The organism is Streptomyces tauricus (genome assembly GCF_014650955.1).
In the GTDB taxonomy this organism is placed as follows: Bacteria; Actinomycetota; Actinomycetes; order Streptomycetales; family Streptomycetaceae; genus Streptomyces; species Streptomyces tauricus.
Genome location: NZ_BMVY01000012.1, coordinates 173,015 through 230,137, shown reverse-complemented (window position 1 = coordinate 230,137; position 57,123 = coordinate 173,015). Strand labels below are relative to the sequence as shown.

Annotated in this window: 47 protein-coding genes, 2 pseudogenes and 1 riboswitch (1 of these 50 running past the window's edge); of the genes and pseudogenes, 22 read left to right on the top strand and 27 right to left on the bottom strand. The window is 73.0% G+C overall.

Going from position 1 to position 57,123, the window contains the following annotated elements; genetic code table 11:
- Positions 1 to 83: 83 nt before the first annotated feature.
- Positions 84 to 2,015: a TIGR03767 family metallophosphoesterase gene (locus IE278_RS20740; protein WP_189774435.1), complete on the bottom strand. Its 1,932-nt coding sequence runs from the start codon at positions 2,013 to 2,015 to the stop codon at positions 84 to 86.
- 193 nt (positions 2,016 to 2,208) lie between these two features.
- A riboswitch (cobalamin riboswitch) is annotated at positions 2,209 to 2,395 on the top strand.
- A 67-nt stretch (positions 2,396 to 2,462) separates the two neighbouring features.
- On the opposite strand from IE278_RS20740, the gene IE278_RS20735 reads away from it, so the two are divergent.
- The 8 genes from IE278_RS20735 to IE278_RS20700 all read left to right on the top strand — a co-directional run bounded on the left by IE278_RS20735 (position 2,463) and on the right by IE278_RS20700 (position 11,791).
- Entirely contained in the window at positions 2,463 to 3,491 is a 1,029-nt protein-coding gene (locus IE278_RS20735) for an ABC transporter substrate-binding protein (RefSeq protein ID WP_189774434.1), read from the top strand.
- 8 nt (positions 3,492 to 3,499) lie between these two features.
- Complete coding sequence (locus tag IE278_RS20730) at positions 3,500 to 4,516, top strand: FecCD family ABC transporter permease (RefSeq protein ID WP_246570438.1); 1,017 nt, start codon at positions 3,500 to 3,502, stop codon at positions 4,514 to 4,516.
- Positions 4,513 to 5,364, top strand: coding sequence for an ABC transporter ATP-binding protein (locus tag IE278_RS20725; RefSeq protein WP_189774432.1), 852 nt, complete (start codon positions 4,513 to 4,515; stop codon positions 5,362 to 5,364). The genes IE278_RS20730 and IE278_RS20725 overlap by 4 nt, the downstream gene beginning before the upstream one ends.
- 46 nt (positions 5,365 to 5,410) lie before the next feature.
- Positions 5,411 to 6,172, top strand: coding sequence for a hypothetical protein (locus IE278_RS20720; protein WP_246570437.1), 762 nt, complete (start codon positions 5,411 to 5,413; stop codon positions 6,170 to 6,172).
- The gene (locus IE278_RS20715) at positions 6,169 to 6,729 is read left to right on the top strand and encodes a SixA phosphatase family protein (protein ID WP_189774430.1); all 561 of its coding nucleotides are present in this window, start codon (positions 6,169 to 6,171) and stop codon (positions 6,727 to 6,729) included. The genes IE278_RS20720 and IE278_RS20715 overlap by 4 nt, the downstream gene beginning before the upstream one ends.
- A 151-nt stretch (positions 6,730 to 6,880) precedes the next feature.
- Entirely contained in the window at positions 6,881 to 7,507 is a 627-nt protein-coding gene (locus IE278_RS20710) for a YigZ family protein (protein ID WP_189774428.1), read from the top strand.
- A 68-nt stretch (positions 7,508 to 7,575) separates the two neighbouring features.
- Positions 7,576 to 8,739 (top strand): exonuclease SbcCD subunit D, encoded by a 1,164-nt coding sequence (locus IE278_RS20705; RefSeq protein WP_189774426.1) that lies wholly within the window; start codon positions 7,576 to 7,578, stop codon positions 8,737 to 8,739.
- Between the two features lie 55 nt (positions 8,740 to 8,794).
- On the top strand, positions 8,795 to 11,791 hold the full coding sequence (locus IE278_RS20700; RefSeq protein WP_189774424.1) for an AAA family ATPase: 2,997 nt from the start codon (positions 8,795 to 8,797) through the stop codon (positions 11,789 to 11,791).
- Between the two features lie 131 nt (positions 11,792 to 11,922).
- Here the strand turns inward: IE278_RS20700 and IE278_RS20695 are convergent, their stop codons facing one another.
- Positions 11,923 to 12,369 (bottom strand): Lrp/AsnC family transcriptional regulator, encoded by a 447-nt coding sequence (locus tag IE278_RS20695; RefSeq protein ID WP_189774422.1) that lies wholly within the window; start codon positions 12,367 to 12,369, stop codon positions 11,923 to 11,925.
- 94 nt (positions 12,370 to 12,463) lie between these two features.
- Here IE278_RS20695 and IE278_RS20690 point away from each other — a divergent pair, with 94 nt between their 5' ends.
- The 3 genes from IE278_RS20690 (at position 12,464) to IE278_RS20680 (ending at position 14,571) form a co-directional block, all read left to right on the top strand.
- On the top strand, positions 12,464 to 12,967 hold the full coding sequence (locus tag IE278_RS20690; protein ID WP_189774420.1) for a rhodanese-like domain-containing protein: 504 nt from the start codon (positions 12,464 to 12,466) through the stop codon (positions 12,965 to 12,967).
- A 122-nt stretch (positions 12,968 to 13,089) separates the two neighbouring features.
- Positions 13,090 to 13,623 (top strand): immunity 21 family protein, encoded by a 534-nt coding sequence (locus IE278_RS20685; protein ID WP_189774419.1) that lies wholly within the window; start codon positions 13,090 to 13,092, stop codon positions 13,621 to 13,623.
- Positions 13,624 to 13,680: 57 nt separating this feature from the next.
- Complete coding sequence (locus tag IE278_RS20680; RefSeq protein WP_189774418.1) at positions 13,681 to 14,571, top strand: SDR family oxidoreductase; 891 nt, start codon at positions 13,681 to 13,683, stop codon at positions 14,569 to 14,571.
- Between the two features lie 188 nt (positions 14,572 to 14,759).
- Here the strand turns inward: IE278_RS20680 and IE278_RS20675 are convergent, their stop codons facing one another.
- Together IE278_RS20675 and IE278_RS20670 are read right to left on the bottom strand one after the other, a co-directional pair.
- Complete coding sequence (locus IE278_RS20675; protein WP_189774417.1) at positions 14,760 to 16,451, bottom strand: DUF885 domain-containing protein; 1,692 nt, start codon at positions 16,449 to 16,451, stop codon at positions 14,760 to 14,762.
- A gap of 62 nt (positions 16,452 to 16,513) precedes the next feature.
- The gene (locus IE278_RS20670) at positions 16,514 to 17,035 is read right to left on the bottom strand and encodes an Lrp/AsnC family transcriptional regulator (RefSeq protein WP_189774416.1); all 522 of its coding nucleotides are present in this window, start codon (positions 17,033 to 17,035) and stop codon (positions 16,514 to 16,516) included.
- A gap of 60 nt (positions 17,036 to 17,095) precedes the next feature.
- Between IE278_RS20670 and IE278_RS20665 the strand changes: the two genes are divergently transcribed.
- Positions 17,096 to 18,457, top strand: a complete 1,362-nt coding sequence (locus IE278_RS20665) for a trans-sulfuration enzyme family protein (protein ID WP_373312042.1) — start codon at positions 17,096 to 17,098, stop codon at positions 18,455 to 18,457.
- A gap of 145 nt (positions 18,458 to 18,602) precedes the next feature.
- Here the strand turns inward: IE278_RS20665 and IE278_RS20660 are convergent, their stop codons facing one another.
- The 5 genes from IE278_RS20660 to pdxR form a co-directional block, all read right to left on the bottom strand.
- Complete coding sequence (locus tag IE278_RS20660; RefSeq protein WP_246570434.1) at positions 18,603 to 20,066, bottom strand: GNAT family N-acetyltransferase; 1,464 nt, start codon at positions 20,064 to 20,066, stop codon at positions 18,603 to 18,605.
- Positions 20,067 to 20,253: 187 nt separating this feature from the next.
- Complete coding sequence (locus IE278_RS20655; protein WP_444546114.1) at positions 20,254 to 22,962, bottom strand: DUF7824 domain-containing protein; 2,709 nt, start codon at positions 22,960 to 22,962, stop codon at positions 20,254 to 20,256.
- A 74-nt stretch (positions 22,963 to 23,036) separates the two neighbouring features.
- The gene (locus tag IE278_RS20650; protein ID WP_189774414.1) at positions 23,037 to 24,440 is read right to left on the bottom strand and encodes an SWIM zinc finger family protein; all 1,404 of its coding nucleotides are present in this window, start codon (positions 24,438 to 24,440) and stop codon (positions 23,037 to 23,039) included.
- Between the two features lie 208 nt (positions 24,441 to 24,648).
- Positions 24,649 to 26,238, bottom strand: coding sequence for an alkaline phosphatase D family protein (locus IE278_RS20645; protein WP_189774412.1), 1,590 nt, complete (start codon positions 26,236 to 26,238; stop codon positions 24,649 to 24,651).
- Between the two features lie 509 nt (positions 26,239 to 26,747).
- Entirely contained in the window at positions 26,748 to 28,211 is a 1,464-nt protein-coding gene (gene pdxR / locus IE278_RS20640) for a MocR-like pyridoxine biosynthesis transcription factor PdxR (protein WP_189774410.1), read from the bottom strand.
- On the opposite strand from pdxR, the pseudogene IE278_RS20635 reads away from it, so the two are divergent.
- Positions 28,202 to 29,047, top strand: a pseudogene (locus tag IE278_RS20635) (DMT family transporter); the annotation flags it as partial. The gene pdxR and the pseudogene IE278_RS20635 sit on opposite strands and share 10 nt — an antisense overlap.
- Positions 29,048 to 29,110: 63 nt before the next feature.
- On the opposite strand, the gene IE278_RS20630 reads toward IE278_RS20635, so the two are convergent.
- Entirely contained in the window at positions 29,111 to 29,980 is an 870-nt protein-coding gene (locus IE278_RS20630; RefSeq protein ID WP_189774408.1) for an alpha/beta fold hydrolase, read from the bottom strand.
- Between the two features lie 166 nt (positions 29,981 to 30,146).
- Here IE278_RS20630 and IE278_RS20625 point away from each other — a divergent pair, with 166 nt between their 5' ends.
- Together IE278_RS20625 and IE278_RS20620 are read left to right on the top strand one after the other, a co-directional pair.
- On the top strand, positions 30,147 to 31,031 hold the full coding sequence (locus tag IE278_RS20625) for an RNA polymerase sigma-70 factor (RefSeq protein WP_189774406.1): 885 nt from the start codon (positions 30,147 to 30,149) through the stop codon (positions 31,029 to 31,031).
- A gap of 290 nt (positions 31,032 to 31,321) precedes the next feature.
- Entirely contained in the window at positions 31,322 to 32,083 is a 762-nt protein-coding gene (locus IE278_RS20620) for a GntR family transcriptional regulator (RefSeq protein WP_189774472.1), read from the top strand.
- 93 nt (positions 32,084 to 32,176) lie between these two features.
- On the opposite strand, the gene IE278_RS20615 is transcribed toward IE278_RS20620, so the two are convergent.
- The 3 genes from IE278_RS20615 to IE278_RS20605 all read right to left on the bottom strand — a co-directional run bounded on the left by IE278_RS20615 (position 32,177) and on the right by IE278_RS20605 (position 35,317).
- On the bottom strand, positions 32,177 to 33,334 hold the full coding sequence (locus IE278_RS20615) for an ROK family transcriptional regulator (RefSeq protein ID WP_189774404.1): 1,158 nt from the start codon (positions 33,332 to 33,334) through the stop codon (positions 32,177 to 32,179).
- 136 nt (positions 33,335 to 33,470) lie between these two features.
- Positions 33,471 to 34,133, bottom strand: a complete 663-nt coding sequence (locus IE278_RS20610) for a response regulator transcription factor (protein ID WP_189774402.1) — start codon at positions 34,131 to 34,133, stop codon at positions 33,471 to 33,473.
- Positions 34,134 to 34,147: 14 nt separating this feature from the next.
- The gene (locus tag IE278_RS20605) at positions 34,148 to 35,317 is read right to left on the bottom strand and encodes a sensor histidine kinase (RefSeq protein ID WP_189774400.1); all 1,170 of its coding nucleotides are present in this window, start codon (positions 35,315 to 35,317) and stop codon (positions 34,148 to 34,150) included.
- A 108-nt stretch (positions 35,318 to 35,425) separates the two neighbouring features.
- On the opposite strand from IE278_RS20605, the gene IE278_RS20600 reads away from it, so the two are divergent.
- From IE278_RS20600 to IE278_RS20590, 3 genes are all read left to right on the top strand, one after another.
- Positions 35,426 to 36,451: an ABC transporter ATP-binding protein gene (locus IE278_RS20600; protein WP_189774398.1), complete on the top strand. Its 1,026-nt coding sequence runs from the start codon at positions 35,426 to 35,428 to the stop codon at positions 36,449 to 36,451.
- A 2-nt stretch (positions 36,452 to 36,453) separates the two neighbouring features.
- A complete protein-coding gene (locus IE278_RS20595; protein ID WP_189774396.1) occupies positions 36,454 to 37,191 on the top strand; it encodes an ABC transporter permease in 738 nt (245 codons plus the stop codon).
- A 65-nt stretch (positions 37,192 to 37,256) separates the two neighbouring features.
- A complete protein-coding gene (locus IE278_RS20590) occupies positions 37,257 to 37,703 on the top strand; it encodes a hypothetical protein (protein WP_189774394.1) in 447 nt (148 codons plus the stop codon).
- Positions 37,704 to 37,907: 204 nt separating this feature from the next.
- Here IE278_RS20590 and mug read toward each other — a convergent pair whose 3' ends face one another.
- The 9 genes and pseudogenes from mug to IE278_RS20550 form a co-directional block, all read right to left on the bottom strand.
- A complete protein-coding gene (gene mug, locus IE278_RS20585) occupies positions 37,908 to 38,462 on the bottom strand; it encodes a G/U mismatch-specific DNA glycosylase (protein ID WP_189774471.1) in 555 nt (184 codons plus the stop codon).
- A complete protein-coding gene (gene purB / locus IE278_RS20580) occupies positions 38,459 to 39,898 on the bottom strand; it encodes an adenylosuccinate lyase (RefSeq protein ID WP_189774393.1) in 1,440 nt (479 codons plus the stop codon). Before purB ends, mug begins: the two co-directional genes overlap by 4 nt.
- A gap of 79 nt (positions 39,899 to 39,977) precedes the next feature.
- Entirely contained in the window at positions 39,978 to 40,769 is a 792-nt protein-coding gene (locus tag IE278_RS20575) for an SGNH/GDSL hydrolase family protein (RefSeq protein ID WP_189774391.1), read from the bottom strand.
- A gap of 87 nt (positions 40,770 to 40,856) precedes the next feature.
- Complete coding sequence (locus tag IE278_RS20570; RefSeq protein ID WP_189774389.1) at positions 40,857 to 41,870, bottom strand: hemolysin family protein; 1,014 nt, start codon at positions 41,868 to 41,870, stop codon at positions 40,857 to 40,859.
- Positions 41,867 to 43,222, bottom strand: coding sequence for a hemolysin family protein (locus tag IE278_RS20565; protein ID WP_189774387.1), 1,356 nt, complete (start codon positions 43,220 to 43,222; stop codon positions 41,867 to 41,869). Before IE278_RS20565 ends, IE278_RS20570 begins: the two co-directional genes overlap by 4 nt.
- Before the next feature lie 128 nt (positions 43,223 to 43,350).
- On the bottom strand, positions 43,351 to 43,776 hold the full coding sequence (locus IE278_RS42315) for a GNAT family N-acetyltransferase (RefSeq protein WP_246570432.1): 426 nt from the start codon (positions 43,774 to 43,776) through the stop codon (positions 43,351 to 43,353).
- A 177-nt stretch (positions 43,777 to 43,953) separates the two neighbouring features.
- A pseudogene (locus IE278_RS43200) lies at positions 43,954 to 44,508 on the bottom strand (hypothetical protein); the annotation flags it as partial.
- A 34-nt stretch (positions 44,509 to 44,542) separates the two neighbouring features.
- On the bottom strand, positions 44,543 to 47,110 hold the full coding sequence (locus IE278_RS20555; RefSeq protein ID WP_189774382.1) for an ABC transporter permease: 2,568 nt from the start codon (positions 47,108 to 47,110) through the stop codon (positions 44,543 to 44,545).
- Positions 47,111 to 47,124: 14 nt separating this feature from the next.
- Positions 47,125 to 48,075 (bottom strand): ABC transporter ATP-binding protein, encoded by a 951-nt coding sequence (locus tag IE278_RS20550; RefSeq protein WP_189774380.1) that lies wholly within the window; start codon positions 48,073 to 48,075, stop codon positions 47,125 to 47,127.
- A gap of 220 nt (positions 48,076 to 48,295) precedes the next feature.
- Between IE278_RS20550 and IE278_RS20545 the strand changes: the two genes are divergently transcribed.
- Both IE278_RS20545 and IE278_RS20540 read left to right on the top strand, forming a co-directional pair.
- Positions 48,296 to 48,583, top strand: a complete 288-nt coding sequence (locus IE278_RS20545) for a toxin-antitoxin system HicB family antitoxin (RefSeq protein ID WP_246570430.1) — start codon at positions 48,296 to 48,298, stop codon at positions 48,581 to 48,583.
- 91 nt (positions 48,584 to 48,674) lie between these two features.
- Positions 48,675 to 49,013 (top strand): fic family toxin-antitoxin system, toxin component, encoded by a 339-nt coding sequence (locus IE278_RS20540; RefSeq protein ID WP_189774470.1) that lies wholly within the window; start codon positions 48,675 to 48,677, stop codon positions 49,011 to 49,013.
- Positions 49,014 to 49,050: 37 nt separating this feature from the next.
- Here the strand turns inward: IE278_RS20540 and IE278_RS20535 are convergent, their stop codons facing one another.
- Positions 49,051 to 49,737, bottom strand: coding sequence for a class I SAM-dependent methyltransferase (locus IE278_RS20535; RefSeq protein WP_189774378.1), 687 nt, complete (start codon positions 49,735 to 49,737; stop codon positions 49,051 to 49,053).
- Positions 49,738 to 49,908: 171 nt separating this feature from the next.
- Positions 49,909 to 50,595: an esterase/lipase family protein gene (locus IE278_RS20530; RefSeq protein ID WP_189774376.1), complete on the bottom strand. Its 687-nt coding sequence runs from the start codon at positions 50,593 to 50,595 to the stop codon at positions 49,909 to 49,911.
- A 223-nt stretch (positions 50,596 to 50,818) separates the two neighbouring features.
- Here IE278_RS20530 and IE278_RS20525 point away from each other — a divergent pair, with 223 nt between their 5' ends.
- The gene (locus tag IE278_RS20525; protein WP_308434926.1) at positions 50,819 to 53,311 is read left to right on the top strand and encodes a helix-turn-helix transcriptional regulator; all 2,493 of its coding nucleotides are present in this window, start codon (positions 50,819 to 50,821) and stop codon (positions 53,309 to 53,311) included.
- A gap of 123 nt (positions 53,312 to 53,434) precedes the next feature.
- Here IE278_RS20525 and bioD read toward each other — a convergent pair whose 3' ends face one another.
- Genes bioD through bioB form a run of 3 tightly spaced genes read right to left on the bottom strand, consistent with a single transcriptional unit; the run spans position 53,435 to position 56,706 of the window.
- Positions 53,435 to 54,154, bottom strand: a complete 720-nt coding sequence (gene bioD, locus IE278_RS20520) for a dethiobiotin synthase (protein ID WP_189774372.1) — start codon at positions 54,152 to 54,154, stop codon at positions 53,435 to 53,437.
- Between the two features lies 1 nt (position 54,155).
- Positions 54,156 to 55,481: an adenosylmethionine--8-amino-7-oxononanoate transaminase gene (locus IE278_RS20515; RefSeq protein ID WP_189774370.1), complete on the bottom strand. Its 1,326-nt coding sequence runs from the start codon at positions 55,479 to 55,481 to the stop codon at positions 54,156 to 54,158.
- The gene (gene bioB, locus IE278_RS20510) at positions 55,474 to 56,706 is read right to left on the bottom strand and encodes a biotin synthase BioB (RefSeq protein ID WP_189774368.1); all 1,233 of its coding nucleotides are present in this window, start codon (positions 56,704 to 56,706) and stop codon (positions 55,474 to 55,476) included. Before bioB ends, IE278_RS20515 begins: the two co-directional genes overlap by 8 nt.
- 244 nt (positions 56,707 to 56,950) lie before the next feature.
- Between bioB and IE278_RS20505 the strand changes: the two genes are divergently transcribed.
- Positions 56,951 to 57,123 carry the beginning of an 8-amino-7-oxononanoate synthase gene (locus tag IE278_RS20505; protein WP_189774366.1) on the top strand. It continues 1,018 nt past the right edge of the window, so the window shows 173 of its 1,191 coding nt (coding positions 1-173); the start codon lies at positions 56,951 to 56,953; the stop codon falls past the right edge of the window.

The window sequence follows — 57,123 nt, the reverse complement described above, 5'->3', positions numbered from 1 at the left end:
CGGGCTTCTGGGCGGGGTGCGTCCCCGGTGGGGCCGTTTGCGCAGTTCCCCGCGCCCCTAAAAGCGCGCGGTTCGCCGCGTCCCTAACTGCCGGTGGTTACTCGCAGCTCGACGTTGCGGTCCTTGGGGGTGCCCGCCCAGGTCGTGTGGATGCCGGTGGGCATGGTCTCCGCCAGGCCCGGGGCGTTGTAGGCCAGTTCTCGGTAGAGGGAGGCCAGGCCCACCGCTGACAGGTCCGTGAAGTCGGGGTCGGTGCGGTGCGGGGCGGCGGACTCGATGAGCGTGGTGAACAGGGACAGCGTCCCGTCCCCGTTGTCGGTCAGTTCGATCAGCCGGGCGTGGTGCGGATAGTCCAGGTGGGAGGCCGTGTTGACCTCCCAGAAGGAGCGGGCCGGGGTCGCGTGCGGATGCGCCGTGACCCGGTTGACGTGGCTGTGGCCGTTGATCCACGCCACCACGTTCGGGAAGCGGCCGAGCAGGGCGAGGACCTCGGCGCCGTCGTGGCGCGGTTCCTCCGAACGGGCCGCGTCGGGGCGCCGGGTCATGCTCGGGCTGTGGTGGTGGCTGAAGACCAGGACGTGGGCGTCGTCGGCCCGGGCGTTGCGCACGAGCCGGCCGTCGGCGTCGTAGGACCGCGAACTGTGCGCGGCCAGCGTCCGCTCCAGCCAGCGGAGCTGGTCGGTGCCCAGCGAGCCCTCGTAGTGACCGCTGCGGTACGTCGTGTCGAGGCTGATCCCGATGACGTTCTCGGCGATCCGGAACGAGTAGTACATCCGGTCGCCGTCCAGGCTGTTCCGCGTGTAGCCGTGGCCCACCGGCCCGGCCCCGGCACGGGCGGGGTCGAGGTGGGCGGTCAGGTACTCGCGCGGGGTGTACGTCCGGCGCCGCTCGTCGGGCGTCACGGTCCGCGCGGAGCGGGCGTGCCGCCGGAGGATCGCGGCGAGCACCTCGCTCTTGGGGTCGTCCCCGGTCCGCAGGGCCTTCGCGTAGGCGGCCGTGTCCGCGTCCGGGACCGCCATCAGCTTGCGGGAGCCCGTCGCGAAGTCGCCGAGCGCGGGCGACAGGCAGCCGCCGGGCAGATCGTCGTGGTTGCCCACCGTCGAGTACCAGGGGATGCCGAGCCCCGGACTGGTCACCGGCCGCCGCGCGGCCGCGAGGAGACCGGGGACGGCGGGCAGCCCGCGCCGCTTGTCCAGGTCGCGCAGGGCCGTGTCGTCCGGGTGCCAGTAGAGGGGGAGTCCCGAGTTCTGGACGCCTTCGTACGCCGACGGGTCGCCGGAGTCGGGGGTGATCCGGCCGCCGCTCATCAGCGTGAGGAACCAGTCGAGTTCGAGCGCGGAGTTGTTGTCGACGTTGTCGCCGGTCGTCATCACGAACGCGGGCGGCAGCCCGGTGTGCGGGCCCGCGCCGAGCGCGTTCACCTGCTCCACGAGCGCGACGGCCCCCGTCACGGTCAGTGCCTCCTGGGCGCGCCACGCCGAGGCTCCGCCCGAGCGCAGGAACTCCGTGCGCAGCGGGTTCTGCACATCGGTGAGGTGCAGATCGGTGAACTGGACGAAGCACGCGAGCGGGGTACGCCGGTCCGGGCGGCCGGCGGCGGCGGGCGCGAGTTCCTCCCGTACGACCAGGGGCCAGCCGGGGCCCGACACCAGTCGGCGATAGGTGCCGGTGTGCGGGCCGCCGCTGAGGCGGGCGGTCGTGTCCAGCGTGGTCACCGCGTACGGTGCCGGTCGCCGGGCGGCCCGGGACGCTCGCGGGGCGACCTGCCCGGCGGCGGCGGGTGCCGCGGGGGAGCCGTGACGCTGCGGCGGGACGAGCGTCGCCGCTCCCGCCGCGGCCGTCGCCCCCGCCGACACCGCGAGGGTGCCGGAGACGAGCAGGAAGCGACGGCGGTCGATGGCCGCCGCGGTCTCCCTCCCGGCCGTTCCCGCCGCTTCTCCGGCGGCCGTTCCCGCCGGGTCCCTTCCGGCCGTATCGCTTCCGGCCGTTCCCGTCGTGTCCGTTCTTCCGGTCATGGGCCGGTCCTCCGTGCCTCCGAGTGGATCGCGTAGCGGAACCACTCAGTCAGGCCGCGGGGGCGCGGGCGTGGCGCCGCCGTGAACGCCACCGGAACAGCGCAAACGCACGGAACGGGCAGCGGGATCCGGCGCGACGGGCGGCGGGGTCCGGCGGCCCCGCACGACTGCCGCATGGCCGCGGAAGCCGCCGTGATAGCTTGCGAAAGCCAGTCGAACCCATGTACGTGGGTCAGGGAATCCGGTGGAAATCCGGAGCTGACGCGCAGCGGTGAGGGTGACGGGCGGGGCATCGGCCACTGGACCGGATCGACGGTCCGGGAAGGCGCCTCGTCCGGGTGAACCCGAGTCCGAAGACCTGCTGGCGGCCTCCGCGGTCCCGAGACGGCGGGGGAGCACCGTACGACCGGGCTCCGCGTTCGAGCCCTCGACGTCTGAGGAACTTCCGTGCCCATCGCACGTCCCACCCGTTCTGCCGCCCTGCTCCTTTGCGGGGCCATCCTGCTGACCGGCTGCGGCGGCGCCGGCTCGCCCGCCGACGGAAAGGACTCCGCGGCGGCCGTCACCCTGGACAACTGCGGCCACACCGTCCGCGTGGAGTCGCCGCCGAAGAGAGCCGTGTCCCTCAACCAGGGCACCACCGAGATCATGCTCTCGCTGGGCCTCGCCGACCGGATGGCCGGTACCGCCACCTGGACCGACCCGGTGATGAAGGGCCTGGAGAAGGCCGACGCGAAGGTGCGGCGGATCGCCGACAACAACCCCTCCTTCGAACGGGTCCTGGACGCCGACCCCGACTTCGTCGCCGCCTCGTTCGTGTCCACGCTCGGCAAGGGAGGCGTCGCCACCCGGGAGCAGTTCGAGAAGCTCGGCGTACCCGCGTACGTCTCGCCCTCCGACTGCGCGGGCAAGGACAACACCGGGGACGGGGACGGCGCCCGCGAGAAGCCTCTCGGTATCGACGCCATCTACGGCGAGATACATGATCTGGCCGAGGTGTTCGGCGTGCAGGAGCGGGGCGACAAGCTCGTCGCCGAGCTGAAGCAGCGCATGAGGAAGGCCACCGCGGGCATCGACGCCTCGGACGTCTCCCTCCTGTACTGGTTCGCCAACTCCGAGTCGCCCTACATGGCGGGCTGCTGCGGCGCCCCCGGCATCATCACCAGGGCGTTCGGCGCGAAGAACGTCTTCGACGACACCCATGAGGAGTGGCCCCAGATCAACTGGGAGACGGTCGCCGACCGCGACCCCGACGTCCTCGTCATCGGTGACCTGACCCGCAAGTCGCAGACCGCCGAGTCCGCGAGGAAGAAGATCGAGTTCCTGGAGTCCGACCCGGTCACCAAGAACATGACCGCGGTGCGCAAGAAGCGGTACGTCCTGCTCAGCGGGCAGGCCATGAACCCGACCATCCGTACCGTCGAGGGCGTCGAACAAGTCGCCGCCGCCCTGCGGGAGTTCGGGCTCACAGGGTGACCCGCAAGGTGACCCGACCTCGCGTGGGACTGCTCTGCGCGGCCGGCGCGGCCCTGCTCGTCGCCTCGGTCGCCGTCGCGATCACCATCGGCCCGGCGGACATCCGCGTGGCCGACGTCTGGTCCGTGGTCGCGTCCCATCTCGGCTGGGGGAGTACGGAGCTGAGCCCCATCCGGGACGGGATCGTCTGGCAGCTACGGCTGCCGCGCACCCTGCTGGCCGCCGTCTGCGGGGCCGGACTCGCCGTGTGCGGCGCGGTCATGCAGTCCCTGCTGCGCAACCCGCTCGCCGACCCGTTCGTCCTCGGGGTGTCCTCCGGAGCCTCGACCGGCGCGGTCGTCGTGGTCGTCCTCGGCGCGGGCGGCGGCCTGGTGTCGGTCTCGGCGGGCGCGTTCCTCGGGGCGCTGCTGTCGTTCGGACTCGTCCTGCTGCTCAGCCACACACTCGGCGGGACGACGGACCGGGTGGTGCTCAGCGGGGTCGCCGCGATGCAGCTCTTCTCCGCGCTCACCTCGTTCGTCGTGATGACCGCCGCCGATGCCGAGACCACCCGCGGAGTGCTGTTCTGGCTGCTCGGCTCACTCGGCGGGGTCGGCTGGACCGACGTCTGGGTCTGCCTCGCGGTCCTGGTGGTCGCGCTGACGGTCTGCCTGGCGTACGCGCGCACGCTGGACGCGTTCGCCTTCGGCCAGGACGCCGCCGCGACCCTCGGGGTGTCCGTGGCCCGCACCCGGCTGGTGCTGCTGTGCGTGACGGCGCTCCTGACGGCCGCGCTCGTCAGCTCGGCGGGTGCCATCGGCTTCGTCGGACTCGTCCTGCCGCATGCCGCCCGCGCGCTGGTGGGTTCCGGCCACGCCCGGCTGCTGCCGGTCGCCGCCCTCGCCGGGGCGGTGTTCCTGGTGTGGGTGGACACCCTGGCCCGTACCGTGCTCGACCCCCAGGAGGTGCCTGTCGGAGTGGTCACCTCACTCATCGGCGTACCGGTGTTCGTGCTGGTGCTGTACCGGACGCGGAGGACACGATGACGGCCGAGCGCGTCGAGACCACCGAGACCACCGAGGGCGCCGGTCTCCGGGCCGGCCGTGTCACCCGTACCGCCGACGGACGCGTCATCCTGGACGGCGTCAGCATCAGCCCCGCCCCCGGCACCACCGTCGGCCTCCTCGGTCCCAACGGCTCCGGCAAGTCCACTCTCCTGCGGCTGCTCTCCGGCGTCCTCGCCCCGGCTTCGGGCGTGGTCACCCTCGACGGCAGCCCGCTCGCCGAACTGGGCCGCCGCGACATCGCCCGCCGGATCGCCGTGGTCGAGCAACAGGCCGACACCCAGGTCGAGCTGAGCGTCCTGGACGTCGTACGCCTCGGCCGTACCCCGCACCGCCGCGCCTGGACACCGCCGTCCGCGGCCGACGAGGAGGCCGTACGCGACGCCCTGGCCCGCACCGGGCTCGCCGACCGCGCCAACCAGTCCTGGCACACCCTCTCCGGCGGCGAACGCCAGCGCGTGCAGATCGCCCGCGCCCTCGCCCAGGAACCCCGCGAACTCCTGCTGGACGAACCGACCAACCACCTCGACATCCAGCACCAGCTCGACCTGCTGAACCTCGTCACCTCGCTGCCGGTCACCAGCGTCGTCGCCCTGCACGACCTCAACCTCGCCGCGATGTACTGCGACCGGCTCGTCGTCCTGCGCGAGGGCCGCGTGGTCGCCCGCGGGACACCGGCCGACGTACTCACCGAGGAACTCATCGCCGAGGTCTACGGCGTACGGACCGCCGTCACCCGCGACGGCTCCGACGGCCGTCCGCACGTGCGTTTCCTGGGCACCGTGAGCCGCCCCGTACCCCGGCAATCCGCGCCCACGTGTCCGGAATGACATCGGCATCCCTGCGCGCGGCCCCTCGCACGCCTACGCTCACCCCGTGCTGCGTATCACCGACGCCCGAACAGGCGACCCCGTCACCGCCACTCCGGCCCGCCGGGGCCTGACCCGCGTCGAGGCGCGCGTGGAGCGCCCCGACGCCACCGGCCTGCGCGTCCTCCTGACCGCCGACGTCCTCGTACGGGCCCTGGAGATCGGCGGGACACCCGTGTGGACCGTGCTGACCGGCACGGAGGGCCGCGCCGAACTCCGGGCCCGGGCCCGGGCGCTCGGCATCCGCCCGTTCGAGGACGAACGGGACAGCGGTCCCGGCCTCGGCGAGGCGCAGGTGCTGCGCGTGCGCGCCCGCCCCGACGAGCCGGCCGACGGCGTGCCCCCTGTTGACGGGACGGCGGACGGCCTGCGCGTCGAGGTCGCCCCGGCCGACATCGAGAGCGGGGTGGCGCAGGACGACGAGAGTGCCACCGCCCTGCGGCTCGCTCTCCTCGCCCGCCCCCGGAGTGAGGAACTACGGCTCGACGCGGCCGATCTGGCGGACGCCGAGGACCAGTTGAAGCACTGGCGGGGCGCCGTCGCCACCTGGGCCACCCGGCCCTCGGGACCCATCCCCGATCCCGTACGGGACCAGTTGCGCGCCGCCTGGGAGGACGACCTCGACGTGCCCGCCGTCCTGGGCGTGCTGCGGAAGGTGGAGACGTCGGGAACCGTTCCGGACGGGGCCCGCTTCGAGACGTACGCCTACGCGGACCGGCTGCTCGGACTTGAGCTGACCCGGGACATCGGCCGCGGGGCACCGGCGTGATCGCGCGCGCCGGAGCGGGCCCGCTGCGGCGGCTGGTCGTGCTGCGGCACGCCAAGTCCGCCTGGCCGGACGGCGTCCCCGACCACGAACGGCCGCTCGCCTCGCGCGGGCGCAGGGACGCCCCGGCCGCCGGACACGTCCTCGCCGACGCCGACTGCCTGCCGGACCTCGCGCTCTGCTCCACCGCCGTACGCGCCCGGGAGACCTGGGAACTGGCCGCCGCCCAGTGGGGCACGCCCCCGCCGGTACGCCATGACGCGCGGCTGTACGCGGCGGATGTGCCCGAGCTGCTCGAAGCGGTGCGCGAGGCTCCGGCGGAGGCCGAGACGCTGCTGCTCATCGGGCACAACCCCGGCCTGGAGGAACTGGTCCTCACGCTGGCGGGCGACAGCATCGACGACGCGCTGGACGACGTCCGGACGAAGTTCCCCACCTCGGCGATCGCGGTCCTCGCCTGGCACGGCACCCGCTGGGAGTCCCTGGGCCCCGGCACGGCGCTGCTCACGGACATGATCGTGGCGCGCGGAAAGAAGGGGCACGGCGTGCGAGGGCGATAGCCCGGTCTGTGCCCCTCGCCGCATCCCCGGGTGCGGCGCCGTTGTGGCGGGCGTACGGGATTGCGCAGTTCCCGGCGCCCCTGAGGGGCGCCTCTGTGGGTGCGTCGGCCGGTGGTCGCACGCTTGTGCGTGGCGCGCATACGCTGGGCGGATGCAGGACGAGTACCGCACCGTGGCCCGCGCAGGGGTGCACGAGACCGAGATCAACCGCTCCCGCTTCCTCTGCGCACTGGCACCGGCGGCCACCGAGCGGGAGGCCCAGGACTTCGTCGCGGCCGTCCGCAAGGAGCACGCGGACGCCTCGCACCACTGCTTCGCGTACGTCATCGGCGCCGACGCGGCCGTACAGCGCGCGAGCGACGACGGCGAACCGGGCGGCACCGCGGGCGTCCCCATGCTCCAGATGCTGCTGCGCCGCGACATGCGGTACGTCGTCGCCGTGGTCACCCGCTACTACGGAGGCGTCAAACTCGGCGCGGGCGGACTCATCCGGGCCTACGGCGGCGCGGTGGGCGAGGCACTGGACGCCCTCGGGACCCTCACGCGCAGACGGTTCCGCCTCGCGACCGTGACCGTCGACCACCAGCGGGCGGGCAGGGTGCAGAACGACCTGCGCTCCACCGGCCGCGAGGTGCGTGACGTGCGCTACGGGGAGGCCGTCACCATCGAGATCGGGCTGCCGGACGCCGACGTCGAGGCCTTCCGCAGCTGGCTGGCCGACAGCACGGCGGGGACAGCGGGGTTCGAGCTGGGCGGAGAGGCGTACGGGGACGCATAGGCGGCATATCGGGCTGATACGGGAGTAGCCGCCCGTGATGTCAGAACCGGCCGTTAGTCTCGGGGATCATGAGGCTTCTGCACACTTCCGACTGGCATCTGGGCCGCGCGTTCCACCGCGTGAACATGCTCGGGGCCCAGGCCGATTTCATCGGTCACCTCGTCGCGACCGTGCGCGAGCGCGGCGTCGACGCGGTCGTCGTGTCGGGGGACGTGTACGACCGGGCCGTGCCCCCGCTGGCCGCGGTCGAGCTCTTCGACGACGTGCTGCACCGCCTCGCCGACCTCGGCGTGCCCACGGTGATGATCTCCGGGAACCACGACTCCGCGCGCCGCCTCGGGGTCGGCGCCGGACTCATCGACCGCGCGGGCATCCACCTGCGGACCGAGCCCTCGGCCTGCGGCACTCCGGTGCTGCTGAGGGACGCCTTCGGGGACGTGGCCTTCTACGGCCTGCCGTATCTCGAACCGGCCCTCGTGCGGGACGAGTTCGGCGTGGAGAAGGCCGGCCACGAGAGCGTGCTCGCCGCCGCCATGGACCGGGTGCGCGCCGACCTCGCCACGCGCGCGCCGGGCACCCGTTCCGTCGTCCTCGCCCATGCCTTCGTCACGGGCGGCGAGGCCAGCGACAGCGAGCGGGACATCACCGTGGGCGGGGTCGCCGCCGTCCCCGCCGGGGTCTTCGACGGCGTCGACTACGCCGCGCTCGGCCATCTCCACGGCAGCCAGACGATCACGGAGCGCGTGCGCTACTCGGGCTCCCCGCTGCCGTACTCCTTCTCGGAGACCGATCACCGCAAGAGCATGTGGCTGGTCGACCTGGCAGCCGACGGCTCGGTGGAGGCCGAGCGCCTCGACTGCCCCGTACCGCGCGCACTGGCCCGTATCCGGGGAGCGCTGGCGGACCTGCTCGCCGATCCGGAGCTGGCACGCCACGAGGAGGCGTGGGTCGAGGCGACCCTCACCGACGCGGTGCGGCCCGCCGACCCGATGGCCCGGCTCACGGAGCGGTTCCCGCACACGCTCAGCCTCGTCTTCGAGCCCGAGCGGGCACCCGACGACCCCGACGTCTCGTACGCCCGGCGGCTCGCGGGCCGCAGCGACCAGCAGATCGCGGAGGACTTCGTGGCCCATGTGCGCGGCGCGGGCCCCGACGAGCGCGAACAGGCCGTGCTCCAGGACGCGTTCGACACCGTCCGCGCCGACGACACGGTCCGCGAGGTCGCCCGGTGACCGCCGGGCACGACCGGAACGGTCCGGACCGAGAGTTCCGCAGCGAGAGGACCCGATGAGGCTGCACCGGCTGCACATCACCGCCTTCGGGCCCTTCGGCGGCGCCCAGGAGGTCGACTTCGACGACCTGTCGACCGCCGGACTCTTCCTGCTGCACGGGCCGACCGGAGCGGGCAAGACCTCCGTCCTGGACGCCGTCTGCTTCGCGCTGTACGGCTCCGTACCGGGCGCCCGCCAGGGCGGTTCGCTGCGCAGTGATCACGCGCTCCCCGACACCCGCACCGAGGTGACGCTCGAACTCACCGTGTCCGGGCGGCGGTTGGAGATCACCCGGCAGCCGCCCTTCGAGCGTCCCAAGAAGCGCGGCACGGGCACCACGACGGAGAAGGCCCAGAGCTGGCTGCGCGAGTACCACGCGCCTGCGGGCTCCTGGAAGGACCTCAGCCGCTCCCACCAGGAGATCGGTGAGGAGATCACCCAGCTCCTCGGTATGAGCCGCGAGCAGTTCTGCCAGGTCGTGCTGCTTCCCCAGGGTGACTTCGCGCGCTTCCTGCGGGCCGACGCCGAGGCCCGCGGCAGGCTCCTCGGCCGTCTCTTCGACACCCAGCGCTTCGCCGCCGTCGAGCAGCGCCTGGCCGAGCGCAGGCGCACGGCCGAGACACGCGTACGCGCCGGGGACGCCGAACTGCTCGCCGACGCCCACCGCATGCAGCAGGCGGCCGGTGATCTCGTCGAACTGCCGCTGCCCGAGCTGACGCCCGGCGACCCGGGGCTGGCCGAGGCCGTCCTGGAGTGGGCGGCGATCAACAGGAGTACGGCCCGCGAGTGGTTCACGATCGCCCACCGCGCCCAGGCGGCCACCGAGTCGGCCCAGGCCGCCGCGGCCCGCGTACTGGAGGACGTACGCGAAGTGGCGCGGCTGCAGCGGCGGTTCGCCGAGGCCGGGGAGCGGGCCGCTCGGCTGGAGGAGCGCTCAGGGGCCCATCGGGAGGCCCAGGCGCGGATGGAGCGGGGCCGCAAGGCCGAGGCGGTCGCGCCCGCGCTCGGCTTGCGCGAGGCGACCGAGGCCGAACACCGGCGGGCGGCCGACGCCGAGGCACGCGCGCGTGCACAGCTCTCCGAGGCCTTCGCCGAGGCCGGGGCCACCGGGCTCGCCGCCGCCGCCCGCAAGGCCGCCGAAGAACTGGGCGGCCTGGAGTCGGCCCGCCGGGGCGAGCAGCGCCTCACCGAACTCGCCACCGAGCGCGCCGCGTTGGACCGTCAGGAGCGCGCCGACGAGGACGTGCTGCACGACGCCGAGCAGTGGCTCTCCGAGTGGGAGACGACCAGGGCCGGGCTCCAGACCCGTATCGAGACGGCCCAGGAGGCCGCCACCCGCGCCGAACAGCTCGCCGTGCAGCGCGAGCCGGCCCAGGCGCGGCTCGGAGCGGCCCGGCTGCGCGACCAGCTCGCCGGGGACACCGACAAGGCCCACGCGCGCGTGCTCGCCGCGCGCGAACAGGCGGCGGATGCCCGCACCCACTGGCTGGACCTCAAGGAACAGCGCCTCAAGGGCATCGCCGCGGAACTCGCCGCGGGCCTCGTGGACGGGGAGGCCTGTGCCGTGTGCGGGGCCACCGAGCACCCCGCGCCCGCCCGGAAGGTCGACGGACACATCGACCAGCGGGCCGAGGACGCCGCGCTCGCCGCGTACCAGAGCGCCGACGAGCGGCGCACCGAGGAGGAACGCCGCCTCGGCGTGGTGCGCGAGGCGCTGGCCGCCGCGACCGCGGAGGCGGGCGACACCCCCACCGGCCGACTCGCCGAGCTGGCCGAGGAGTTGGAGGAGCGGCACGCCGAGGCGCGGGACGCCGCCTCCGGGCTGCACCCGGCCGCCGAGGCGCTGCGGCGGGCCGAGCACGAGCACGAGCGCCGGCTCGCCGCGCACCAGGAGGCCGCGGTACGCGGCGCGTCACGGAGCGCACGCCGGGACGCCCTCGCCCAGGAAACGGCCACGCTGGAGGGGGAGTTGTCACAGGCCAGAGGGTCGGCGGGCAGCGTTGCCGAACGGGCCGCCCAGTTGGAGAGGCAAGTCTCGACGCTCACCGAGGCCGCGGACACCGCGCGCGTCGCGGCGGACACCGCGCAGCGGCTCAAGGACGCCGACGCGCGACTCGCCGACGCGGCCTTCCGTGCCGGGTTCGACACGCCGCAGGCCGCCGCGGCGGCCCTCCTCGACGACGTGGCCCACCGGGAGCTGCAACGACGGCTCGACGCCTGGCAGCAGGAGGAGGCGACGGTCCGCGCGGTGCTCGCGGAGGCGGAGACGGCCGCCGCCGCGGAGCAGCCGCCCGCAGACGTCCGTACCGCCGAACAGGCCGCCGCCGTGGCCGTGCGGCGGATGCGCGAAGCCGCCTCAGCGCGCGACGCGGCGGCCCGCCGCTGCACGGAACTGGACCGGCTCAGCCACCGGGTCACCGCGTCCGTGCGCCGGCTGGGACCGCTGCGCGAGGAGTACGAGCGCGTGGCCCGCCTCGCGACCCTCGCCGCCGGCACCTCCGCGGACAACGAACGCAGGATGCGCCTGGAGTCGTACGTCCTCGCCGCCCGGCTGGAACAGGTCGCGGCGGCGGCCACCGCACGGCTGCAGCGCATGTCCGCCGGGCGCTACACCCTCGTCCACTCCGACGACCGAGCCGGACGGGGCCGCAGCGGGCTCGGGCTGCACGTCGTCGACGCCTGGACCGGGCGTGAGCGCGACACGGCGACGCTCTCCGGCGGCGAGACGTTCTTCGCCTCCCTGGCGCTCGCGCTGGGCCTCGCGGACGTCGTCACGGACGAGGCGGGCGGCGTCCGGCTCGACACGCTCTTCATCGACGAGGGCTTCGGCAGCCTCGACGACCAGACGCTCGACGAGGTCCTGGACGTACTGGACTCGCTGCGGGAGCGGGACCGCAGCGTCGGCATCGTCAGCCATGTCGCGGATCTGCGGCGCCGCATCCACGCCCAACTGGAGGTCGTGAAGGGACGCGCGGGCTCGGTCGTCCGGCAGCGGGGCGGCGAGGGCGGCTGACGCACGCGGCCGTCAGCCGTCAGCCAGTCTTCGGCCGTCAGCCCTCGGCCGGTGGAGGGTGGCGGGGCGGCGGGGCAGCGTGGACCTGCGTGCAGGCGAGGGGCGCAAGAGCCTCAACGGCGTTCGGGGCTTCAGCGGCCCAGCGGGCGCCGGGGCAGGGGTGAGGAGTACACGACGCTCGTCGTCACCGAGCCGAGGGTGCCGATCCGGCCCGACACCTCCTCCAGGTGGCTCATCGAACGGGTCGCGACCTTGATCACGAAACAGTCGTCGCCCGTCACATGGTGCGCCTCCAGGATTTCGGGAGTGGCCGCGATCAGATCGTGGAACGGCTTGTAGTTGCCGTTCGGGTAGCGCAGCCGCACGAACGCCAGGATGGGCAGGCCGAGGCTCTCGGGGTCCACCACCGCCGCGTACCCCTGGATGACGCCCGCCTCCTCCAAGCGCCGCACCCGCTCGGTGACCGCGCTCGCGGACATGGAGACGGCACGGGCCAACTCGGCGAAACCGGTGCGGCCCTCGCGCTGGAGGACGTCGAGGATGTGCCAGTCGGTGGCGTCCGGGGAATACGCGGTCATGACCGAGGAATAGCAGGGGAATCCCCGGCCGATCAAGCCCGAGGCCGGGGATCGTGCCTTCTGGGCAAGGGATCACCGGCCGTAGATTCGGGGCATGAAGAGCAGCGCCGTCACCCCTAACCCCGTTCTGCGCGTCGCCCCTGCGTCGCCCGCCGAGGCCGTCGCCCACTTCGCGGCGAGCCTCGCCTTCCACGCCGACGTGTCCGACGTCGCCGCCGCACTGGCGGCCGACGACGGCGACGGCGGCGGTGCCCGCGACCCCGGCTTCGTCGTCGTCGACTCCCGCTCCACGGAGTCCTGGGACCAGGGCCATGTCCCCGGCGCGATCCACCTGCCCACCGCCCTGATCCCCGAGCAGGCCGGGCAACTCCTGGACCGGGCCGTACCGGTCGTCACCTACTGCTGGGGCCCGGGCTGCAACGGCGCGACCCGGGCCGCGCTCGCCCTCGCCGAACTCGGCTACCAGGTCAAGGAGATGCTCGGCGGATTCGAGTACTGGGTGCGCGAGGGCTTCGAGTTCGAGACCTGGGAGGGGCGCGAACGGCGTACCGCGGACCCGCTGACGGCGCCGGCCGACGCGGCGGACTGCGGTTGCTGACGGCCGCCGCGCACAGGTGCCGGGGCAGCCGCCGAAGCCGTACGGACTCAGTCGCGTATCAGCTCGGCGGCCGGGCAAAGGAATCGTCAATCACGGTCCGTCCGGGCGTGTAGTTTCTGCCCATGGCGAGTTATGCGGACCCCAGTTCGGTCGAGCGGGTCGAACAGGTCGAGTGGGTCGAGTCCGGCGGCGGGCCGCTCATAGCGATCCCGGAAGTGGTGCTTCCGTTCTGGACGGGGGCCGACGGCGACGAGCTGGCCTCCGACTACGACAGGGCCTGCGAGGTGGACGGCCTCGTCGGCCTGCTGCCCGTCGGCAACACCACGGCCCTCGTCCTCGGCGACGAACCGGCCGCCACCTCCTACCTGCCCGAACACGGCACGTTCGTACGGTGGTCGGCGGGCGACTCGGAGCGTGAGCTGCTGGCCGGGGTGCCGGCCGCCCTCGCCGGAGCGGCGTGGGGGCGCGAGGTGCACTGGGAGGTTCCCGGGACCGTCGTGCTGTTCGACGCGGCGTGGCCGGGCGAGGATTCCACGAGGTCGGGGCATCTGCGGATCGCCCTCGAACCGGGCCGGTACGCGGTGCGCGCGGCGCACGCCGAACCGGGCCCGGAGACCTGGATCGGACTCGTGCAGCTGAGGCCCCTGGGGCGGTGAGCCCCGGCACGGAAAATGGCATGCGCGCGGCCTGAGCACGGCCCATCATGGTGCGCCATGCCTGAACTCCCCTCTTCCCCCTCGAAAACCGCACCCGCACCCGCACTTGCAGCACCCGCGCCCACACCCGAAGAGCTGCGGCGCGAGCCGCTCCCGCTGCGCGGGCGTACCGCGCTCGTCACCGGCGCCGGCCGACGCGCGGGGATCGGCTACGCGGTGGCCCGGCGCCTGGCCGCGTACGGAGCCGGCGTCTATCTGCACCACCACGTGCCGCACGATGCCGCGATGCCCTGGGGCGCGGACCGTCCGGAGGAGGTGGCCGCCGCAGTGCGCGAGGCGCTCGGCGATCCGGACGCCCGGGTCGCCCACGGGCCGGGCGACCTCACCGAGCCGGACGCGCCCGCCGAACTGATCGCCCGGGCGGCGGACGCGCTCGGCGGGCGGATCGACATCCTCGTCGCCAACCACGCGCTCAGCGGCTCGGACGGCCCGCTGGACGCGATCGACGCGGCGATGCTCGACGCGCACTGGGCCGTCGACACCCGGTCGGTGATCCTGCTCGTCCAGGCCTACGCCCGGCTGCGCGCCACGGCGCCGCCGCCCGCACCGGGCGGGCGCGTCGTGCTGATGACGTCCGGTCAGGACATCGCGGGCGGGATGCCGGGGGAGATCGCGTACGCCCTGCAGAAGGGCGCCCTCGCCTCGGTCACGCGTTCCCTGGCGACCACGCTCGCCGAGCACGCCGTCACCGTGAACACCGTCAATCCGGGCCCGGTGGACACCGGCTATCTGACCGGGGAGGCGCACCGGGCGGTCGCCTCGATGTTCCCGGGCGGGCGCTGGGGGACGCCGGACGATCCCGCGCGGCTCATCGCCTGGCTCGCCACGGACGAGGCCGGGTGGATCACCGGACAGGTCATCGACTCGGAGGGCGGATTCCGACGCTGAGGTGTCCGTTCGGCCATGCGGCCCCCCGGATAGGCGCGGGGGACGCGTCGGATGCGGGGGACCCCGCAGGCCGCTTCCGCGGGGCCGTGGTCATCGGCCGCCCCTGACCCGTGCGCTGGGTGCTGTGCGCACGGCGCACGACGGGCAGCGGCGGATCGGCCGCTGCGCGCCGTACGCCGTGTTCCGTCTCAGAGCCGGGACAGCTCGTCCACCAGGTCGTCCAGGCCCAGCGACCCCTGGGACAGCGCCGCCATGTGCCACGCCTTCGCGTCGAAGGCGTCCCCGTGCCGCTTGCGCGCGTTCTCCCGGCCCAGCAGCCAGGCGCGCTCGCCGAGCTTGTAACCGATGGCCTGGCCCGGGATCGACAGGTAGCGGGTCAGCTCGCTCTCCACGAAGTCCGCGGGGCGGCTGCTGTGCGCGCCGAAGAACTCCTGGGCCAGCTCCGGAGTCCACCGCTCGCCCGGGTGGAACGGCGACTCCGCCGGAATCTCCAGCTCCAGGTGCATGCCGATGTCGACGATGACACGGGCCGCGCGCATCATCTGCGCGTCCAGATAACCGAGCCGTTCCTCGGCGTCCTTGAGGTAGCCGAGTTCGTCCATGAGCCGTTCCGCGTACAGGGCCCAGCCCTCGCAGTTGGCGCTGACACCGCCGATGGTCGCCTGGTAGCGCGAGAGGTTCTCGGCGACGTGGGCCCACTGGGCGAGCTGGAGATGATGGCCGGGGACGCCCTCGTGGTACCAGGTCGACACCAGGTCGTACACCGGGAAACGGGTCTGCCCCATCGTCGGCAGCCACGTACGGCCGGGGCGGGAGAAGTCCTCCGACGGCGGTGTGTAGTACGGGGCGGCGGCGCTGCCCGGCGGGGCGATGCGGGACTCCACCTTCCGTACCCGCTCGGCGAGTTCGAAGTGGGTGCCGTCCAGCTCCTCGATCGCCTGGTCCATCAGGCTCTGCAGCCACTCGCGGACCTCGTCGACCCCTTCGATGTGCCTGCCGTGCTCGTCGAGGTGGGCGAGCGCCACCCACGGGGTCGCGGCGCCGGGCAGGACCTTCTCGGCCTCCTTCTCCATCTCGGCGCGCAGCCGGTGGTACTCGGCCCAGCCGTACGCGTACGCCTCGTCCAGGTCGAGATCCGTACCGTTGAAGTAGCGCGACCAGCGCGCGTACCGGTCGCGGCCCACGGTGTCCGGTGCGCCCTCGATCGCGGGCGCGTACACCTCACGCATCCAGTCGCGCAGCGCGACCACGGCGGCGGTCGCCGTCCGCGCGGCCTCGTCGAGTTCCGCGCGCAGCGACTCCGGTCCGGCCGACGCGAAGTCCTCGAACCAGCCGCGGCCCGAACCGTCCGTGTCCGACCACTCGGTGAGCTGCCCGATGAAGGTCGCGGTGGGGCGCGGACCCGCGTACAGCTTGCGCTCCAGGCCGAGGGAGAGGCACTCGCGGTAGCCGTCGAGTGCCGTCGGTACCGCGCGCAGCCGTTCGGCGATCGCGGCCCAGTCCTCGTCCGTGTCCGTCGGCGTCACCGTGAACACCTCGCGCACCGCGTGCACGGGCGTGTGCATGTTGCCGACGGCCCGCAGGCTCTCCTCGGCGTCGTGCACACCGAGTTCGGCGGTGAGGCGCTCGCGCAGCAGGCGCGCGCACCGGCGCTCGATGTCACTGTCCGCGCCCGGTTGCCGCTCCGCCTCGTCGAGCCGGGCCAGCGTCGTCCTCGCCAACCGCGCGAGCGCCTCCAGTCCGCCGGGCGAGGTGTCGGACAGCCTGCCGGAACTCTCGTTCACGCCGAGGTACGTACCGGTGACCGGGTCGAGGGCGATGAGTTCGTCGACGTAGGTGTCGGCGACCTCGCGGGGCAGCGGGTTCTTCGTCTGTGACATACAGCCATCCTCATACGGGGACCGCCGCCGCGTCAGCCCCGTTATCCAGGCCTTTTGCCGTGTCAGCCCGATTTCGCCGAGGGCGTGGCACCCGAAGTCGTCGCGCCCTGCGGGTCGGGCGGCAGCAGGGGGCCGCAGTCCCACTGCTGGAAGATCAGCCGGGTTTCGACGCGCGCCACCTCGCGGTGCGCGGTGAAACCGTCGAGAACCAGCCGCTGCAGATCCGCCATGTCGGCGACCGCGACATGCACCAGATAGTCGTCGGGCCCGGTGAGATGGAAGACCGTACGCGACTCCGGCAGCGATCTGATCCGCTCGACGAACGGCCCGACCAACTCCCGCCGATGCGGCCTGACCTGCACGGACAGCAGGGCCTCCAGGCCCCGGCCCAGCTTCGCCGGATCGAGCCGCAGCTGATGGCCGAGGATGACGCCCGAGCGGCGCAGCCGGGTGACCCGGTCCAGGCAGGTCGAGGGCGCCACCCCGATCTGCGCGGCGAGATCCCGGTACGTGGTCCGGGCGTCGTTCTGCAGAAGGCGCAGAAGATGCAGGTCCACCGGGTCCAGTACGACGGATTCGGCCATCCGCCGAACGTAGCACGGCGTTCTGCCCCGCAACCCCGCCTGTTGTTCAGGCTGCCGCACATGGATCTCGGCAGCACTGACATACACGACGGCATACGCGACGGCGGACGCGACGGCGAATTCGATGGCGTACGCGACGGTGTGCGTGGCGGCGTACGCGACGGCATGCGCGACGTGTGCGACGACTTGGGGGACAGGACGCCGGACGGGTGCGGCCGGCAGGCCAGGGCGGTGAGGGCTTCGAGTACTGGCGTACGGGCCCTGGACACCGAAGCCGTGCACGCGGGGCGGGACGATCTCGCCCGGCAGGGCCTGCACGCCGCGCCGATCGATCTGTCCACGACCTATCCGTCGTACGACAGCCGGGGCGAGGCGGCCCGTATCGACGCCTTCGCCACCGACGGGGCCGAGCCGGACGGTCCGCCGGTCTACGGCCGGCTCGGCAACCCGACCGTCGCCCGTTTCGAGACGGCGCTCGCCCGGCTGGAGGGCACGCAGAGCGCCGTGGCCTTCGCGAGCGGCATGGCCGCGCTGAGCGCCGTACTCCTCGTACGCAATTCCCTGGGACTGCGCCATGTCGTCGCCGTGCGGCCCCTGTACGGCTGCAGCGACCACCTGTTGACGGCCGGGCTCCTCGGCTCCGAGGTGACATGGGTCGACCCCGCCGGGATCGAGGACGCCCTGCGGCCGGACACCGGTCTGGTGCTGGTCGAGTCACCGGCCAATCCGACGCTCGCCGAACTCGATCTGCGGGCGATCGCCCACGCCTGCGGGAGCGTCCCGCTGCTCGCCGACAACACCTTCGCCACCCCGGTGCTGCAACGGCCCGTCGAACACGGGGCGCGGCTCGTGCTCCACAGCGCCACCAAGTACCTGGGCGGGCACGGTGACGTGATGGCCGGAGTGGTGGCCTGCGACGAGGAGTTCGCGGGGCGGCTGCGGCAGATCCGGTTCGCCACGGGAGGGGTGCTGCATCCGCTCGCCGGGTATCTGCTGCTGCGCGGCCTGTCGACACTGCCCGTACGGGTGCGCGCCGCCTCCGCGAACGCCGCCGAACTGGCCCGGCGTCTCGCCGACGACCCGCGGGTCGCTCGCGTCCACTATCCGAGGCTCGGCGGCGCCATGATCGCGTTCGAGGTCCATGGCGACCCGCACGAGGTGATCGCCGCGGTCCGGCTGGTCACCCCGGCGGTGAGCCTCGGCAGTGTCGACACGCTGATCCAGCACCCCGCCTCGATCAGTCATCGTGTCGTGGACGCGGCGGACCGGCGGGGGAGCGGTGTGAGCGACCGGCTCCTGCGGCTGTCGGTGGGGCTGGAGGACGTGGAGGACCTCTGGCGGGACCTGGACGGGGCGTTGGGGACGGCGGGGCGGGCGGGGCACGCGGGGCGCGGCGGCGCACTGGGTGCTGGAAGCGTCTGACGTGAGCGCGTGACGGCGGCAGGCCCGGCCGGGATTGTCGCCGGGCCGGGCCGGGCCTGCGCCGTCACACGCTCATGGGCTCACGAGGTCACGAGGTCATGGGCCCACGCGGTAATAGATCCATGGGTTCATATGCTGTCCCGCGTCAGTCGCGCACGGAGTGCTCGCGTTCGTGCCCGGCGTCCTCCGCGCGCGGTGACGCCGTCTCCAGACGGGCCGTGATGACGAGGGTGCCCTCCTCGATCTGGTAGTCCAGGGGGAGATCGAGGCCGCGCATCGCGGCGACCATGCCGGTGTTGGCCGCCTGCGTGACGGCGTACACGCTGTCGCAGCCGGCCTCGACGGCCATCGCCACCAGGCGGCGGAGCAGTTCGCCGCCGATCCCGCGCCGCTGCCAGTCGTCCTCCACCAGCAGGGCGATCTCGGTCTCGTCGCCGTCCCACAGGAGATGCCCGAGCCCCACGACGCGCCCCGACGCGGTCTGCACGGCGAGCGTGCGCCCGAAGTGCGGGCTGAGGAGGTGCTTGAGGTACTTGTCCGCGTCGCCGACGGGCCCGTGGTACCGCATGCTCAACGTCCGCTGCGAGCACCGCTCGTGCATGGCCTTCGCGGCCTCGACGTCACCGGCGTCGGCACGGCGCACGATGATGTCCTTGCCCTGCGGCAGCGTCAGTACGTCCCGGCTGCGCGGCACCCGCGGCCCGAGCCGTGCGTCCAGCTCGACCAGCGCCCGGGCCCGGGCGAACTCCGTCGGCGTGAACGGCAGATACGGCCGCTCCACAGTGATCACTCCGCCTTCCGGCGCGCGCAGCCGCATCACCGTCTCCTCCAGCGCGCCCTCGACGGGCGCCCCCGCCTCCGGACGATCCCCGCGCACCGATGTGGCGGGCAGCGAACGGATCGTGCACCGTCCCAGCAACTGCCGCAACGCCAGCGGAAGTTCCGCCGCGTCCAGCGCCGTACGGGTCGCCAGGCCCAGTACACGGGTGGGCGCGTCCACCAGGTCGTGCGCGTCGGCCCGCTCGATCCAGGTGCCGAAGCCACCGGACAGCGACACCGCCCGCGTGACCTCGGACGCCGCCACCGGCGCGGGGGCGCGCAGCAGGAACTCGTCCACCGTGCCCTCGGTCAGCGGATGCGTCTGCAGGCTCAGGATGTCGACCCGCAGCTCCGCCAGCGCCATGCACAGCGCGGCCAGCGAACCCGGCTCGTCCCGCACGGTGGTCCGCATCCGCCACAGCACGGTCCCGCCGGAGCCGGAGCCGGAGCCGGAGCCTTCGCCCGAGCCGTTGCCGGCTTCCGTCTCCGGTGTGCTCGGGTCGCCCTCGGTCGTCCCGGCCCGCCGCGCGGACGCGACGGACCGGGCGCCGGTATCGCCTGTCGGCGGGGCGTGACCGTGGCGTCGTGACCACCATGTGTGGAAACCCGCCGTGGCGATCAGCGCGACCGCCGAGATCGCGAGGAGGGCGGGCCCGTCGGGGCCGTGCCCGATCAGGTTCGCCACGGCGTCGGCGACCGCCACCGCCGTGAACAGAGCGGCCAGTTCTACGAGGTCCCTGCGCCAGTGGTGGACCGGCCGGCCGTTTTTCGCACGCGTCACATCAGACATGTCTGGAGTCATACAGTCACTGTGAAGTACGGGTGTTGCGTGATCGCGAACGCTTTGTGACTGATCGGTTAAGTATGTATCTGTCTTTTTTGTTGCGCTTTTTACGATTTCCCTACGCAACTCGTCCGCCTGTCTGAACGACCTGGTCGGCCTGCCTGTACGACCTGGTCGGCCACGGCTGGCCGGATCAGGCAGCCACCCCCTGTTCCAGCGTGGCACGCAGCCGACGGGCCTGCGCCACGAGCCGCGACGAACCGCTCCGCTCCGCCACCGGTGCGAGATGCTCCACATCGCCGTGCGCGCCGGTTCGCTCCGCGCACTCGGCGGCGACGGCCAGCAGTTCGCCCATCCCCCGGACGGCCGGAGCGGCGCCGTCCGCGGCGAGGCCCGCGAGCATCGCGGGCAGTGCGGCGCCGAGTATCGACCAGACGGTGGAGTACGCCCCGGTGGTCGCCGCGGTCCGTACGGACTCGGTGAGCCGCAGTGGCTTCACCGCCCCCATCCGCACCAGCTGTCCCAGATCCCCGCCGAGCCGCTCGGCGTCCAACTGCCCTCGCGCGGCGAGCACCAGCAGGGCGTCCACCGCGCTGAGCCGGTCCTCCGGGTGTCGCGCGCCCAGCCCGTACGCCACGCACAGGTGCAGGGCCTCACCCGCTTCGCCCTCCGCCTCGGCGAGCAGCGGCAGGACCGCGGCCATCCCGCGGGTGTCCTTCACCGCGACCGTGGAGACCTCGCGCACCAGGCGCGCGGCCACCAGCTCCCGCCGCCCGGGCACCACGGCCAGCCAGTGCTGCCGCTCGACCCGGTTCCAGTAGTAGTGGTGGCAGTAGGTGTGCGCGTTGAAGGCGCCGACGGGCAGAGCGAGCTGACGGAACGCCAGGGGGAGGTCGCTCGGCAGTCCGTCGAGCTCGCCGAGTCCGAGCAGGATGCGCTCCGCCGTGACGTGGCGGCTGGTCGTGGGGGTCGTGGGCTCCTCGCTCAGGAGCCATCGGGCCAGCCGCTCGCCCTCCACCGTGCCGAGCGCGGCGGCCCGTCCGGCGGCGGACGCGCTCGCCGCCCGGTCGTCGCGGCGCACCCGGAGCAGCGCCTGTGTGAAGTCGACCTCGCCGGGCCGGGCGCCGAGCCGGTCGTACTCGGTGAGGCGGGCCACCAGCTCGTCCGGCTCCAGGAACCCCGACGACCAGATGGGGGTGGCCAGCAGGAACGGCATCGGGTCGGTCCGCACCCGGTAGGCCGCCTCCCACAGACGCGCGTTGAAGACTGCGGACAGCGCGCGGTGCACACAGGGGTCCGACACCGGACCGTGCTCATGGGCCTCGTGCAGCGTGGACGTGTGCACCCGGCCCACCAGGGCCGCGAGCACCACTTCGAGCCCGTAGGGATCGCGCCGGAAGTGTTCGTCCGACGAGTAGGGATGATGATCGGTGCCCATCCACCAGCTCCGCGCGACCGCCGGCTTCAGGGCCTCGGCCAGCTCCTCCTGCCGCAGGTACGCGTGCCGCACCAGGCCGTCCAGGGCGCGCTCGAACGCCGCCATGTCGGTATCGGCGGACACCATCAGAGCGCCGACCTCCTCGGCCACCTCGATCACCGTGTCCGGCGCCGGCGCGAGGCGTGACGGCTCCGGTGCGGGCGGCAGCAGCTCCAGGTGCGGCTGCGACGCGTGCTCGTCCGCGTCCAGTCCCAGGGCCGTGATCGCGCGTGCCCGCAGACCGGCGCTCAACTGGGCGACGGCATCGGCCACTTCGTCCCGCGCCCGCGGGTCCGCCGTCCCGATCCCGCCGAAGTACCGCTCCACCAGCTTCAGCGCCCGCTCCTGTACGTCCGTGTCCTCGTGCCCGAAGGCGTGCGCCACCGCGGGCAGCAGCTCCGCCGCGCTCGACGGGTCGTGCCGGAGCACCTTCCCGAGGAGCACGAGCTGGGCGCGTACCAGCTTCTTCTCCGTGCGGAACAGCACGACCGCGGACATCTCGGCCAGCTGCCGGGGCGCGATCTCGCCGGCCAGCGCCAGCGAGCCGAGCACCGACCGGGCGTGCGACGCCACGGTGGAGGACGGGTGGGAGACGAGCGCCAGCCAGTCCGCCACCCGCTCCCGCTCCTCGTCCCCGGTCGGCTCCAGTGCCGTCAACAGCCTCAGGAAGACCCGGCAGTCGGACGCCACGACACCGCGCAGCAGCCGGGCGACGCAGGCGTCGATCATGGCCTCGCGGTCGAGAACGCCTTCCTCGGTGAGCCTCGCGAGGGCTTCGATCCAGCTGTCCGGGCCGTCGCCGAACAGCCAGTCCAGGTGGCTGCCGATGTCCGGGATCTCGAAGAGGGCGGGTACGAGTTCCGGCGTGTACGGATCCTGACGCAGCCGGTCCAGGACGGTGTCACCGCGCTCCCAGAGGCTGCCGATCTGCTCGACCCAGCCGACGACATAGGTCTCCGTCGTCGGCACCGGGCAACCGGACAGCCGTACCAGTCCCGCCATCAGCTCGTAGGGCACCTGGGAGGTCGACGGGCGGTCCGCGAGTCGCTGCGCGAGGTTGCCCAGCCAGTCCCGATCCCGGTCGCCCAGCACATGCAGCAGGGTCGCGGCGGACGCCTGGGACCAGCGCATGTCGGCTGCGCCGATCCAGGCCGCCGTACCGGCCGCTCCGGTGTGGCAGGCCGCCCCGGCCGCGTGCAGCGTGGGGTACGCCTTGCGGGACGTGGCGTCCCACGGCGCGCCCCGCAACTCCTTGCGCAGTTCCTTGAGCGCCGGCAGACAGAGCCTTCGCTCGGGATCCGTCATCCCGTCGAGCAGGCCCGCGGCCTCACCCGTCCGCCCCGCCCGCACGGCCTTCAGCAACGCGTCGCTGACCGACGTACCGCTCACCGACACCACCCCGCTCACCAATCCCACACCACTCACCGACACCACCCCGTTCCTCGATACCGCCCCGTCCACCGCTGTCCCGCTCACCGCCGGCGCGCCGCTCGCACCGCTCATCGCGCACCCCCCTCGACCAGAACCTCCGCCTGTCCGGACACCGCGCCGCGGCGGACCATCCGTACCGCCAGCGCGTGTTTGCACGGACCTCGTCCGCCGCGGTACTTGGCCCACCACAGGCAGCTGCAGCTCAGCACTCCCGCGTCGTCGCGCACCCGGTGGGCGTGCCCGTCCTGCGCGGTCACCGTGCCGAGGTTGCCGTCCAGGACCACCGCGCCCGCGCCCACGAGGTCCCGGGCGGCCCGCAGCCGGGGGTTGTGCCGCTCCACGCGCTCGGCGTCGTAGGGGAGTTCACGGTGGAAGTAGGCGGCCTCCGCGGTGTCGTAGCCCACGCGCCCCGAGGTGCCCAGCCGGACGAGGGCCGCCCGCACCCGCTCGGCCGGCAGTCCCGACGCGGTGGCCAGATCACCGACGTCGATCCTGGGCTCCCACGCCAGCAGCACCGAGATCAGCTCCGCGTCCCCGGCCGCCTCGTCGGTGGCCAGCGCGTCGAGCACGCCGCCCTCACCGGAGAAGCCGCGGGAAGCCTCCGGGGACAGGGTCAGTGTGAGCCGCATGCCGGGCAGGACGACCTCCCAGGCGCTGGCCGCCGCCGCGCTCCCGGTCAGCGCGGGGCCGTACACCCGCAGGGCCGACGCGTGGCGGAGGACCCTCTGGAGGGCGACCAGCCGCTCCGGGCCGGGGAGGCAGATCGCACCGGGCACCGGCCGGGTCGTCGGCCGCAGCACGTTTCCTGCGGGCACCACCCACCGCACACCCCGGGAGGAGCCGCGCGTGCCGGCGCGGGGCAGCGAGCGCAGGAACCGCACGGCCTCGGCCGCGGGCAGCTCGGCGCGCAGGTCGAAACCCGCCGCCGTCACCTGCGCCTCGGCGAAGCCCCGCAGCCAACGGTCCGGCAGGGGCACCTTCTTCTCCACGACCGGCCCGTCCAGGGTGGTCACGGCCAGCTCGTCCGGACCGACGCGCAGGTGCAGCGGATCGTCGGAGCCGATCCTCGACAGCGCCTCGCGCAGGGGGTTGTTGACGTCGACGTTCGTCGTGCCGTGGCCCATCTCGCCGCCGTCGAGACCCGCCGCCAGCACGTCCAGACGTGCGTACACCCCGCCGCAGCCGGAGAAGGACTCGAAACGCAGCCGGTCGCCGTTGCCCGTGACCACCGGGTCGAGGGACGACCGCAGCTGCTGCTGGTAGTAGCGCGCCCCCGCCACGTCGGCCACCGCGAGCAGCCCCGCCGACGCGACCTGAGGCGATGTCAGGAAGCCCGCGAAGAAACGGGGATGGTCCTCGACACCACGGGGCGTCGCACCCCGCGAGGTCTCAAGTCCCAGGCGCCGGCCGTCCGGTGCGGACTCCAGCGTGGAGGATCGGGTGTAGGCCACGGCCTGCAAAGATCGCGTCATGGAAAAACCGTAGAGGCGACCACTGACAATCGCTCCGACCTGCGAAGACGCGAGAATCTCAAGAGGCCCGGCAAACCCGGGGACCCGGGAAACCCGACGTGCCGCGTACCGGGGAAACCCGACGTGCCGCGTACCGGGGGATGACGCCGGTACGCGGCACGAGGCAAGAGATTACGGGAGCCTGAGCCCCTCGCGTGACGCCGGTCAACTACTGCCCCACACGCCCCGGTTGCAGCACCTTCGTGAACAGGACCGCTCCGCCGGTCGCCCGCAGCCGGACCGTCAGCTCGCCGCTCTGCCCGTCGATGTCGACCTCGCCGAAATACTGCGGCGACTCCATGGGCGAGACGTTCGCCCTGTCGGGCGCCTGGACGAAGACCCGGTCCGGACCGAACGTGCCGTCCAGCGCGTTCGCCTGGAAACCGCCCGCGGCGAGCGGACCCGAGACGAACTCCCAGAACGGCGCGAAGTCCTTGAAGGCCGCGCGCGACGGGTCGTAGTGCTGCGCCGAGGTGTAGTGCACGTCCGCCGTCAGCCACACCGTGCCGGTGATCCGGCGGTGCTTGACGAACCGCAGCAGCTCAGCGATCTGCAGCTCGCGGCCCAGCGGCGCGCCCGGGTCGCCCTGGGCGACGGCCTCGATGTCCGTCGCGCCGTCCGGTACGACCAGGCCGAGCGGCATGTCGGAGGCGATCACCTTCCACACCGCGCGCGAACGCGCCAGCTCCCGCTTCAGCCACACCAGCTGCTCCGCGCCCAGGATGCCGACGGTGTCGTCGGTCTGCCGGTCCGGGGAGTTGGCGTTGCGGAACGTGCGCATGTCCAGCACGAAGACGTCCAGCAGCGGACCGTGGCGCACGACGCGGTGCACCCGGCCGTCCTCACCCGTGGCGGGCAGCGTGGAGATCGGGAAGTACTCGCTGAAGGCCTTGCGCGCGCGGGTGGCGAGCGTGTTCACGTCCTTCACCGTGTAGCGGGCGTCGGTGAGGATCTCGCCCGGGTACCAGTTGTTGGTGACCTCGTGGTCGTCCCACTGGGTGATCGTGGGGACCTGCGCGTTGAAGCGGCGTACGTTCTCGTCGAGCAGCGAGTAGCGGAAGTTGCCGCGGTACTCGGCCAGGGTCTCCGCGACCTTGGACTTCTCCTCGGTGGTGACGTTCCGCCAGATCCGGCCGTCCGGGAGCGTCACGGACGACGACAGCGGGCCGTCCGCGTAGATGGTGTCGCCGCTGCACAGGAAGAAGTCGGGGTTCCGGCGGCGCATCTCCTCGTACGCGTAGAGGCCGCCGATGTCCGGGTTGATGCCCCAGCCCTGGCCCACGATGTCGCCGGACCACAGGAACCGGACGTCCTGGCGCCGCTTCGAGGGCGCGGTCCTGAAGGTGCCCGGTACGGGGTCGCCGGTGCGGCGGTAGTCGTCCGGGTCGGCCAGCGTCACCCGGTAGTGGATCTGCTCCCCGGACGGCAGGCCGCGCAGCGGGACCGTGCCCGTGAAGTCCGTGTCGGGGCCCAGGAGGGGGCCGTGCCATTTTCGCGACCTGTGGAAGGACTCCGTCGCGGAGGTCTCCACGATCATGCGGGCGGGGCGGTCGGAACGGACCCACACCAGGCCGGAGTCCGTGGTCACGTCCCCGGCCTGGACGCCCCATCGCGCCTGGGGGCGCCCCGACAGGGCGAACGCCGGGGCCGCGCCGGCGGCGCCGAGGGCGGAGGGCAGGGCGAGCGCCGCCGACGCGGCGAGCGAGCCGCGCAGGACGCTGCGGCGGCCGGGGAGCGGGCTCGGCGGGCTGACTGACATGGGGCGCCTCCTGGGGCGGGTTCGTCCGGTGTGCATGGCTACAACTACTGGTGTGCCGCAGCGCACGCGGAAACCACTAGTGAACAACGCGCATTGCGGGGTTTGACCGCGCAGTTCCCCGCGCCCCTGAGGGGCGAAACGATTGCGCAGTTCCCCGCGCCCCTGAGGGGCGAAACGATTGCGCCGTTCCCCGCGCCCCTGAGGGGCGAAACGATTGCGCAGTTCCCCGCGCCCCTGAGGGGCGAAACGATTGCGCCGTTCCCCGCGCCCCTGAGGGGGCGAAACGATTGCGCTGTTCCCCGCGCCCCTGAAGGGCGTAAGGACTGCGCTGTTCCCCGCGCCCCTGAGGGGCGTCCCTCTCGTGGGTGGCGCAGGGGTGGGCGGGCCGTTTGCTTTTAGGGGCGCGGGGAACGGCGCGGCCAGCCCCCATTCGGCCGCAGGCGAAAGGTGACGGCCCTTCGGCGCTGCACGCGGCGCAGGCCGCCGCAGGCGACAGCGGTCAGGCCCGGTCAGCCCGCCGGCCTGGCGGCGATCGCCGCCGCCATCGCGCCGACGCCCTCCCGGATGCGGGCAGGGGAGACGTGGGCGTAGCCCAGGACGAGGCGGACCACGTCGTCCGAAGGCGGCGTACGCGTGTAGGAGGACAGCGCACGGACCGCGATCCCCGCCGCCCCCACGGACGCGAGGAAGCGCTCGGGCGGCCCGTACCGCGCCGGCAGCGCGGCGATGACGTGGAGCCCGGCGGCGATACCGGAGACCACCGTCCCGGGAAGGTGCTCCGCCAGCGCCGCGACGAGCGCGTCACGACGCAGCCGGTACTCGCGCCGGCAGCGCCGCAGCTGCCGGTCGTAGTCGCCGCGTTCCACGAAGCGGGCGAGCAGCGCCTGGTCGATCACAGGATGTCCGAGATCCATCGTGCGCTTGCGTTCGACGACCTCCTCGGCCATCGACGCCGGTACCAGCAGCCAGCCGAGCCGCAGCCCCGGCGCCAGCGACTTGCTGACGGAACCGGTGTACGCGACGCGTTCCGGATCGAGTCCCTGAAGGGCGCCCACCGGGGCCCTGTCGTAGCGGAAGTCCCCGTCGTAGTCGTCCTCGACGACGAGCCCGTCCACCGCGCGTGCCCAGTCGAGGAGTTCCGCGCGGCGCCGCGCCGAGTACGCGATCCCCGTCGGGAACTGGTGCGCGGGCGTCGTCACCACGGCCCGTACCCCCGACGCGCGCAGCGCCCCGGTGTCCAGCCCCTCGTCGTCCAGCGGCAGCGGTACGGCGTCGAGGCCGGCCGACGCGTACAGCGTCTCGTGTTCGGGGCTGCCGGGATCCTCCACGCCTACAGCACGCATCCCGCGCGCGTGGAGCACGAATCCGAGCAGGGTGGTCGCCTGGGCCACCCCGGACACGACGACCACCCGCTCCGGGTCCGCGACGACCCCCCTGCGCCGGGTGAGCAGTTCGGCGAGGGCGGTACGCAGCCGGGGGAGCCCGCGCGGATCCGGGTAGCCCAGCGCGTGGTGGGGCAGTTCGGCGAGCACGCCACGCTCCGCGGCGGACCAGGCCGCACGGGGGAACAGCGACAGGTCGGGCGTGCCGGGCAGGAAGTCCGCCACGGCGCCCGGGGAGCGGGGCGCGAGGTCCCGTACGCCGGGCAGGGCGGCCCGGACGGCACCGCCGACCCAGGTCCCGGCACCCCGGCCGCTGCGCAGGTAGCCCTCCGCGGTCAACTGCTCGTACGCCTCCGTGACCAGGCCACGGGACACCCCGAGATCGGCGGCCAGTTCGCGGCTGGACGGCAGCCGGGTGCCCGGCGCGAGGCGGCCCGAGCGGACCGCGTCCCGCAGCGCGGCCTGCAGAGCGCGGCCACGCGCGCGTGGCGGTGCCGAGACGGCGGGCAGGAGCGTCTCCCAGGCGCCGGACCGGCCCGCAGCCGACGGCGTATCCGGACCGGTCCGCGCATTGGTCCCCGATGACGTCATGGAAGTGGACCTTAAACCGGACCGCCCTCCTTCATAGCGTCACTTCCATGAACGTCACCACCACCCGCGGGACCCTGCTCGCGGCCCTCGCAGCCGTCCTCGTCGGCGGCTCCTTCACCGCCAACAGCGTCCTCGGCCACTACCCCTACGCGGGCGGCCAGTTCGTGCGGTACGGCCTCGCCTGCCTGCTGCTCCTGCCGCTGGTCGGACGGGGCGGCGCGGCACCCCTGCGGACGCTGACGCCCCGTCAATGGGCACGTCTCGCGCTGCTCGCGGCCGTCGGCATGGTCGGCTTCAACCTCGCCGTCATCGCCGCGGAGCACACCGCGGAACCCGCCATACCGGGTGTCTTCGTAGGCTGCGCGCCCGTCGCCGTCGCCGTTGTCGTCCCCCTCCTGGAGGGCCGCCGACCCCAACGGCTCGTGATGTACGGGGCGTTGCTCGTGGCCGCCGGCGCCTTCACGGTCCAGGGCTGGGGGCGTACCGACGGAGCGGGAATCGCCTTCTCCGTGTGCGCGCTCGTGGGCGAGATCGGCTTCGCGGTGCTCGCCGTCCCCGTCCTGCGGCCGCTCGGACCGCGGCTGCTGTCCGCGACGGTGTGCGGGCTCGCGGCGGCCGAGTCGGCGCTCGCCGGGATCGTCCTCGACGGCCGCGCCTGGCTGCGGACCCCGGACACCACCGAGGCCGTCGCACTGCTGTGGCAGGCGGCGATCGTCACGGTCGTCGGCTTCGTCTGCTGGTACATGGCCATGCAGCGCATCGGCGCGGAGCGCGCGACCCTCTTCTCCGGCCTCATCCCGGTGGCCGCGGCCTGCACGGCCCCGCTCGTCGGAACGGGCTCCTACGGGCCGGCGCAGGCCGCGGGAAGCGCCCTGGTGGGGGCCGGAGTGGCCCTCGGATCAGGCGCGTTGCGCCGCCGCCGGGTCCGGGTGGGACGTAGGGCGGCTGCCGTCCAGGAGGACGCGCGCGACCAGCGCGGGATCGTCGTTCATCGGGACGTGCCCGCAGCCGGGCAGCCGCACCAGCCGGGCCCGGGGAATGATCCGCTTGGCGCGGACCCCCTGGCGGCGGACCAGGATCCGGTCCTTGGTGCCCCAGGCGACGGTCACGGGAAGACCGGGGACGTCGTCCGTGAACCGGACCGAGGTGCCCGCCCTGAGGGTCTCGGTGAATCCCTCGGCGTTGGCCAGCGCGAGGGTCTCGGCGACCACCGCCTCCGGTGAACGGCGGGCGGGGCGTGCGTAGATGCTGCTGGTCAGCGCCGCGCGCCCGGCGGCCGACCGGGACAGCCGCTCGACCAGCGGGAGCGGCATGCTCCGCGCGGCCCGCCGCATCGCCTGCAGCACACCGAACGCGTACCGCCGCTCGCCGGGCGACCAGAACCCGGCGGGCGACAGCGCCGTGACGGACCGTACGAGCTTCTCGCGGCCCAGTTCCAGGGCCAGCAGGCCGCCCAGGGAGTTGCCCGCCACATGCGGCCGGTCGAGCTCCAGCGTCTCGCACAGCGCGGCGAGCGCGGCGTCCATCGTCGACAGATCGTGGGGGAGCCCTTCGGGCAGCGCGGGGGACTCGCCGAAGCCGGGCAGGTCCACCGCGATCACGTCCCGTTCGGAGGTGAGGAGGTCGACGACCGGGTCCCAGGCCTGCCGGTGGTGGCCTATCCCGTGCAGCAGCAGAAGCGGCTCGCCGGTGCCCACGCGCCTGTACGCGAGGGTCACGGACCGCGGACCGTGCGGAGAGGGGACGCTGAAGGAGACCGTGGCGGCCATGGGCTGCTCCTCGACTGGGACCGGCTGACTCCTAGACAGCTTGTCAGCAATTGCTACTGGCGGGTAGCCCTCGCGCCGGGTGAGCCGCCTCGCCGTCCCGACGCGAGGGTCCGGACAGGGGCTTATCGCCTGGACACGGGCTGACACCTCGGGTTGGGATGGCCTCGTGGCTACCGACACCGTGACCGAGGTCTTCGAAGAGCACCGTTCCGTCCTGATGGGCGTCGCCTACCGCATGCTCGGCCGGGTGGCCGACGCCGAGGACGTGGTCCAGGAGGCGTGGTTGCGCTGGTCCGGGGGGGACCGCTCCGACGTCCGCGAACCGCGCGCCTATCTCGTGCGGGTCACCACCCGGCTCGCCCTCGACCGGCTGCGGCAGGCCCGGGCCCGTAACGAGGCCTATGTGGGGCCCTGGTTGCCCGAGCCGTACGTCACCGACTTCGGGGACGCCGTCCCCGACACGGCCGAGCGGGCCGTCCTCGCGGACTCGGTCTCGCTGGCCGTCCTCGTCGTCCTGGAGTCCCTCTCACCGCTGGAACGCGCGGTGTTCGTGCTCCGGGAGGCGTTCGGCTACCCGTACGCCGAGATCGCCGTCACGCTGGACCGCAGTGAGCCCGCGGTGCGACAGCTCGCCGGACGGGCCCGCCGGCACGTCGAGGAGCGGCGGCCGCGCTACGAGGTCGACCCCGTCGAGCGGCGCGACCTCACCGAGCGGTTCCTCGCGGCGGCGACGGAGGGGGACCTCGAAGGGCTCATGTCCCTGCTGGCCCCGGACGTGCGCCTGATCGGCGACAGCGGCGGGCTGGCCCCGGCTCCGGTCCGGGTCATCGAGTCGGCCGACAAGGTGGGCCGCTTCCTCGGCGGCGTCATGCGCAAGGGCGTGTCGGACGCGACGTTCCGCTTCCTGGAGGTCAACGGCGGACCGGCGTTCCTCGTGCTGTCCGGCGACAAGCCCGACAGCGTCTTCCAGCTGGACATCGCCGACGGCCGCATCCAGTGCGTCTACATCATCCGCAACCCGCAGAAGCTGCTGTCCCTCGCCGCCGACTGAGGGTCATCGACTGAGGCCTTCTACTGAGGCCGTCGACCGGCCGGGTCCCGCCCGGTCGTATGCAAAGCCCCCGTCCGCGCGACGGGGGCTTTGCCGTTGTGTCACGTATGCGGCGTATCGCGAACGTCGCATGAACGCTCTGCGGCAACGCGCCTGTGCGAGCTGTAACGGATCGAGGATTGGTCTTGACCAAGGGTGGGGGTCGCCATATGGTCGCTGGGATAGTGCAGGAACCTTTAATAAACAAGGGCGCTAAAAGCCGCCGGGACACGGCGATTGCGGAGGACACGGTGGGGACCACGCAGTTGGATACGGTGCCGGAGCCCAAGTACTGGCATCTGAAGACCGTGCTCAGCGAAGCACTGGACTCCGAGTTCTCGGTGGGGGAGATCCTCCCGAACGAGCGGGACCTGGCGGCCCGGTTCGGTGTCGCGCGGGCCACGCTCCGTCAGGCCCTGGAACAGCTGGAACTGGAAGGGCGACTGCAGCGCCGCCGCGGTGTCGGCACGACCGTGGCGCCGCCGCGCATGGGCGTGGCCGTCGCCTCCGAGCGGCACACCTGGCCGGGCGCCGCCGGTGACGCCTGGCAGCCCGCCGACTGCGTGACGGCGGCCCCGCCCTCGACGGTGGCCCAGGTCCTGGAGACCGGCCCCGAGGACCAGGTGCACATCGTGCGCCGCTCCCGGGTGACGCACGGCCAGCCCGTCGCCGCCGAGCTCCTCTACATCCCCGCCTCGTCGGTGCCCGACCTGTCCGGCATCGACGCCCCGTCGGGTACGGCACGCGCGCGTGCCGTACTGCGGGAGCTGGCGCGTCTGGACCTGGAGGGCGAGGACCGCGCCGTGGAGCTGGGCTCCGCGCGCGCGGACGACGCCAAGGAACTGGACCGGCTCCCCGGTGCGCCCGTCCTCGTCGTCACGACCCGCTACTTCGCCGAGGGGCGCACGGCGGCGGTCTCCGTCGCCACCTACCGCGCCGACACCTGCCGGCTGACCTTCGGCGACTCCGGCGGTGTGGAGATCCACCACGACCCGGAGCGCCGCGCCTCCTGACCGGCAGGCTGCTGCCGTCGTCACCCGTTCGCCCACGTCGCGCCCCGTTCTCCGGGGTGAGACGTTCTGCTGCCGGCGCACCCCGGACGGGGTTCAGCGGCGGGCCGTCACCGTGCTCTCCACCGCGAAGAGCTCCTCCTCCACGTGGTCGAGAGCCAGTCGCAGCGCGCCCGTCGCCACGGCCGCCTCGCCCAGCAGCGACAGCGTCACCCGGGGCGGCCGCAGACAGTAGCGGGCCAGCTCCTTGCGCAGTGGCTCCAGCACGCCGTCGATACCCGCCGCCCAGCCGCCGATCACGACGAGCTCGGGGTCGAGGGCCAGGACGAGCGCGGCGACGTCGTGCACCAGCCGCTGTATGAAGCGCTCGACGGCCGCCAGGGCCCGCTCGTCGCCCGCACGCGCGTGCGTGAAGACCTCCGCCACCGCCTGTTCGTCGAGCGGATGCAGCGGCTCGTCGGTCGTGGAGAGCAGCGTCTCCGGAGTGACCTCCCGGCCCAGCAGATGGAGCGCGCCGATCTCGCCGGCCGCCCCGCCGAAGCCGCGGTGCAGCCGCCCGCCGATGAGGGAACCCGCCCCGGGGCTCAGCCCGGCCAGCACGAACACCATGTCGTCGGACTCGGTGGCGGCGCCCTTCCAGTGCTCCGCGACGGCCGCCGCGTTGGCGTCGTTCTCCACGATCACCGGGCACTTGAAGGAGCGGCGCAGCCGTTCACCCAGCGCCAGGCCCGTCCACTCCGGCAGCGCCGTACAGAGGCGTACCGTGCCGTCGGCCTCGACGATGCCGGGCGAGGTCGCCCCGACGGCCCGCAGGGAGCCGCGCGCGACCCCGGCACGGCGCAGCAGCTCCGCGACGGCTGTACGCAGCCGTTCGAGCCGTTCGTCCGCCGACGCCGTCTCGCAGACGTCCTTGGCGAGCGAACCGAGCACCCGGCCGTCCAGATCCGACAGGAGCACGGCCACCCGGTGCGGACCGATCTCAAGACCCAGCAGATGGCCCGCCTCCGCCCGGAAGCGGAACCGGCGCGCGGGCCGCCCCTGGCGCCGCGCGGCGCTCTCGTCGGCCGCTGTCTCCACGACGAGCCCGCCGTCCATCAACCCCTCGACGACGCCCTCGACGGTGGGCCGGGACAGACCGGTCACCCGCGTGATCTCGGTGAGTGTCGCGAAATCCGTGGCCCGCAGCGCGTGCAGCACCACCGCGGAGTTGATCCTCCGCAGCAGAGAGGGATCCCCGCCGGTCAACTGCCCCAACGTCCGTCCTCCCAGCTCGTTGCGCGTGTCGGTTGGCCGGATCGTACTCGGCGTGGCGGGTCCCGGCGAGTGCCGGGGATCACCAGTTCACCCCGGACCCCCGCCACGGACCGGAATCAGCCGAGTGGAACCGGAATCAGCCGGGTGCCACGAACCCCGACTCGTATGCCGCGATCACCGCCTGGGTACGATCCCGGGCTCCCAGTTTCGACAGTACGGCGCTGACGTGGGACTTCACCGTCTCGGTGCCGACCACCAGCCGTGCGGCGATCTCCGCGTTCGACAGGCCCCGTGTCATCAGCCGCAGCACCTCCGCCTCGCGCTCGGTCAGCGCGGCCCGCCGCAGCGCCGCCCGGGCCGCGGGATTGCCGTCGCCCGCCCCGTACTCGGCGGCCAACTGCCGTACCGAGGCGGGGAACAACAGCGACTCGCCCTCGGCGACCAGCCGCACGGCGTGCACGATCTCGGCCGGCCGGGCCCGCTTCAGCAGGAATCCGTCGGCTCCCGCGCGCAGCGCCTCGTACACGTACTCGTCGTTCTCGAACGTCGTGATCACGAGGATCTTCGGCGGCCGGTCGACGGTCCGCAGCACCGCGCGGGTGGCCTCGATACCGTCCATCAGCGGCATACGGACGTCCATCGCGACGACATCGGGGCGCAACCGCCGCACCAGCGGAATCACCGCGGCACCGTCCGCGGCCTCCCCGACGACCTCGATGTCGGGCTGCGCCTCCAGGACGGCACGCAGACCGGCTCGTACGAGGGGTTCGTCGTCGACGAGCAGAACGGTGACCGGCATCCGGCCAGCGTAGATCAGCGCAGCGGCAGTTCGACGTGCACCTGCCAGTCGCCTCCGTCCGGGCCCGTGCGCGCGGTGCCGCCGAGCAGCGCGGACCGTTCCCGGATGCCCCGCAGCCCGCTGCCCCGCATACCGCCGCCCGGGCCGGACCCCGGTATCCCGGCCGTCAGCGGATTGCGCACCTCCAGGGTCAGTGCCCGGTCCTCGACGGCGATGCGGACGCGGACGGGCACCGGGCCCGCGTGCCGCAGCACGTTGGTGAGGCACTCCTGGAGGATGCGGTAGCCCTCGCGGGAGACCGGCCCGGGCACGGTCTCCAGGGGACCCGTCAGCTCGGCGTCGATCTTCGCCCCGGAGGTGCGGGCGGACTCCATGAGCCGGTCGGCCTCCACCAGCGTCGGCCGGCCGCTCGCGGGTCTCCGCGTCTCGCGCAGCAGGCCCAGCACCCGCTCCAGGTCCTCCAGCGCGGCACGGCCGGTGTCCTCGATGGCGAGCAGCGCCCGGTCGGTGAACGCGGGGTCGCCCGCGGCCCGCGCGGCACCCGCCTGCACGACGGCCACCGTCAGCGCGTGCCCGATCGAGTCGTGCAGTTCACGGGCGATACGGGTGCGCTCCAGGAGCTGCTCCGTGCGCTCCTCCAGCGCGGCGACCCGCTCGGCCGCCGACGGCCCGAGGAGGCGGCGCGCGACGACGGTCACCAGCTCGCCGAGGCCGACCACGGAGGCGTACATCGCGACCAGACAGAGCGGCGCCAGCAGGCCGTACGCCCAGTGCGGGTGCGTGATGCGCATGAGCGGGTTGTCCGTCACCGCGTGCCCGAACGCCGCCGCGGTGAAGTCATAGGCGAGCATCGGGAACCAGACGGTGCTGAACATGGCCAGCGCGCCCAGCACCATCCGCACTTCGAGCCACAGCACGGTACGGAACCGGTCCCCCCAGGTGGCCGCAGGCCGCACCGAGAAGCCCGGATCCTTCTCACCCGGCGTCAGCAGCACCTGTGCCTGCACGCCCTCGCCCAGCCGTACGGCCGGGATCAGTCCCAGCGGGATCAGCGGCAGCGCGGGCCCCCACGGCTGCCCCGGGAAGACGAACAGCCACACGCTCACCAGCAGCATGGGCACCCAGAGGTGCACCAGGCGGGTGTACGTCGTCCCGCGGGTCAGCGGGCGCAGCAGGCGGACCATGGCGTCATCGTGACATCCGGCACCGACAACGAGCCTCCCCCGAGCGGGGGAGACACCCTCCCCGGACGGGGGACGACCAAGTCCCGTGCCGGCGGCCAGCCTTGAGTCATGACCAGTATCGACATCCGAGACCTCACCAAGGAGTACGGCACCACACGCGCCGTGGACCGGCTGACCTTCCGCGTCGAGCCGGGCCGGGTCACCGGCTTCCTCGGTCCCAACGGCGCCGGGAAGTCCACCACCCTGCGCCTCGTGCTCGGCCTGGACCGGCCCACGGCCGGCACCGCCACGCTCGGCGGCCGTGCGTACGCGACGTTCGACGAACCGTTGCGGCACGTCGGCGCGCTGCTCGACGCGCAGGCGGCACACGGCTCGCGCACCGCGCGGGACCATCTGCGCGTGCTCGCCGCGAGCAACCGCCTCCCGGAGCGGCGCGTGGACGAGGTCCTGGCGGAGGCGGGGCTCGCCGCGGTCGCCCACCGCCGTGTCAGGACCTACTCCCTGGGCATGCGCCAGCGTCTGGGCATCGCCGCGGCGCTCCTGGGCGACCCGCCGGTGATCCTGCTCGACGAGCCGTCGAACGGACTCGACCCCGAAGGCATCATCTGGATCCGGGAGTTGCTGCGCCGGCTCGCCCGCGAGGGCCGCACCGTGCTCGTCTCCAGCCATCTGATGAACGAGACCGCGTCGTTCGCCGACCACCTGGTCGTCCTGGGACGCGGCCGGCTGCTGGCCGACACGGCGATGCGGGAATTCATCCGCGCGCGCGTGGACCCCCGCGTACGGGTACGCACCACGGACGGCGCGGCCCTCGGTGACCTGCTCGCACGCCACGGGTACGACACCGTCGAGCGCGAGGGGGAGGGGGAGGGGGAGGGGGAGGGCGAACGGTTGATCGTGCACCACGCGCGCGTGGCGGACGTCGGCCGCCTCGCCTGGGGCGCGGGTCTGCCCGTCCTCGAACTGGTCGCCGAGGAGGCCACGCTGGAACAGGCCTACCTCGATCTGACCGCCACGGAGGCCGAGTTCGCCGCACAGCCTCCGACGCCGACCGAACAGCCCTCGACGCCGTCGGCCGCGCAGCCGCCGACGTCACCGGCCGCGCAGTCCCCGACCCAGCGGCAGGAGGCCTGACCGTGCCGTTCACACCCGTACTCCACTCGGAGTGGCTCAAGATCCGTACCCTGCGGTCGCTCGTCGTGGGCCTGGGGGCCGTCGTCCTCGTCACCGCGGCCTTCTCCGCGCTGGCCGGACTCGACAACGCCGGGGACGAGGGTCAGGAGGCGGATTTCGACTCCCTGTTCTCGGCGTTCTTCGGCGTCAGTTTCGGGCAGATCGCGGCGATCACCTTCGGCGCACAGGCCATGTCGGCCGAGTTCCAGGGAGGGGCCCTGCGGCTCTCGCTGGCCGCCGTACCGCGCCGCGGCCGGTGGTTCGCGGCGAAGATGACGGCCGTCGGCATCCCCGCCCTGGCCGTCGGCCTGCTCACCGGAGTTGTGACCCTAGCCGTGGGCAGGGCCGTCCTCGGCGACCGGGCGAGCGCGATGAGCTGGGCCGAAGGGCTCCGGGGCGCCGTGGGCTGTGGCATCTACCTGGCGCTGATGGCCCTGTTCGCGGCCGGTCTGACCGCGCTGCTGCGCAGCGGTGTCGCCACCCTGAGCATCCTCATCCCCTTCCTCCTGCTGGTCTCCTTCGTGGTCGGGGACATGTCCGGCAACGCGGCCGACCTCCTGCCCGACAGGGCGGGACAGGTGGTCCTGCACGAGACGTGGGACGGCCTGCTCGGGCCGTGGACGGGGCTCGCGGTGGCAGCCGTGTGGACGTCGGCCGCGCTCCTGGCCGGATCGTGGAGTGTTCGCCGCCGTGACGCGTGAGTCCGGACAGCCGTTGTCGCCTGACGGGGCGCCACATGTCAGTGGTGACCGCTTTACTGGACTTCATGACCACTGAGCGACACCTCGCCACGATCGACGAGCTGTGCGTCCGCGACTTCCCCGCGGCGCACGGCTGGTCGGAGATCGGCGCGGGGGGACCCGGCTACCACCTGGTGGTACTGGAGACGACGCACGGTTTCGGGACGGGCGACCGGTCCGGGTGGGAGGAGATCGCGGACCAGTTCACCGCGTACAGAGAGGGAGTCTCGCAGCGGCTGGGGGAGCGGTGGGGTGCGGCGGAGCCGAAGAGTCTCGCCGGTGTCTTCCTGCGCTCCGAGGACCCGCACGAGCGAATACCGAAGCCGTGGGCCTACCTCAGCGCCTACGTGGGGTACGTGGACCTGTGGGAGGCCGACGGCACCGGGCGGTGGGTGGCCGTGGGGGTCTCGGAGCCGGCGGAGGGGGCGGAGTTCCAACTCTTCGCCCTGGTGACGGAGTTGGCTCCACCCTGACCCGTGCCGGCGCGCTCCGCTGGGGGCGGCCCGGTGATTGACGTGCGGGCCGGTGGGGGCTGGCCGCGTAGTTCCCCGCGCCCCTGAAGGGCGCCGGCCCGGCGCCTTTAAAGGACGCTGGCCCCGCGCCCTTGACGGGGCGCTGGCTCCCGCCCCCTTCGGGCGCCGGCTCCGCGTCTCCTGGGGGCGCCAGCCCCGCACGCCCTACGGGTGCTGGTCCCGCGCCGCCTCGCGCAACCGGCCGAACTCCTCCGCCATCGTCTTCGCCGTCCAGTGTGCGTTCAGGCCGCTGGGGTTGGGGAGGACCCATACGCGCGTGGCGCCGAACGTCCGTTCCTGCGGGCCGATCACGGCCTTGCGGTCGTCGAACGCCGCCCGGTAGGCGGTCACGCCCACCACCGCGAGCCACCGCGGCCGCAGCCGTTCGACCTTGGCGGCGAGCAGCCGCCCGCCCTCCCGGTACTCCTCCGCGCCGATCTCGTCGGCCCGCGCACTCGCCCGCGCCACCACATTGGTGATGCCGAGCCCGTACGAGAGCAACTCGTCCTGCTCGGAGGGCTTCAGGAGCCGCGGGGTGAAACCGGACAGGTGCAGGACCGGCCAGAAGCGGTTGCCGGGGCGCGCGAAGTGGTGGCCCGTCGCGGCCGTCATCAGCCCGGGGTTGATACCGCAGAACAGCACCTGGAGACCGGCCGCGACGACATCCGGTACGAGCCGGTCGCGGGCGGCCTCCAGTTCGGCGGAGGTGAACCGCGTCAGAGGATCGCCCCCGGCGTGTAGCCCGCGGCCTCCGGGTGCTGCTTCAGGATCTCCTCGACGCGCGCCACGACCGCGGCCACCTGGTCGGCGGCGGCGCCCGTGAAGGACAGCTTGTCCGCCATCAGCGCGTCCAGCTGAGCGCGGTCGAGCGGAATGCGCTCGTCCGCGGCGAGCTTGTCGAGCAGTTCGTTGCGCTCGGTGCCCTGCTCGCGCATGGCGAGGGCGGAGGCGACGGCGTTCTCCTTGATGGCCTCGTGCGCGACCTCACGGCCGACGCCCGCGCGCACCGCGCCCATCAGGACCTTCGTCGTCGCGAGGAACGGCAGGTAGCGGTCCAGCTCGCGCGCCACGACCGCCGGGAAGGCGCCGAACTCGTCGAGGACGGTGAGGAAGGTCTCCAGGAGACCGTCCAGCGCGAAGAACGCGTCCGGCAGCGCGACCCGGCGCACCACCGAGCAGGACACGTCACCCTCGTTCCACTGGTCGCCCGCCAGCTCACCCGTCATCGAGGCGTACCCGCGCAGGATCACCATCAGGCCGTTCACGCGCTCGCAGGAGCGGGTGTTCATCTTGTGCGGCATCGCCGAGGAACCGACCTGGCCCGGCTTGAAGCCCTCGGTCACCAGCTCGTGCCCGGCCATCAGCCGGATGGTCTTGGCGGTCGACGAAGGGGCCGCGGCCACCTGCACCAGCGCGGTCACGACCTCGTAGTCCAGCGAGCGCGGATAGACCTGGCCCACCGACGTGAACGCCTGCGAGAAGCCGAGGTGCCCGGCGATCCGCTGCTCCAGGTCGGCGAGCTTCGCCGCGTCCCCGCCCAGCAGGTCGAGCATGTCCTGCGCCGTGCCCACCGGGCCCTTGATGCCGCGCAGCGGGTACCGCGCGAGCAGTTCCTCGACCCGGCCGTGCGCGACGAGCAGTTCGTCGGCGGCGGTCGCGAACCGCTTGCCGAGCGTCGTCGCCTGCGCCGCCACGTTGTGGGAGCGGCCCGCGATGACCAGCTCGCCGTACTCGCCCGCGAGCCTGCCGAGGCGCGCGAGGACGGCGACCGTGCGGTCGCGCACCAGCTCCAGGGAGAGCCGGATCTGCAGCTGCTCGACGTTCTCGGTGAGGTCGCGGGACGTCATGCCCTTGTGGACGTGCTCGTGCCCGGCGAGGTCGTTGAACTCCTCGATCCGCGCCTTCACGTCGTGCCGCGTGACCTTCTCGCGCTCGGCGATCGAGGCCAGGTCGACCTGGTCGAGGACCCGCTCGTAGTCGGCGAGCGCGGCGTCGGGCACCTCGATCCCGAGGTCCTTCTGGGCCCGCAGCACGGCGAGCCACAGCTGACGCTCCAGCCGCACCTTCTGCTCGGGGGACCACAGGGTGGCGAGCTCGGCCGAGGCATAGCGGCCGGCGAGGACGTTCGGGATACGGGGCTTTGCGGGCGCAGTCACGTGTACGGATTCTACTGGCGGTTCCTGCAGGCCGGTGCCACGGGTTCGTTGGTGGGAACCTACGAGGCGGGTACGCCGCCTACTCCACGGACCCCTTGTACTCGTCGTACGGCAGCAGTTCCGGGCGTTTGGGCGCGCGGCCGTCGCCCGACGAGCGGCCGGTCAGGCGGCGGCCGATCCACGGCAGTAGGTACTGGCGGGCGAAGCGCGCGTCGGCGGCCCGGCGGGCGACCCAGCGGGGTGGGGCGGAGGGCGGCATCGGGGTGTGCCACTCGGCGTCCTCCGCCGCGTGCCCGAGTGCCTGCCACACCGCCTCGGCGACCCGGCGGTGCCCCTCGGCCGTCAGATGCAGCCGGTCCACGTCCCACATGCGCGGGTCGCCCAGGGACTGCGCTCCGTAGAGGTCGACCACGAGCGCGCCGTGCCGGGACGCGAGGTCGTCGATGCAGACGAACAGCTCCTCCATGCGGGGGCGGAACCGCTCCATGACCGGGCCCTGACGGCCGGGGCTGCGCATCAGGACGAGCTGCTTGCAGGCGGGCGCCAGGCGTTCCACGGCCTCCTCCAGGAGTCCGCGGACGCGCCCCATGTCGACCTTGGGCCGCAGGGTGTCGTTGAGGCCGCCGACCAGCGTGATCACGTCGGGCTGCATCGACACCGCGATGTCCACCTGCTCGGCGACGATCTGTCCGATGAGCTTGCCGCGCACCGCGAGGTTGGCGTACCGGAAGCCGGGCGTCTGCGCGGCCATCCGGGCCGCGAGGAGATCAGCCCAGCCCCGGTACGTACCGTCGGGAAGGCGGTCCGACATGCCCTCGGTGAAGGAGTCGCCGACCGCGACAAGGCTGGTGAAGGTGGCATTCGTCTGCATGGCGGAAGAAATGATAGCGCGTGCACATACCCACCGGTCTGCCGTGCGGCGCGGCCCCGCCGACCGGACCGGTGGGTGCGGGCGGCATCACGCGGACTGGCCGAACAGCTCCCTCAGTACGTCCTCCATCGTGACCATCCCGGCCAGCCGCCCGTCCGCACCGAGGACCGCCGCCAGATGCGTACGGCCGCGCCGCATCGCGGTCAGGACGTCGTCGAGCGGCGTGTTCTCGCGGACGCGGGCGATGGACCGCATGTCCCGCACCCGGAACGGCAGGTCGCGCGGCATCGCGTCCAGGGCGTCCTTGACGTGGAGGTAGCCCACGATGCGCAGTCCGTCGTCCACGACGGGGAAGCGGGAGAACCCGGACTCGGCGGACAGCGCCTCCAACTGCTCGGGAGTGACGCCCACGCGCGCGTAGACCACCCTTTCCCGCGGCAGCACCACGTCCCGTACCGGCCGCCGCCCCAGTTCCAGGGCGTCGTGCAGCCGCTCCTGGGCGCGGTCGTCGATGAGCCCCGCCTCGCTGGAGTCCTTCACCAGACGGGCCAGCTCCGTGTCGGAGAAGGTCGCGGACACCTCGTCCCGGATCTCGACACGCAGCAGCTTCAGCAGCCAGTTGGCGAACGCGTTGACCGTGAAGATCACCGGCCGCAGCGCCCGTGACAGGGCGACCAGCGGCGGGCCGAGCAGCAGCGCCGTCCGCACCGGTTCGGCCAGCGCGATGTTCTTCGGCACCATCTCGCCGAGCAGCATGTGCAGATAGGTGGCCAGGGCGAGTGCGATCACGAAGGAGATCGCGTGCCCCGTACCGGTCGAGAGCCCCATCGCATGGAACGCCGGTTCCAGCAGATGCGCGATCGCGGGTTCGGCGACCACACCCAGGACCAGCGTGCACAGCGTGATGCCGAGCTGCGCGGCCGCCATCAGCGCGGACACGTGCTCCAGACCCCAGATCACCCCGCGCGCCCGCCGGTCTCCCGCCTCCGCGTAAGGCTCGATCTGGCTGCGGCGTACGGAGATCAGCGCGAACTCGGCCGCCACGAAGAAGGCGTTCACGACCAGGGTCGCCAGACCGATCAGCAGTTGTACGGCAGTCATCGTCCCCGCCCTCCTTCGGATCCGGCTTCCTCGGAGCGGGTGCTCCCGGCCTCCGGCGCGTGCATCAGCACCCGCGCGGCCCGCCGCCCCGTCGCGTCCACCACGTCGAGCCGCCACCCGGCGACCTCGACCGTGTCCCCTTCGACGGGGATGCGCCCGAGTTCCGTCGCCAGGAGACCCGCGAGCGTCTCGTACGGCCCGTCGGGCGCGCGCAGTCCGACGCGGGCGAGCCGGTCGGTGCGTACGGACCCGTCGGCCGAGTACAGCGTGCGGCCCTCGTCGTCCGTGCCGGCCGGGGCCAGGTCGGGCGTCTCGTGCGGGTCGTGCTCGTCGCGCACCTCGCCGACGACCTCCTCGACGATGTCCTCCAGGGTGGCGACCCCGGCGGTACCGCCGTACTCGTCGATGACGACGGCCATCGTGCGTTTGCCGGACAGCCGGTCGAGCAGCCGTTCGACGGTCAGCGTCTCCGGTACGAGCAGGGGCTCGCGCATCACCTGCGACACGGGGGTACGGGCCCTGCGGTCGGCCGGCACCCTGATGACGTCCTTGATGTGCGCGACGCCGACGACCGAGTCGAGGTTGCCGCGGTGGACGGGGAAGCGGGAGAGACCGGTCGCCCGCGTCGCGTTCGCCACGTCCTCGCAGGTCGCCTGGACGTCCAGGGAGATGACCTGGACCCGCGGTGTCATGACGTTCTCCGCGGTGAGGTCGGCGAGGTTCAGCGTGCGCACGAACAGTTCGGCGGTGTCCGCCTCCAGGGCGCCCAGTTTCGCGGAGTGCCGGGCCAGGGCGACCAGTTCCTGCGGTCCGCGCGCGGAGGCCAGCTCCTCGGCGGGCTCGACGCCGAAACGGCGTACGACACGGTTGGCGGTGTTGTTGAGATGGGAGATGAACGGCCGGAACACCGCGCTGAACCAGCGCTGCGGTGTCGCCACCCGTTTGGCCACGGCCAGCGGCGAGGAGATCGCCCAGTTCTTGGGCACCAGTTCGCCGACGACCATCAGGAAGACCGTCGACAGGGCCGTACCGATCACCAGCGCGACCGACGAGGTCGCCGAACTCGGCACCCCGACCGCCTCCAGGGGCCCGGCGATCAGCTTCGCGACGGACGACTCGGCGAGCATGCCGACGACCAGGTTGGTGACGGTGATGCCGAGCTGGGCGCCGGAGAGCTGGAAGGTGAGGTTCTTGACGGCCCTGAGGGCGCCGGCCGCGCCGACCTCGCCGCGCTCGACGGCCCGCTCCAGCTGGCTGCGTTCGACCGTGGTCAGGGAGAACTCGGCCGCGACGAAGGCGCCGCAGGCCAGCGAGAGCAGTACGGCCACGGCCAGGAGCAGCACTTCTGTCATCGGGTCACCTCCGTCCCATGATCGGGCAGATGCGGAGGAAGCGCGCGGTGTCGGCGCGGCGGGACGCCGTGGCGTCGGATGTCGGGGGGCTCGCCCATGGGCGGAAGCTCATCACCTTTCCTGGGGTGTCACTCGATCAGCGGCTTGACCCAACGCCGCCAGTGCTCTTCCGGCGCGTACCCCGCAGCGCGCCATGCATGGTGCGCCGACTCGTTGCGTTGCAGCACCATCGCGTCACCGCGCCGCCCGCCGAGCCGTACGAACCGTTCCTCGGCCGCGGTCAGGAGGGCCGAGCCGATGCCCTGGCGGCGCCGGGCCGGGGATACGGCGAGCCGGTACAGATGGCAGCGCCAGCCGTCGAAACCGGCGATGACCGTGCCCACGAGCTCGCCGTCCCGCTCGGCGAGGATCAGCGCCTCGGGGTCGTGGCCGACCAGCCGCTCCACGCCGTCCCGGTCGTCGCTGATGCTGGTGCCCTCGGCGGCGGTCCGCCAGAAGGCGAGAACGGCGTCGAGATCGCCGGGCCCGGCGGCCCGTATCCGAAGATCACTCATACGCTGATCCCACCACGGGCGCCGCGAACGAACCCCGAATTCCACGATACGGACACGCTTGCGCGCGGCCACATGTCCTATTGGCCAGGCCTTGTCCGCCCTCCGCGCCGGGCCTGGCAGGGCCTGGCAGGGCATGGCAGGGCATGGCCGGGCCGCGCCACCTCCTTGCTCACGGGCGAGCGCGGCCGGCAGGTCGTTCTCGGCGGGCCCGACGGACACGAGCATCAGCGGGACCGTGGCGAACCGGCGCACCCCCTGAGCGGCCAGCTCGGCCACCGCGTGGCCGAGCGGCGGCGGGGAGAGCCGGCGAAACCGGCGCCAGGTCGCACCGCGCCGGGCCGCCCTCCCCCCGCCCCCTCGTGCCGGACCGGGCGGTTCTCCGCGCCGCGCCAGGCCGTTCTCCAGGTCGTGCGGTCGGCTCTCCGGCTGGGCCGGGCCGCCCTCGGGGCCGCATCGGGCCACCCTCCGCGCCGCACCAGGCCGTCCGCCGGACTGCGCCGGGCCAGGCCGTTCTCCAGGTCGTGCCGGTCCGCTCTCCGGCTGGACCGGGCCGCCCTCGGGGCCGCATCGGGCCACCCTCCGCGCCGCACCGGACCGTCCGCCAGGCTGCGCCGGGCCAGGCCGTTCTCCAGGTCGTGCCGGTCCGCTCTCCGGCTGGACCGGGCCGCCCTCCGGGCCGGACCTGGCCGTTCTCCGGGCCCGGGTCGGCCCGGGCCGCGCCCCGCACCGCATCGGTGCGAGGCCGGGCCCGGGCCAGGTCCGCCGGTCACTCGTGGGCGATTGCCGCCAGTACGTTCATGCGGGACGCGCGCAGCGCCGGGAGCAGGGCTGCCACGATTCCCACCACCGCCGAGCCCACGACGACCGCGACGAGTGTGGTCCACGGGATCGCGAACGCCTTCATCCCCTGGAGGGCGAGGACCTGCTGCACGCACACGCCCCACACCAGCCCCAGCGCGAGCCCCAGGACCGCGCCGAACACGGCGATCACCACCGACTCCAGCCGGATCATCCGGCGCAGCTGCCGCCGGCCCAGACCGATCGCGCGCAGCAGCCCGATCTCCCGGGTGCGCTCGACGACCGACAGGGCGAGGGTGTTGACCACGCCGAGCACGGCGATGACGATCGCGAGCCCCAGCAGCGCGTACACGAGGTAGAGCAGCACGGCGATCTGGTCGTGGATCAGCTTCTTGTAGTCCGCCAGGTCACGTACCTGCACCTGCGGATACGGGTCCAGCGTCTTGTCGAGGTCGGCGCGCAGGGACGCGTCGGAGGCACCGGAGGCGGCGTTCACGTACAGCGCCGAGTCCTGGCCGCCCGGCACGAACTTCTCGATGGTGGCGAAGCCGAGGAAGAGCCCGCCCTGCGTGCCGAAGCCCTCCGCGCCGTCCTGGTCGGTCAGCGCGGCGACCTTCAGCTCGGTCCTGCGCCCGGCCGGGAACTCGACCGGGATCGTGCTGCCGAGGCGCACGTCGTGGTCCTCGGCGAACCCGGCGTCCATCGCGATGTTCCCGTCCGCGAGCGCGGCGGCCGTGTTCCCCTCGGCGTAGGGAATGCGGGCGACCTCGTCGAGGTCCGGGTCGTAGCCCGACGCGGTCGTCTCGACGCGCTCGCCGTCCGGCAGCCGGACGGCGACCGGCGCGAACCGCTGCCGTACGACGAGACCCGCCCCCTCCGTGGCCATCACCTTCTCGGTGATCTCCTGCGGGAACGGCATGAAGTTGGCGTTCTGCACCACGAAGTCGGCGCCGAGCGTCTTGTCGATCTGCTCGTCGAACGACTTGGTCATCGACGCGCTCGCCACGGACATCCCGCCGACCAGGGCGAGCCCCACCATCAGGGCGGCCGCGGTGGCGCCCGTGCGGCGCGGGTTGCGCAGCGCGTTGCGCTGGCTCATCCGGCCGACCGAACCGAACACCGCGGGGAAGAACCCGCCGAGGACCCGGATCACCGGACGGACGAGCAGCGGCCCCGCGATCACCGTCGCGATGAGCGTGAGGACGACACCGAGGCCCAGCAGCGACGCGGCGGACGAGGTCTCCGTCGCCGTCGCGCAGCCCACGAGCGCGGCGGCGCCCAGCGCCCCGACGATCGCCCCCACGACGGCCCGTACCCGCAACGGCCGCCCCACACCGGCGATCTCGGCGTCCGCCAGCGCGGCCATCGGCGACACCGTGGCCGCCCGCCGGGCCGGCAGGTACGCCGCGACGAAGGTGACGCCCACCCCGACGACGTACGCCGCGACCGGCGTCCCCCACCCGATGACCATCTCGGTGGTCTTCAGGTTCATGCCGAACACGCTCATGAGCTTGATCAGCCCGAAGGCGAGCCCGATGCCGGTGGCGAGGCCGAGTGTCGAGCCCACCACGCCCAGCAGGATCGCCTCGGTGAGCACGGACCGGCGCACCTGCCGCCGGTCGGCGCCGAGCGCGCGCAGCAGACCCAGTTCACGGGTGCGCTGGGCGATCAGCATGGAGAAGGTGTTGACGATCAGGAAGATCCCGACCAGCACCGCGATCCCCGCGAAGCCGAGCATCACGTACTTGATCACGTCGAGGAATCCGCCGAGTTGGGACGCGGCCGACTCGGCCTGTTCGTCCGCGGTCTCCAACTCGTACCGGTCGCCGCCGAGTTCCGTGGCGATACGCCGCTTGAGCTCCGCGTCGGTCACCCCTTGAGCCGCGTCGACCTGGACGCTGGTGGCGACCCCGTCACGGCCCAGCAGCTTGTCCGCCGCGACGGCCGGGTCGAGGAAGACGAGTGCCGCGCCCGGGTTGGTGGTCTTGAAGGTCGCGATGCCGACGACCTCCACCTTGAACGACCCGGGCTGCGCGATCACGGTCAGCGGATCACCGATGTCCACGTGCTTCTTGTCGGCGGTGTCCGCGTCCAGAAGTACCTCGCCGGGGCCGCGTGGGGCGTGCCCCGAGGTCAGCTCCACGGGGCTGCGGTCGGTGACGTACCAGTCGGCCGCGATGGTGGGCGCGCCCGTGGTGGGGCCCACCGACTCGTTGTCCTTGTCGACGACCGTGACGTTCTCGACGGACACGTCCGGACGCGCGAGGGCGACCCCGTCGATCTTCGAGATGCGGTCCACGAGGCTCGTGGGAACCGTCTGCACGGCGCCGGAGGGTATCTGGGACTCCAGATCCTCCTTCGGGCTCAGGGTGACGTCGGCCGAGGTGGACGCGAAGAGCCGGTCGAAGGTCCGGCTGACCGTGTCCGAGAAGATCAGGCTGCCCGCGACGAACGCCACGGACAGGAGGACGGCCAGCGCCGAGAGCAGCAGCCGGCCCTTGTGAGCGAGGAAACTACGGAGTGTCGCCTTCAGCACGACGGCCCGCCCCCTCAGTCCCTGTCGGGGGCGATGCCCTGGCCGGGAACGCTCTTACGATCGGGGCCGGCGGCGTCCCCGTCGGGAATCCCGGACACCTCGGGTGTCCCGGACACCTCGGGTGTCCCGGACACCTCGGGTGTCCCGGAGGCATCCTGTGTCCCGGGCGCCTCGGATGCCTCGGCCGTCCCGCGGATCGTGTCGAACCTCTTCATACGCTCCAGCACCGCGTCGGCCGTGGGCCGGGCCATCTCGTCCACGATCCGCCCGTCCCCGAGGAAGAGGACCAGGTCGGCGTGGGCCGCCGCGCCCGGATCGTGGGTGACCATGACCACGGTCTGCCCCAGCTCGTCGACGGCGTCCCGCAGGAAGCCGAGCACCTCCAGGCCGGCGCGTGAGTCGAGGTTGCCGGTCGGCTCGTCCGCGAAGATCAGCTCGGGGCGCGAGGCGAGCGCCCGCGCGCAGGCCACCCGCTGCTGCTGACCGCCGGAGAGCTGCGCGGGCCGGTGTTTGAGGCGGTCGCGCAGGCCGAGCTGGTCGATGACCTGGTTCAGCCACTTCTCGTCGGGCTTCTGGCCCGCGATGTCCATCGGCAGCGTGATGTTCTCCGCCGCGTTCAGGGTCGGTATCAGGTTGAACGACTGGAACATGAAGCCGATCCGGTCCCGCCGCAGCCGGGTCAGCTCGCGCTCCTTGAGCCCGGTGATCTCGGTGTCGCCCAGCCACACCTGTCCGGCCGAGACGGAGTCGAGCCCCGCCAGGCAGTGCATCAAGGTGGACTTCCCCGACCCCGAGGGACCCATGACCGCCGTGAAACGGCCACGCGCGATGTCCACGTCGACCGAGTCGAGGGCGAGCACGGCCGTCTCGCCCGACCCGTACGCCTTCGTCAGTCCTCGGGCGCGGGCCGCCGTCTCCTCGGGGCCCGTGCGCCCGAGGGCGTGCTCCGCAGCTGCTGTGGACAAGGCCGCCTCCCCGTGGTCGGACTTCGGTGTCCGCGGCGAGCCTAGTGTGATGCGGGGCACACCCGGTATCCCCCCGAAGTCCCGGGTGTTCTCCGCCGCAGGTCGGTCACCTCAGGGTCCATGTAAGGGACACCCTTAGGGGGGCGCCGGCGGATCGGCCCGGAGAGACCGGGATCGCCCCCTCTTGCCCTTGCTAGCGTTTCGGCGCTAGCTTCGACGTATGGCTAAGACCCAGCTGAACGTGCGCGTGGACGAGGGCACCGCCCGGGCCGCGCGGGAACGCGCCCTGGCCCGCGGGATGAGCGTCAACCGCTACATCGAGGAACTGGTCAAGCAGGACACCGGAGAAGCCGGCCACACCTTCGTCGAGGCCGCCGCCGACTTCATGAAGCAGTACGAGTCCGTCTTCGCCGAGGAGTTCGGCACGGACCGAGGAACGGACCGAGGAACGGACCGGGCCACGGATCGCGGAACGGACCGGGCCACGGACCGGGAAGGCCGTCGCTGAGCCCTTGAACGAACCACCTGAACCCGTGAACGAACCATCCGAGCCCGTGAACGAACCACTGAACATCAGAGTCGACCTCGCCTGGCTCCTCATGGTCGCCGAGCACAAGACACCGGGGGACCCGCAGGTCGTCGACTGGGGCGCCCTGGTCGCCGCGGTCGGCCGCCACGAGGCCGAGATCTTCGGCGTCCCCGTGTACGACAGCCCGCACGCACGCGCCGCCGCACTGCTCCAGGTCCTGCTGCACGTCCCGGCGCTGGAGCGCTCCAACGCGATGTACGCGATGGCCGTGGCGTACGCCTACCTCGTCGCCAGCGGCCTGAAGGTCGTCACCTCGCCCGAGCAGGTCCGCGACCTGGCCAGACTGGTCAAGACGGGCGAGGCGACGGTGCATGACATCGCGCGCGAACTGCGCCAGTGGACCCTCTGAGTCCCCAGCGCACCCTCTGAGGTCACGTGGGTGGCCTTCAGGAGGCGGACGGACGGCGGGCGGTGCCCAGCACGCAGTACGAGCTGGGCGTGCGCGGCCCCTTCTCGGGCACCAACAGCCGCCGGTGCGGGCCGAGTTCGTACCCCGCGTCCCGGATCGCGCCGACCGGGTCCCGGCCCACATGGCAGCCGCCGAACAGCGGGGGCCACACCGTGCGGTCGAGGAGGCGCTGCCCGGCCGCCATCGCCCGGCCGCCGCCACTGCCGTGCTCGAAGAAGCGCAGCTCACCGCCCGGGCGCAGCACGCGGTGGATCTCGGCCAGGGCCCGCGGCAGGTCCCGTACGCTGCACAGCACCAGTGACACGACGGCCCCGTCGAACGCCTCGCTCTTGACCGGCAGGGCCTCCGCGACCCCCGGCACCACGTCCACGGGCACATCGGAGCGGAGCGCCGCGGTGACGGCCAACTGCCGGAGTCTGCGCTCGGGTTCGATCGCGACGACCTCCGAGACCGTACTCGGGTAGTGGGCGAAGTTCAGTCCGTTGCCCGCGCCGATCTCGATGACCCGGCCGGAGAGTCCGGCGAGCAGTTCCTCGCGGTGGACGCCGATCGTCGGCTCGGCCGCCACGCTGAGCCGGGCGTAGAAGCGGGCGAACAGCGGATGGTGCACCGGAGTCGCGGACAGCGCGCCGGTCCGGGCGGTTCTGGAGCCGCGCGATCGCATGAGGCCTCCCCCTGGGGTGTGGACCTACCGCGATTGTCCCCCCGGAGGGCCCCGCTCACCCGTCCGACGCCGCGTATGGCCGCCACGGCCCGTCACGCGACCGCCCGACGCCCGCCCCGCGGCCCCGGTCGGGCGGGGCCACGGGACGGGCGCGGACGGACTCGTGGGACGTCAGGCGATGAAGTCCCGCACCTGCTCGTAGACGCCGTAGTCGTTGTTCATGTCGGTGTGCGAGATGCATCCGACCTCGACATTGGTGGCGCCGCTGAGGATCGCGCTGGTGTCGGGGGTCAGGGCGTCGTCGCAGTTCGACCAGTAACTGGCGTAGGAGACACCGCCGGGTGTCTCGTCCCCCGAGTTGAGCGACGTCAGGAACGAACTGCCGGTGTACATCTCCGCGCACGACGTGTAGAGCCAGGTGCACCAACCGGCCGTGGTGGTCCCGTGATTGACGCCGGCCGTCGAGACGAAGTCGTCCACGTACGCCGTGCCGCCGAGGTTCTTGAGGTAGTAACGGGAGTTCAGGGCGCCCATGGAGTGGACGACCAGGTCGACCTTGGCCGCGCCCGTCTGGGTGCGCACGCTCTGGATCCTGGTGGCCAGCTGCTGGGCGGTCGTGACGTTCGACTGGCCCCAGTCGTACGACCAGGAGAACAGCTCGGAGCTGGTGTAGCCGTCGGCCTTGAAGTCGGCGACCCAGTCGTCCCAGCTGCTCGACGAACTGCTCAGTCCGTGGACGAAGACGACGGGGTTGTGGGCGGCGGCGTGGGCCGGGGGCGCGGGGAGGAAAAGGAACGTGAGCAGCGACGCGAGCGCGGCTGCGAAGACCGTGCCGGCAGTGCGAATGCGGCGGGTCATGACGCCTCCTGAGGGGGGTGGGTTCGTCAGGAGTGTCCGGTGGGGTCTACGCGCGCCGCATCGGTGAACTCGCCGGTCTTTACGCACCACTTAACCCGCCAGTAACGTGAGTGGCGTGGTGACCTCGGTGAACCCCCCGCCTCTCCCGCACCCTTCGCCACCGCCCCTGATGAACGTCCCGGAACATCCGGGCAACGCCTCGCGGCCCCTCACGCGAACGCCGTTGTCCGAGGGCGTTCGGGTCAGGGTGCTGTGCGCCGCGCACGGTGATCCGCTCGCCGCCGCGGAGCTCGCGGCCGTCCTCGGCGAGCGCCAACGGGCCGGACTCGAACCGCTTCCGGCCGACCTCGTCGGCGCGGTACCCGGTCTGCTGCGCTCCCGCCGGCCCGAGGTGCGCTCGCTCGCCCCGGCCACCCGGCGCCTGCTGCTGATCGCCGCCGCCGACCAACACCCGTTCGCCACGCGCGCCTACCAACGCGCGGTCGCCGCGGCCCGGTTGGACACCGGTCCCCTCGACGACGCCGAGGCGGCCGGGCTCGCCCGTACGACCTCCGCCGGAGTGGTGTTCCGGGATCCCTGGACCCGTATCGCCGCCTACGAGACCGCGTCCGCCGTCGACCGGCGCGAGACGCACCGCCTTCTCGCCCGGGTCCTGCGCGGCGAGGGCGAGGCGCCCCGCCGGTCCTGGCACCGGGCCGCCGCTGCGCTCGGCCCCAGCCGGCGCCTCGCGGCGGACCTGCGCGCCTCGGCCCATGAGGCGCGCGCGGGTGGTGAACACGCGCTGGCGTGCGGGCTCCTCGAACGGGCCGCCGCCCTCACCCCGGACCCGCGCGAACGCCCGCGCCTGCTGGCCCGGGCCGCCGCCGACGCCTGGCGCTCCGGCGACGGCGACCGGGCCCGCCGGCTGGCCGCCCACGGGGACGTCGACGGTATGAGCGGAGTGCTCGCTCTACGCGCGGAGAACGCCACGGAGGCATTCGACGCGCTGCTCGCGGCGGTGGAGCGGAGCGCGGGGGCGCGTACGGGGGCCTTGGACGCCCCGGATGCCCCGGGTGCGTCGGGAGCGTCGAGCGCCCTGGGTGCCTCGGGTGCCTCGGGTGCCCCGAGCGCCCCAGGGGCCCCGGGCGCTCTGAGTGCCTCGGGTGGCCCGTGTGGCCGTGCGGTCGCAGGTACGCCGCCGGTCGTGGGCGCGGTCGACGCTCGCGGGGTGAGTCCCGGCGTCCTCGATACCGCCGCGCACGGCGCGCGTCCCGCCGTCCCCGGTACCGCCGCGCGTGGCGCGTGCCCCGGCGTCGCCGTCGCGCACGGCGCGTACCCTGCCGTCCCCGACGCCGCCCCGCACAACGCGTGCCTCGACGCCGTCCCGCACCGCGCGTGCCTCGACGCCGCCGCGCACGGCGTGCGTCCCGCCGTCCCCGACGCCGCCGCTCATCTGGTGGCACGTGCCACCGAGGCCGCCATCTATACCGGTGACCTGCGCCGCTGCCGGGAGGCCGCCGCCGTCGCCGCCCGGCTGGGGATCGCGGCGCCCGGCACGCTCGGTGGGCTGACCGCGGCGTTCGAGGGCCGGTACGAGGACGCCCGTGACCTGCTGCGAGCGGCGGCCGGACGCTGCGGGCCCGGCGGCGACCCCACCTCCCTCATCCACTCCTCCATCGCCGCGCTGCTCCTCGGTGACCACACCCGCGCCGCGTCCGCGGCCGTCCGGGCCGCCGCCTCGGCGCGCGCCCTGGGCGAGCCCGCGACGGTTCCGCAGGCCATGGAGTTCCGGGCGTACGCCGAGTTCTGGACGGGACGCCCGCGCTCCGCCGGAGCCGCCACGCTGGAGGCCCTGCGACAGGCGTACGCCACCGGGCAGGACAACGGGGCCTGTCACCTCCAGGCGGCCCTCGCCATGTTCGCGGCCGTCACCGGGGACGAGGAACTGTGCCGGACGCGCGCCGGGCTGGCCCGCGCGCACGCCCTGGAGCACGGCCTCGGGCTGCCCGCCGCGCTGGCGCTGTGGGCGCTCGCCTTCCTCGACCTGAGCACGGGCCGTTACGCGGCAGCCGCGTCCCGGCTGCGCGCGCTCGCCGGATTCGGCCCAGGTCACGGGCATCGGGCCGTCCGCCACCTCGCGACCCCGCACTACGTGGAAGCCGCCGTCCGCACCGGTGACACCCGGGTCGCGCGCAGGGCCCACGCCGACTACGACCGCTGGGCCCGGGTCGTGCGCAGTGCGGACGACCTCGCGCTGAGCGCCCGCTGCCGGGCTCTGCTGGCGACCGGGCACGAGGCCGCCGACCACTACCGGACGGCTCTCGACCTCCACGCGGGCGGTACGCGTGACTTCGAACGGGCGCGTACGGAGCTGTTGTTCGGCGGCGCGTTGCGGCGGCTGCGGCGCCGGACGGAGGCGCGGGACCGGCTGCACAGTGCCCTGGAGGCCTTCGAGTACTTCGGGGCGCCGCACTGTGCGGCCGAGGCGCGGGCGGAGCTGCGGGCGCTGGGGGCGACGGTGCGGTCCTCGGCCGGTTCACCCGATATGGCCGGTCTGCTGACCGCGCAGCAGCTCACGGTGGCGCGGATGGCTGCGGAGGGGGCCACGAACCGGGAGATCGCGGCGCGGTTGGTGCTCAGTCCGCGGACCATCGACCATCACCTCCGAGGGGTGTTCACCCGCCTGGGCATCCGCTCCCGAATCGAACTGGTCCGCCTACTGACACCGGAGGCATGAACGAGACCTCCGAGGCGCCGCCTAGTGCGCGCCCTCGGCGGGGACCGCCCACGCAAGTTCCCCGCGCCCCTTTTTAGGGGCGCGGGGAACTGCGCAATCTTTGTCTTTGGGGGCTACGCCCCCTCAGGGGCGCACGTGCGCCGAGGTGAACGCAGCCGCGTCCCAGGTCCCGCCCAGGCGAGGCGCCAGCCAACCCACCGCCGCGACCCGGAAGTCACCCACCGGCACCCGGCCGGCGCCCTCCGGCAGCGCCCCCAGCAGCGGCGCCCCCGCCACCACCGGCAGATCCCCCAGATTGCAACGCGACGCGAGGTCCGGATCGTTCGGCCAGCTCCCCACCACCACGCCGAGCAGATCGAGCCCCCGAACCCCCAGCTCCCGAGCCGTCAGCTCCGTCGTGTTGAGCGTGCCGAGCCCGGCGGACGCGACCACCACCACGGGCGCCCCCAACAACCGCGCCGCGTCCGCGAGCGTGCCGCCCTCGTCGTCGAACCGTACGAGCAGCCCGCCCGCGCCCTCCACCAGCACGAGGTCGTGCTCGGTGGCCAGCTTGGCCGCGGCCTCCGCCACCTGTTCGGGCCGCACCGGCGCGAGACCGGCCCTCCGCGCGGCCGTGGCGGGCGCCAACGGCTCCGGGTACCGGGCCAGTTCGACCGCCGTGACCGCGCCCGCGAGCCGCGCCACCTCCTCCGCGTCCCCGGCCTCACCCGGCAGCACGCCCGTCTGCGCGGGCTTGAGCACGGCCACCGACCGCCCCGCGGCGACGGCCGCCGCGGCCACGGCGGCCGTGGTGACGGTCTTGCCGACCTCCGTGCCCGTCCCCGTGATCACCAGTACCGTCATCTCAACCCTCCCGTGCCGCCGCGCACACGGCCGCCGTGATCCGCGCCAGATCGGCGTCACCGGTGACGTACGGCGGCATCGTGTAGACGAGGTCCCGGAACGGGCGCAGCCACACACCCTCGCGTACCGCCGCCCGGGTCGCCGCCGTCATGTCGATCTCGTGGTCCACCTGCACGACCCCGATGGCACCGAGGACGCGTACGTCCCGGACACCGGGCAGTTCCGCCGCGGGCGCCAGGCCGTCCCGCAGCCCCGTCTCGATCCGCTTGACCTCGGTCCGCCAGTCCTGGCCGAGGAGGAGGTCGATGGAGGCGCAGGCCACGGCGGCTGCCAGGGGGTTGCCCATGAAGGTCGGGCCGTGCGCGAGGACGGGTACCTCGCCCCGCGAGATGCCCTCCGCGACCCGCGCGGTGCACAGCGTCGCCGCCATCGTCAGATATCCGCCGGTCAGCGCCTTGCCGACGCACATCACGTCCGGGGTCACCCCCGCGTGCTCGGCCGCGAACAAGGCTCCCGTACGCCCGAAGCCCGTCGCGATCTCGTCGAACACGAGCAGCACGTCATGGGCGTCGCACGCCTCGCGCAGCACCCGCAGATACGCGGGGGAGTGGAACCGCATCCCGCCCGCGCCCTGCACCACCGGCTCGACGATCACCGCCGCCAGCTCGTCGGCGTGCCGCTCGATCAGCGCACGCAGATGATCGGCGTACGCCTCCTCGTACGCGACCGGTGGCGCGTCGGCGAAGACCTGGCGCTGGAGCACGCCCTGCCACAGTTCGTGCATCCCGCCCTCGGGGTCGCACACCGACATCGGCTGCCAGGTGTCGCCGTGGTAGCCGCCGCGCCAGGTCAGCAGGCGCTGCTTACCGGGGCGGCCGAGCGAACGCCAGTGCTGGAGGCACATCTTGACGGCGACCTCGACGGACACCGAGCCGGAGTCGGCCAGGAAGACATGCTCAAGTCCTTCCGGTGACATGTCGACAAGGCGCTTCGCCAGTCGTACGGCCGGCTCGTGCGTGAGCCCGCCGAACATCACGTGGCTCATCCGGCCGAGCTGGTCGCGGGCGGCCTCGTTGAGGACGGGGTGGTTGTAGCCGTGGATGGCGGACCACCAGGACGACATGCCGTCGATCAGCTCGTCGCCGCCACCGGCCAGCCGCAGCCGCACCCCGCTCGCCGACTCCACGACGAGCGGTTCCTGCCGGCCGGGCATCGGCCCGTACGGGTGCCAGACGTGCCGCCGGTCGAGTTCGAGCAGCTCACGCACGGCAGGCCCGGGGGGCTCGGCAGGCCCGGAAGGGCCGGGGGACGGGGGCAGGTCAGGCATTGGGCGCGAGGTCCGTTCCGGCGCCCCGACGGCGTACCGAGACCAGGTCCGTACGCGCCTCGGAGACCGGCTCCTTGCGGGGCGGCTCCCGGTCGGCCGAGCCGCAGGGCCCGCAACCGCCGCCCGCGTGCGAGCCGCACCCCGCGTCCGCGCCGGCGTCCGCGCCGGCGTCCGTGCCGGCGTCGGCGCCCGCGTGCGAGCCGCATCCGGCGTGTGCGGTGGCCCGGTGCTCCGGGAGCGTCACCTCGCCCGTGCCCTCCACCTCGAAACCGGCGTCCGCGATCATGTCGAGGTCCGCCTTGCCCGCCTGGCCCTCACTGGTGAGGTAGTCGCCGAGGAAGATCGAGTTGGCGAGGTGCAGGGCGAGGGGCTGCATCGTACGGAGATGGACCTCGCGGCCGCCCGCGATCCGTACCTCGACGTCCGGGCAGACGAACCGGACCATCGCGAGGATGCGCAGACACCGCTGCGGGGTGAGGTTCCACTCCTTGGCGAGCGGGGTGCCCTCGAAGGGGATCAGGAAGTTGACCGGCACCGAGTCCGGGTCGAGCGCCCGCAGCGCGTAGACGACGTCGACGAGGTCCTCGTCGCTCTCGCCCATGCCCGCGATCAGACCGGAGCAGGCGGACAGACCCGCCGCGTGCGCCTTCTGGACCGTATCCACGCGGTCGGCGTACGTGTGGGTGGTGGTGATGTCCCCGTACGTGCTCTCGGACGTGTTGAGGTTGTGGTTGTAGGCGTCCGCCCCCGCGTCGCGCAGCCGCTCGGCCTGGCCGTCGGAGAGGAGCCCGAGGCAGGCGCACACCTCGACGCCCTCGTTCTGGTCCTTGATCGCCTTGATGGTGTCCGAGACCCGGTCGACGTCACGGTCCGTGGGACCGCGTCCGCTCGCCACCAGGCACACCCGCTTGGCGCCGCCCGCGAGCCCGGCCGCCGCGGCCTCGGAGGCCTGGTCGGGCTTGAGCCAGGTGTACTTGAGGATCTCGGCCTTCGAGCCGAGCCGCTGCGAGCAGTAGGAGCAGTCCTCGGGACACAGACCCGACTTGAGGTTGACGAGGTAGTTGAGTTTCACCCGTCGGCCGAACCACTGCCGGCGTACCTTGCCGGCCGCGGCCACCACATCGAGGAGTTCGTCGTCGGAGGTGGCCAGCACGGCCAGTGCCTCGTCGCGGGTCGGCAGCTCGCGCCGAAGCCCCTTGTCCAGCAGCGTGTTCAGCAGGTCCATGAGGTCCGATCCTGGCCTATCCGACCGCGCCGGGCCAAGGAGGGACCGGACAACAGAGACGGTTCGACGTGTGGGTATTGCCACATCATGGGCGGCTGGTGGTCCCGCTAGGGTCTGTGCGTTGCCTACAAAAGGCGGCTGTGCGTGGTCTGCACAGGGCAGTGGGGACGGCCGGGCGGAAAGTCGTGTGTCGGGGCCCCATGGGACACCCGTACCCACCCCCCATCTCATGGCCGGAGGACATATGGCTCGATCGCCGTTCGAGTGGATCGACGAGCAGGCGCGGGCGCGCTCCCGGGCCGGACTCGTCCGTACCCTGCGCCCGCGCCCCGCCGACTCCGAACTCCTCGACCTCGCCGGGAACGACTATCTGGGCCTGGCCCGGCACCCCGAGGTCACGGAGGGCGCCGCACGGGC

Bases quoted from the DNA above. Each gene is read 5' to 3' on its own strand.
- IE278_RS20740 (WP_189774435.1), bottom strand. From the start codon at position 2,015: ATGACCGGAAGAACGGACACGACGGGAACGGCCGGAAGCGATACGGCC.
- IE278_RS20725 (WP_189774432.1), top strand. From the start codon at position 4,513: ATGACGGCCGAGCGCGTCGAGACCACCGAGACCACCGAGGGCGCCGGT.
- IE278_RS20710 (WP_189774428.1), top strand. From the start codon at position 6,881: ATGCAGGACGAGTACCGCACCGTGGCCCGCGCAGGGGTGCACGAGACC.
- IE278_RS20705 (WP_189774426.1), top strand. From the start codon at position 7,576: ATGAGGCTTCTGCACACTTCCGACTGGCATCTGGGCCGCGCGTTCCAC.
- IE278_RS20700 (WP_189774424.1), top strand. From the start codon at position 8,795: ATGAGGCTGCACCGGCTGCACATCACCGCCTTCGGGCCCTTCGGCGGC.
- IE278_RS20695 (WP_189774422.1), bottom strand. From the start codon at position 12,369: ATGACCGCGTATTCCCCGGACGCCACCGACTGGCACATCCTCGACGTC.
- IE278_RS20690 (WP_189774420.1), top strand. From the start codon at position 12,464: ATGAAGAGCAGCGCCGTCACCCCTAACCCCGTTCTGCGCGTCGCCCCT.
- IE278_RS20685 (WP_189774419.1), top strand. From the start codon at position 13,090: ATGGCGAGTTATGCGGACCCCAGTTCGGTCGAGCGGGTCGAACAGGTC.
- IE278_RS20680 (WP_189774418.1), top strand. From the start codon at position 13,681: ATGCCTGAACTCCCCTCTTCCCCCTCGAAAACCGCACCCGCACCCGCA.
- IE278_RS20675 (WP_189774417.1), bottom strand. From the start codon at position 16,451: ATGTCACAGACGAAGAACCCGCTGCCCCGCGAGGTCGCCGACACCTAC.
- IE278_RS20670 (WP_189774416.1), bottom strand. From the start codon at position 17,035: ATGGCCGAATCCGTCGTACTGGACCCGGTGGACCTGCATCTTCTGCGC.
- IE278_RS20665 (WP_373312042.1), top strand. From the start codon at position 17,096: ATGGATCTCGGCAGCACTGACATACACGACGGCATACGCGACGGCGGA.
- IE278_RS20660 (WP_246570434.1), bottom strand. From the start codon at position 20,066: ATGTCTGATGTGACGCGTGCGAAAAACGGCCGGCCGGTCCACCACTGG.
- IE278_RS20650 (WP_189774414.1), bottom strand. From the start codon at position 24,440: ATGACGCGATCTTTGCAGGCCGTGGCCTACACCCGATCCTCCACGCTG.
- IE278_RS20645 (WP_189774412.1), bottom strand. From the start codon at position 26,238: ATGTCAGTCAGCCCGCCGAGCCCGCTCCCCGGCCGCCGCAGCGTCCTG.
- pdxR (WP_189774410.1), bottom strand. From the start codon at position 28,211: ATGACGTCATCGGGGACCAATGCGCGGACCGGTCCGGATACGCCGTCG.
- IE278_RS20630 (WP_189774408.1), bottom strand. From the start codon at position 29,980: ATGGCCGCCACGGTCTCCTTCAGCGTCCCCTCTCCGCACGGTCCGCGG.
- IE278_RS20610 (WP_189774402.1), bottom strand. From the start codon at position 34,133: ATGCCGGTCACCGTTCTGCTCGTCGACGACGAACCCCTCGTACGAGCC.
- IE278_RS20605 (WP_189774400.1), bottom strand. From the start codon at position 35,317: ATGGTCCGCCTGCTGCGCCCGCTGACCCGCGGGACGACGTACACCCGC.
- IE278_RS20600 (WP_189774398.1), top strand. From the start codon at position 35,426: ATGACCAGTATCGACATCCGAGACCTCACCAAGGAGTACGGCACCACA.
- IE278_RS20590 (WP_189774394.1), top strand. From the start codon at position 37,257: ATGACCACTGAGCGACACCTCGCCACGATCGACGAGCTGTGCGTCCGC.
- IE278_RS20575 (WP_189774391.1), bottom strand. From the start codon at position 40,769: ATGCAGACGAATGCCACCTTCACCAGCCTTGTCGCGGTCGGCGACTCC.
- IE278_RS20570 (WP_189774389.1), bottom strand. From the start codon at position 41,870: ATGACTGCCGTACAACTGCTGATCGGTCTGGCGACCCTGGTCGTGAAC.
- IE278_RS20565 (WP_189774387.1), bottom strand. From the start codon at position 43,222: ATGACAGAAGTGCTGCTCCTGGCCGTGGCCGTACTGCTCTCGCTGGCC.
- IE278_RS42315 (WP_246570432.1), bottom strand. From the start codon at position 43,776: ATGAGTGATCTTCGGATACGGGCCGCCGGGCCCGGCGATCTCGACGCC.
- IE278_RS20545 (WP_246570430.1), top strand. From the start codon at position 48,296: ATGGCTAAGACCCAGCTGAACGTGCGCGTGGACGAGGGCACCGCCCGG.
- IE278_RS20540 (WP_189774470.1), top strand. From the start codon at position 48,675: ATGGTCGCCGAGCACAAGACACCGGGGGACCCGCAGGTCGTCGACTGG.
- IE278_RS20535 (WP_189774378.1), bottom strand. From the start codon at position 49,737: ATGCGATCGCGCGGCTCCAGAACCGCCCGGACCGGCGCGCTGTCCGCG.
- IE278_RS20530 (WP_189774376.1), bottom strand. From the start codon at position 50,595: ATGACCCGCCGCATTCGCACTGCCGGCACGGTCTTCGCAGCCGCGCTC.
- bioD (WP_189774372.1), bottom strand. From the start codon at position 54,154: ATGACGGTACTGGTGATCACGGGGACGGGCACGGAGGTCGGCAAGACC.
- IE278_RS20515 (WP_189774370.1), bottom strand. From the start codon at position 55,481: ATGCCTGACCTGCCCCCGTCCCCCGGCCCTTCCGGGCCTGCCGAGCCC.
- bioB (WP_189774368.1), bottom strand. From the start codon at position 56,706: ATGGACCTGCTGAACACGCTGCTGGACAAGGGGCTTCGGCGCGAGCTG.